At 63.7% G+C, this 55,419-nt stretch carries 60 protein-coding genes, 1 pseudogene and 1 riboswitch (2 of these 62 cut by a window edge); of the genes and pseudogenes, 49 read left to right on the top strand and 12 right to left on the bottom strand.

All coding sequences use genetic code 11. The features are described from left to right. Nucleotides 1–23, top strand: partial view of an NAD(P)/FAD-dependent oxidoreductase gene (locus HMI59_RS16960; RefSeq protein ID WP_193591960.1) — the 3' portion only. The gene continues 973 nt to the left of window position 1, outside the view; the window shows 23 of its 996 coding nt (coding positions 974–996); its start codon lies beyond the left edge, outside the window; it ends in the stop codon at nt 21–23. A gap of 46 nt (nt 24–69) precedes the next feature. Continuing rightward, nucleotides 70–1,047: an NAD(P)-dependent oxidoreductase gene (locus HMI59_RS16955; RefSeq protein ID WP_193591959.1), complete on the top strand. Its 978-nt coding sequence runs from the start codon at nt 70–72 to the stop codon at nt 1,045–1,047. 25 nt (nt 1,048–1,072) lie between these two features. Here HMI59_RS16955 and HMI59_RS16950 read toward each other — a convergent pair whose 3' ends face one another. After that, nucleotides 1,073–2,089, bottom strand: a complete 1,017-nt coding sequence (locus HMI59_RS16950) for a LacI family DNA-binding transcriptional regulator (protein WP_193591958.1) — start codon at nt 2,087–2,089, stop codon at nt 1,073–1,075. A 146-nt stretch (nt 2,090–2,235) separates the two neighbouring features. Here HMI59_RS16950 and HMI59_RS16945 point away from each other — a divergent pair, with 146 nt between their 5' ends. Both HMI59_RS16945 and HMI59_RS16940 read left to right on the top strand, forming a co-directional pair. Then, on the top strand, nt 2,236–3,423 hold the full coding sequence (locus HMI59_RS16945) for a Gfo/Idh/MocA family protein (protein WP_193591957.1): 1,188 nt from the start codon (nt 2,236–2,238) through the stop codon (nt 3,421–3,423). A gap of 88 nt (nt 3,424–3,511) precedes the next feature. Beyond that, nucleotides 3,512–3,706, top strand: a pseudogene (locus HMI59_RS16940) (sugar phosphate isomerase/epimerase); the annotation flags it as partial. 60 nt (nt 3,707–3,766) lie between these two features. Here HMI59_RS16940 and HMI59_RS16935 read toward each other — a convergent pair. Genes HMI59_RS16935 through HMI59_RS16920 form a run of 4 tightly spaced genes read right to left on the bottom strand, consistent with a single transcriptional unit; the run spans nt 3,767 to nt 6,957 of the window. After that, nucleotides 3,767–4,153, bottom strand: coding sequence for a flagellar assembly protein FliW (locus HMI59_RS16935; protein ID WP_193591956.1), 387 nt, complete (start codon nt 4,151–4,153; stop codon nt 3,767–3,769). Then, nucleotides 4,150–5,037 (bottom strand): flagellar hook-associated protein FlgL, encoded by an 888-nt coding sequence (flgL, locus tag HMI59_RS16930; protein ID WP_193591955.1) that lies wholly within the window; start codon nt 5,035–5,037, stop codon nt 4,150–4,152. Before flgL ends, HMI59_RS16935 begins: the two co-directional genes overlap by 4 nt. Nucleotides 5,038–5,040: 3 nt before the next feature. After that, nucleotides 5,041–6,462 (bottom strand): flagellar hook-associated protein FlgK, encoded by a 1,422-nt coding sequence (flgK, locus tag HMI59_RS16925; protein ID WP_193591954.1) that lies wholly within the window; start codon nt 6,460–6,462, stop codon nt 5,041–5,043. A 12-nt stretch (nt 6,463–6,474) separates the two neighbouring features. Beyond that, entirely contained in the window at nt 6,475–6,957 is a 483-nt protein-coding gene (locus tag HMI59_RS16920; protein WP_193591953.1) for a flagellar protein FlgN, read from the bottom strand. A 225-nt stretch (nt 6,958–7,182) separates the two neighbouring features. Between HMI59_RS16920 and HMI59_RS16915 the strand changes: the two genes are divergently transcribed. From HMI59_RS16915 to HMI59_RS16900, 4 genes are all read left to right on the top strand, one after another. After that, nucleotides 7,183–8,019 (top strand): flagellin, encoded by an 837-nt coding sequence (locus HMI59_RS16915; RefSeq protein WP_021473725.1) that lies wholly within the window; start codon nt 7,183–7,185, stop codon nt 8,017–8,019. A 114-nt stretch (nt 8,020–8,133) separates the two neighbouring features. Further along, complete coding sequence (fliD, locus tag HMI59_RS16910) at nt 8,134–9,516, top strand: flagellar filament capping protein FliD (RefSeq protein WP_193591952.1); 1,383 nt, start codon at nt 8,134–8,136, stop codon at nt 9,514–9,516. A 2-nt stretch (nt 9,517–9,518) separates the two neighbouring features. Further along, nucleotides 9,519–9,959 (top strand): flagellar export chaperone FliS, encoded by a 441-nt coding sequence (gene fliS / locus HMI59_RS16905; protein ID WP_021473723.1) that lies wholly within the window; start codon nt 9,519–9,521, stop codon nt 9,957–9,959. Continuing rightward, nucleotides 9,946–10,230, top strand: coding sequence for a hypothetical protein (locus HMI59_RS16900; RefSeq protein WP_166185754.1), 285 nt, complete (start codon nt 9,946–9,948; stop codon nt 10,228–10,230). The genes fliS and HMI59_RS16900 overlap by 14 nt, the downstream gene beginning before the upstream one ends. 92 nt (nt 10,231–10,322) lie before the next feature. On the opposite strand, the gene HMI59_RS16895 is transcribed toward HMI59_RS16900, so the two are convergent. Beyond that, the gene (locus HMI59_RS16895; RefSeq protein WP_193591951.1) at nt 10,323–11,537 is read right to left on the bottom strand and encodes an amidohydrolase; all 1,215 of its coding nucleotides are present in this window, start codon (nt 11,535–11,537) and stop codon (nt 10,323–10,325) included. Nucleotides 11,538–11,629: 92 nt separating this feature from the next. On the opposite strand from HMI59_RS16895, the gene HMI59_RS16890 reads away from it, so the two are divergent. From HMI59_RS16890 to HMI59_RS16830, 13 genes are all read left to right on the top strand, one after another. After that, nucleotides 11,630–12,271, top strand: coding sequence for a cyclodeaminase/cyclohydrolase family protein (locus HMI59_RS16890; protein ID WP_166185755.1), 642 nt, complete (start codon nt 11,630–11,632; stop codon nt 12,269–12,271). Between the two features lie 208 nt (nt 12,272–12,479). Beyond that, nucleotides 12,480–12,821, top strand: a complete 342-nt coding sequence (gene flgB, locus HMI59_RS16885) for a flagellar basal body rod protein FlgB (RefSeq protein WP_193591950.1) — start codon at nt 12,480–12,482, stop codon at nt 12,819–12,821. Continuing rightward, entirely contained in the window at nt 12,821–13,213 is a 393-nt protein-coding gene (locus HMI59_RS16880; protein ID WP_021473718.1) for a flagellar basal body rod protein FlgC, read from the top strand. Before flgB ends, HMI59_RS16880 begins: the two co-directional genes overlap by 1 nt. Further along, the gene (fliE, locus tag HMI59_RS16875) at nt 13,213–13,533 is read left to right on the top strand and encodes a flagellar hook-basal body complex protein FliE (RefSeq protein WP_193591949.1); all 321 of its coding nucleotides are present in this window, start codon (nt 13,213–13,215) and stop codon (nt 13,531–13,533) included. Before HMI59_RS16880 ends, fliE begins: the two co-directional genes overlap by 1 nt. After that, entirely contained in the window at nt 13,533–15,167 is a 1,635-nt protein-coding gene (gene fliF / locus HMI59_RS16870; protein ID WP_193591948.1) for a flagellar basal-body MS-ring/collar protein FliF, read from the top strand. The genes fliE and fliF overlap by 1 nt, the downstream gene beginning before the upstream one ends. A 2-nt stretch (nt 15,168–15,169) precedes the next feature. Continuing rightward, nucleotides 15,170–16,186 (top strand): flagellar motor switch protein FliG, encoded by a 1,017-nt coding sequence (gene fliG / locus HMI59_RS16865; RefSeq protein ID WP_043427984.1) that lies wholly within the window; start codon nt 15,170–15,172, stop codon nt 16,184–16,186. Beyond that, on the top strand, nt 16,176–16,775 hold the full coding sequence (locus HMI59_RS16860; RefSeq protein WP_193591947.1) for a FliH/SctL family protein: 600 nt from the start codon (nt 16,176–16,178) through the stop codon (nt 16,773–16,775). The genes fliG and HMI59_RS16860 overlap by 11 nt, the downstream gene beginning before the upstream one ends. Then, the gene (locus HMI59_RS16855) at nt 16,772–18,085 is read left to right on the top strand and encodes a FliI/YscN family ATPase (RefSeq protein ID WP_193591946.1); all 1,314 of its coding nucleotides are present in this window, start codon (nt 16,772–16,774) and stop codon (nt 18,083–18,085) included. The genes HMI59_RS16860 and HMI59_RS16855 overlap by 4 nt, the downstream gene beginning before the upstream one ends. Next, complete coding sequence (locus HMI59_RS16850; protein WP_166185759.1) at nt 18,082–18,507, top strand: flagellar FliJ family protein; 426 nt, start codon at nt 18,082–18,084, stop codon at nt 18,505–18,507. Before HMI59_RS16855 ends, HMI59_RS16850 begins: the two co-directional genes overlap by 4 nt. Beyond that, nucleotides 18,504–19,127: a C40 family peptidase gene (locus tag HMI59_RS26045; protein ID WP_193591945.1), complete on the top strand. Its 624-nt coding sequence runs from the start codon at nt 18,504–18,506 to the stop codon at nt 19,125–19,127. Before HMI59_RS16850 ends, HMI59_RS26045 begins: the two co-directional genes overlap by 4 nt. Before the next feature lie 608 nt (nt 19,128–19,735). Further along, complete coding sequence (locus HMI59_RS16840) at nt 19,736–20,407, top strand: flagellar hook-length control protein FliK (protein WP_193591944.1); 672 nt, start codon at nt 19,736–19,738, stop codon at nt 20,405–20,407. Between the two features lie 18 nt (nt 20,408–20,425). Beyond that, entirely contained in the window at nt 20,426–20,848 is a 423-nt protein-coding gene (locus HMI59_RS16835; RefSeq protein WP_193591943.1) for a flagellar hook assembly protein FlgD, read from the top strand. 39 nt (nt 20,849–20,887) lie between these two features. Beyond that, the gene (locus HMI59_RS16830; protein WP_193591942.1) at nt 20,888–22,060 is read left to right on the top strand and encodes a flagellar hook protein FlgE; all 1,173 of its coding nucleotides are present in this window, start codon (nt 20,888–20,890) and stop codon (nt 22,058–22,060) included. 102 nt (nt 22,061–22,162) lie between these two features. Here the strand turns inward: HMI59_RS16830 and HMI59_RS16825 are convergent, their stop codons facing one another. Both HMI59_RS16825 and HMI59_RS16820 read right to left on the bottom strand, forming a co-directional pair. Next, complete coding sequence (locus HMI59_RS16825) at nt 22,163–23,437, bottom strand: type II toxin-antitoxin system HipA family toxin (RefSeq protein WP_193591941.1); 1,275 nt, start codon at nt 23,435–23,437, stop codon at nt 22,163–22,165. After that, nucleotides 23,434–23,682: a helix-turn-helix transcriptional regulator gene (locus tag HMI59_RS16820; RefSeq protein WP_166185764.1), complete on the bottom strand. Its 249-nt coding sequence runs from the start codon at nt 23,680–23,682 to the stop codon at nt 23,434–23,436. Before HMI59_RS16820 ends, HMI59_RS16825 begins: the two co-directional genes overlap by 4 nt. A gap of 207 nt (nt 23,683–23,889) precedes the next feature. Between HMI59_RS16820 and HMI59_RS16815 the strand changes: the two genes are divergently transcribed. The 13 genes from HMI59_RS16815 to csrA all read left to right on the top strand — a co-directional run bounded on the left by HMI59_RS16815 (nt 23,890) and on the right by csrA (nt 34,209). Beyond that, nucleotides 23,890–24,192, top strand: coding sequence for a flagellar FlbD family protein (locus HMI59_RS16815; RefSeq protein ID WP_193591940.1), 303 nt, complete (start codon nt 23,890–23,892; stop codon nt 24,190–24,192). A gap of 49 nt (nt 24,193–24,241) precedes the next feature. Then, the gene (locus HMI59_RS16810; protein WP_193593804.1) at nt 24,242–25,009 is read left to right on the top strand and encodes a motility protein A; all 768 of its coding nucleotides are present in this window, start codon (nt 24,242–24,244) and stop codon (nt 25,007–25,009) included. After that, the gene (locus HMI59_RS16805) at nt 25,006–25,824 is read left to right on the top strand and encodes a flagellar motor protein MotB (RefSeq protein WP_166185765.1); all 819 of its coding nucleotides are present in this window, start codon (nt 25,006–25,008) and stop codon (nt 25,822–25,824) included. The genes HMI59_RS16810 and HMI59_RS16805 overlap by 4 nt, the downstream gene beginning before the upstream one ends. Nucleotides 25,825–25,889: 65 nt before the next feature. Then, a complete protein-coding gene (locus tag HMI59_RS16800) occupies nt 25,890–26,774 on the top strand; it encodes a flagellar motor switch protein FliM (RefSeq protein ID WP_193591939.1) in 885 nt (294 codons plus the stop codon). Further along, nucleotides 26,771–27,478: a flagellar motor switch protein FliN gene (gene fliN, locus HMI59_RS16795; RefSeq protein ID WP_021473701.1), complete on the top strand. Its 708-nt coding sequence runs from the start codon at nt 26,771–26,773 to the stop codon at nt 27,476–27,478. Before HMI59_RS16800 ends, fliN begins: the two co-directional genes overlap by 4 nt. After that, nucleotides 27,479–27,982, top strand: a complete 504-nt coding sequence (fliO, locus tag HMI59_RS16790; protein ID WP_166185767.1) for a flagellar biosynthetic protein FliO — start codon at nt 27,479–27,481, stop codon at nt 27,980–27,982. Between the two features lie 98 nt (nt 27,983–28,080). Further along, nucleotides 28,081–28,839: a flagellar type III secretion system pore protein FliP gene (gene fliP / locus HMI59_RS16785; RefSeq protein WP_193593803.1), complete on the top strand. Its 759-nt coding sequence runs from the start codon at nt 28,081–28,083 to the stop codon at nt 28,837–28,839. Continuing rightward, on the top strand, nt 28,839–29,114 hold the full coding sequence (gene fliQ / locus HMI59_RS16780; RefSeq protein WP_021473698.1) for a flagellar biosynthesis protein FliQ: 276 nt from the start codon (nt 28,839–28,841) through the stop codon (nt 29,112–29,114). Before fliP ends, fliQ begins: the two co-directional genes overlap by 1 nt. Nucleotide 29,115: 1 nt before the next feature. Next, on the top strand, nt 29,116–29,874 hold the full coding sequence (locus HMI59_RS16775) for a flagellar biosynthetic protein FliR (RefSeq protein ID WP_031216913.1): 759 nt from the start codon (nt 29,116–29,118) through the stop codon (nt 29,872–29,874). After that, a complete protein-coding gene (locus HMI59_RS16770) occupies nt 29,874–30,959 on the top strand; it encodes a flagellar biosynthesis protein FlhB (RefSeq protein WP_193591938.1) in 1,086 nt (361 codons plus the stop codon). Before HMI59_RS16775 ends, HMI59_RS16770 begins: the two co-directional genes overlap by 1 nt. Next, on the top strand, nt 30,956–33,004 hold the full coding sequence (locus HMI59_RS16765) for a flagellar biosynthesis protein FlhA (protein WP_193591937.1): 2,049 nt from the start codon (nt 30,956–30,958) through the stop codon (nt 33,002–33,004). Before HMI59_RS16770 ends, HMI59_RS16765 begins: the two co-directional genes overlap by 4 nt. Further along, on the top strand, nt 32,982–33,962 hold the full coding sequence (locus HMI59_RS16760) for a hypothetical protein (RefSeq protein ID WP_193591936.1): 981 nt from the start codon (nt 32,982–32,984) through the stop codon (nt 33,960–33,962). Before HMI59_RS16765 ends, HMI59_RS16760 begins: the two co-directional genes overlap by 23 nt. A gap of 4 nt (nt 33,963–33,966) precedes the next feature. Beyond that, the gene (csrA, locus tag HMI59_RS16755; RefSeq protein ID WP_021473693.1) at nt 33,967–34,209 is read left to right on the top strand and encodes a carbon storage regulator CsrA; all 243 of its coding nucleotides are present in this window, start codon (nt 33,967–33,969) and stop codon (nt 34,207–34,209) included. A 50-nt stretch (nt 34,210–34,259) separates the two neighbouring features. Here the strand turns inward: csrA and HMI59_RS16750 are convergent, their stop codons facing one another. After that, entirely contained in the window at nt 34,260–34,757 is a 498-nt protein-coding gene (locus HMI59_RS16750; RefSeq protein WP_193591935.1) for a flagellar protein FlgN, read from the bottom strand. Between the two features lie 224 nt (nt 34,758–34,981). Between HMI59_RS16750 and HMI59_RS16745 the strand changes: the two genes are divergently transcribed. Further along, nucleotides 34,982–35,797: a sigma-70 family RNA polymerase sigma factor gene (locus HMI59_RS16745; protein ID WP_193591934.1), complete on the top strand. Its 816-nt coding sequence runs from the start codon at nt 34,982–34,984 to the stop codon at nt 35,795–35,797. An 11-nt stretch (nt 35,798–35,808) separates the two neighbouring features. On the opposite strand, the gene HMI59_RS16740 is transcribed toward HMI59_RS16745, so the two are convergent. Further along, the gene (locus HMI59_RS16740) at nt 35,809–37,362 is read right to left on the bottom strand and encodes an MFS transporter (RefSeq protein WP_193591933.1); all 1,554 of its coding nucleotides are present in this window, start codon (nt 37,360–37,362) and stop codon (nt 35,809–35,811) included. 73 nt (nt 37,363–37,435) lie between these two features. On the opposite strand from HMI59_RS16740, the gene HMI59_RS16735 reads away from it, so the two are divergent. The 9 genes from HMI59_RS16735 to HMI59_RS16695 all read left to right on the top strand — a co-directional run bounded on the left by HMI59_RS16735 (nt 37,436) and on the right by HMI59_RS16695 (nt 49,595). Further along, nucleotides 37,436–37,975, top strand: coding sequence for a TetR/AcrR family transcriptional regulator (locus tag HMI59_RS16735; RefSeq protein WP_021473689.1), 540 nt, complete (start codon nt 37,436–37,438; stop codon nt 37,973–37,975). 92 nt (nt 37,976–38,067) lie between these two features. Beyond that, a riboswitch (glycine riboswitch) is annotated at nt 38,068–38,166 on the top strand. A 177-nt stretch (nt 38,167–38,343) separates the two neighbouring features. Further along, on the top strand, nt 38,344–41,190 hold the full coding sequence (gcvP, locus tag HMI59_RS16730; RefSeq protein ID WP_193591932.1) for an aminomethyl-transferring glycine dehydrogenase: 2,847 nt from the start codon (nt 38,344–38,346) through the stop codon (nt 41,188–41,190). Between the two features lie 13 nt (nt 41,191–41,203). Beyond that, nucleotides 41,204–42,337, top strand: coding sequence for a glycine cleavage system aminomethyltransferase GcvT (gene gcvT / locus HMI59_RS16725; protein ID WP_193591931.1), 1,134 nt, complete (start codon nt 41,204–41,206; stop codon nt 42,335–42,337). A 31-nt stretch (nt 42,338–42,368) separates the two neighbouring features. Beyond that, a complete protein-coding gene (gene gcvH, locus HMI59_RS16720) occupies nt 42,369–42,755 on the top strand; it encodes a glycine cleavage system protein GcvH (RefSeq protein WP_021473686.1) in 387 nt (128 codons plus the stop codon). Between the two features lie 387 nt (nt 42,756–43,142). After that, nucleotides 43,143–44,555 (top strand): L-serine ammonia-lyase, encoded by a 1,413-nt coding sequence (locus tag HMI59_RS16715; protein ID WP_193591930.1) that lies wholly within the window; start codon nt 43,143–43,145, stop codon nt 44,553–44,555. Nucleotides 44,556–44,593: 38 nt separating this feature from the next. Then, entirely contained in the window at nt 44,594–45,415 is an 822-nt protein-coding gene (locus HMI59_RS16710; RefSeq protein WP_193591929.1) for a DNA/RNA non-specific endonuclease, read from the top strand. A gap of 140 nt (nt 45,416–45,555) precedes the next feature. Next, a complete protein-coding gene (locus HMI59_RS16705) occupies nt 45,556–46,644 on the top strand; it encodes a peptidoglycan bridge formation glycyltransferase FemA/FemB family protein (protein WP_193591928.1) in 1,089 nt (362 codons plus the stop codon). Between the two features lie 124 nt (nt 46,645–46,768). Beyond that, a complete protein-coding gene (locus HMI59_RS16700; protein ID WP_193591927.1) occupies nt 46,769–48,088 on the top strand; it encodes a peptidoglycan bridge formation glycyltransferase FemA/FemB family protein in 1,320 nt (439 codons plus the stop codon). Between the two features lie 19 nt (nt 48,089–48,107). Further along, nucleotides 48,108–49,595, top strand: a complete 1,488-nt coding sequence (locus HMI59_RS16695) for a threonine/serine exporter ThrE family protein (protein ID WP_193591926.1) — start codon at nt 48,108–48,110, stop codon at nt 49,593–49,595. Between the two features lie 23 nt (nt 49,596–49,618). Here the strand turns inward: HMI59_RS16695 and HMI59_RS16690 are convergent, their stop codons facing one another. Together HMI59_RS16690 and HMI59_RS16685 are read right to left on the bottom strand one after the other, a co-directional pair. Further along, nucleotides 49,619–50,461: a siderophore-interacting protein gene (locus HMI59_RS16690; RefSeq protein WP_193591925.1), complete on the bottom strand. Its 843-nt coding sequence runs from the start codon at nt 50,459–50,461 to the stop codon at nt 49,619–49,621. Between the two features lie 395 nt (nt 50,462–50,856). Continuing rightward, nucleotides 50,857–51,624 (bottom strand): uracil-DNA glycosylase, encoded by a 768-nt coding sequence (locus HMI59_RS16685; RefSeq protein WP_193591924.1) that lies wholly within the window; start codon nt 51,622–51,624, stop codon nt 50,857–50,859. Between the two features lie 108 nt (nt 51,625–51,732). Here HMI59_RS16685 and HMI59_RS16680 point away from each other — a divergent pair, with 108 nt between their 5' ends. The 5 genes from HMI59_RS16680 to HMI59_RS16660 form a co-directional block, all read left to right on the top strand. Continuing rightward, the gene (locus tag HMI59_RS16680; RefSeq protein WP_166185785.1) at nt 51,733–52,068 is read left to right on the top strand and encodes a DUF3263 domain-containing protein; all 336 of its coding nucleotides are present in this window, start codon (nt 51,733–51,735) and stop codon (nt 52,066–52,068) included. A gap of 49 nt (nt 52,069–52,117) precedes the next feature. Next, the gene (locus HMI59_RS16675; protein ID WP_193591923.1) at nt 52,118–52,738 is read left to right on the top strand and encodes a LytR C-terminal domain-containing protein; all 621 of its coding nucleotides are present in this window, start codon (nt 52,118–52,120) and stop codon (nt 52,736–52,738) included. A gap of 178 nt (nt 52,739–52,916) precedes the next feature. Continuing rightward, nucleotides 52,917–53,120: a cold-shock protein gene (locus tag HMI59_RS16670; protein WP_031216907.1), complete on the top strand. Its 204-nt coding sequence runs from the start codon at nt 52,917–52,919 to the stop codon at nt 53,118–53,120. Between the two features lie 299 nt (nt 53,121–53,419). After that, nucleotides 53,420–55,045: a chaperonin GroEL gene (gene groL, locus HMI59_RS16665; protein WP_021473673.1), complete on the top strand. Its 1,626-nt coding sequence runs from the start codon at nt 53,420–53,422 to the stop codon at nt 55,043–55,045. Nucleotides 55,046–55,275: 230 nt separating this feature from the next. Continuing rightward, nucleotides 55,276–55,419, top strand: the 5' portion of a protein-coding gene (locus tag HMI59_RS16660; protein WP_193591922.1) for a ribonuclease HI family protein. The gene runs 924 nt beyond the window's last position; 144 of the gene's 1,068 nt are visible here — the first part of the coding sequence; it begins with the start codon at nt 55,276–55,278; the stop codon falls past the right edge of the window.

The raw sequence follows: 55,419 nt of genomic DNA, 5'->3' as shown, positions 1-55,419 counted from the left end.
GGTCTCCCGCAGTCGGGCGCTGAGCGGATAGCGTGGGTCAAAACCCGTCCAAGGCCAAAGGGGTACTCCATGAAGATCGTCGTCATAGGCGGCAGCGGGCACATCGGCAGCTTCCTCGTTCCGCGGCTGGTGCGCGCCGGCCATGAGGTCACCAACGTCAGCCGCGGACACCGAAAGCCCTATGTCGACGTGCCCGAGTGGAAGGATGTGCGCCATGTGGCCGTGGACCGCGAGCAGGAGGACCGGTCAGGCACCTTCGGTGACCTGGTGGCGGGACTGAACGCCGACGTCGTCATTGACTTGGTCTGTTTCACGCTGGAGTCCGCTGTTGGGCTGGTCGAAAAGCTGCGCGGCGCAACAGGTCATCTGCTGCACTGCGGTTCCATCTGGCGGTATGGTCCCAGCCGCAAAGTGCCCATTCCCGAGGACGCTGACCTGCCGCCCGTTGGCGAATACGGGATCCGGAAGGACGCGATAGCACGGATGCTGAAGGCGGAGACGGCCGGCGGCGGCCTGACAACCACTTCCCTGCACCCGGGGCACATCGTGGGTCCGGGTTGGCAACCGATCGGGCCGTTGGGGAACCTGGATCCGGAGGTTTGGTACACACTCTCGGCCGGTCACGCCTTGAAGGTCCCCGACGGCGGCACGGCACTTATGCACCACGTCCACGCCGACGACCTTGCCCAGGCATTCCAGAAAGCCGTGGAACATCGCGAGGCAGCTGCGGGGGAGGACTTCAACATCGTTGCTCCCTCGGCCCTGAGCTCCCGGGGGTTCGCCGGGATTGCTGCGGGTTGGTTCGGCCGCGAGGCCAAACTTGAATCCATCACGTGGGACGAGTTCCGGGCATCGGACACGGAAGGGCATGCGGAAACAAGCTGGCAGCACCTGTACCGCAACCATTGTTTTTCCATCCGCAAGGCCGAGTCACTCATCGGTTATGCGCCGAGGTATGAACCGGAGGAGGCCATCTTCGAGTCCGTGCAGTGGCTGATCGACAACGAACAACTGCGCGTGGCGGGACCGTTGCGGGCGGGCAAATAGCAGCCCGCGTGGTGCTGTGGCGGGCTTACCGGGTGCGGACGGATGTTGTCCCGCGCAGCACCAATGTTGGCTCAATCAGGGTCTGCTCCGGCTTGAGTTCGGGGTCCTCCAAACGGTCCAGGAGCCTTCGGGCAGCGCTGGTGCCCACCACGTCGCTCCGGTTGTCGATGGATGTCAGATCGAGGAAGCGGGATTTGGCCAAAGGCGAGTTGTCATAACCGATCACGGAGACATCATGCGGCACCGATAAACCGCGGGCCTTCAAGGCGGCGAAGGCACCCAGGGCCATGGTGTCGTTGGCGGCAAAGATCGCCGTGGTGTCCGGGTGGCGGTCAAGCAGCCGGCACGCGGAGGCGTAGCCGTCTTCTTCCGAGGTTCCGCTCGAGTCCGCAACCAGGACCTCGACGCCGGCGGTCTCCATAGCGCGGCGGTAACCGGCCCGCCGGTGGTCGGAGGCGCCGTCGGACCCTGACAGGTGGCCTATGCGCGTATGGCCCAGCCCGAGCAGGTGTTCGGCGGCCATGGCGCCGCCGCCATCGTCGTCGTTGGTGATGAGGTCTGCTCCGGAGGGCACGCCCTTGCGCCAACCCGCGACGACGGTGGGCACCCAGGTACGTGCCAGCATCGATTCGCTGGGCTCGGCCGCGATGACCAGCGCGTCCACGTGCATGGCCAGGAGGCCGTCGGTCGCTTCCTTGATCCTGTTCTCGCCGGGCCGCGAATCGGCCACGGTGACTTGGTAGCCGAGGTCCGAAAGTACCGACTCCATGCCGCGGAGGAGATCCACGAACCAGAGATTCCGGTAGTCGTCGATGAGCAGTCCGATGCTCTTGGTCCGATTGCTCGCCAAGGTGGTGGCCGCGCGGCTGGGCCTGTAGCCGAGGTGGTTGATGGCGGCGTGGACGGCGTCGCGGCGCTTTGCACTGACCCTTTCAGGGTCCTTGAGGAAGAGTGAAACCAACGACGGCGAGACGCCGGCTTCGGTGGCGACGTCGTAGAGGGTGGGGCGTCGGGTCTGGGGACTGTTCACGGGTTCAGGCATGCCTTTCGGGTCTGCTATCGAGGATAGTCGGCACATCATTGACAGGACATATGGACATGGTTACGATCAATGCCAGTGCAAAAATTGTAGCGCTACAAAATGCCGTCGCGTGCCCCACGAAGCGGCGAAATTTCGAAGGAGAAATCATGGCTGAAAGCCTCGGCGTCGCCGTCATCGGTGCAGGCATGGCCGGCAAAGCCCACGCCGCCGCGTACCGCACGGCATCCGCCCTCTACAGCCCGGTGCTGCCCCAGGTGCGGCTTGTATCGATCGGCGATGTCAACGCTGAGTTCGGTTCCCTGGCGGCCCGCCGGTTCGGGTACGAGCGCAACGACACGTCCTGGCAGGCAATCGCCGAAGCCGACGACATTGATGTGGTCAGTGTGGTCATCGCCAACCCGCTGCACCGGGAAGTGGTGGAGGGATTGTTGGCGGCCGGCAAGCACGTGCTGTGCGAGAAGCCGCTCAGCGACACCTTGGACGACGCCCGCGCCATGGCCGGGGCCGCCCGGGCTGCCGAAGCCCGCGGTAACCTGGCACGCATCGGTTTCACCTTCCGCCGGACACCCGGGATTGCCTACATCCGCGAACTGATCAGGAACGGCGCCCTCGGAAACGTACTGCACTTCAGTGGCCGGTACTGGACCGACTATGGTTTCAGCCCCTCAGCTCCCATGAGCTGGCGATACAAAGGGGGGCCCGGCTCCGGTGCGCTGGCCGACGTCGGAAGCCACCTGACGTACGTTTCCGAGTTCCTGTGCGGCGACATCAAGTCCATCAGCGGCGGCCGCCTGGCAACGTCCATCGACAAGCGACCGCTGCCTTTGAGCGCAGTCATGGGCCATGACCACGTGGCCGTCAGCGACACTTTCGAGGCCGTGGAGAACGACGACTACGCGGCCTTCAACGCTGAGTTCGCCAATGGAGCGGGCAGTTTCGAGGTTTCCCGTGTGGCTGCCGGGCACGCCAACAGCCTCCAGTTCGAAGTGTTCTGCGAGAACGGGGGTGCGAAGTTCGACCAGCGCAGGCCCAATGAAATCCAGTTGTTCCTCAACGACGGGTCCGGCCTGCACAACGGGTACCGCCAGGTCATCCTGGGCCCGGGCCACCCGTACATTGCCGGTGGCCTGGCCATGGACGCGCCGGAGGTCGGCTTCGGCCAGAACGACGCCTTCGGTTATCAGGCCCGCGCCTTCCTGGAAGAAGTTGCCGGACTTTCCGAGGCAGAGTCGCTGCCCCGCTGTGCCACATTCGACGAGGGCGTCCGCAACATGGAACTCCTTGGAGCCGTTACCGAATCAGCCCTGAACAACGGAAAGAAGATCACGCTATGAAACTCGGCGTCTACAACGCGATCCTGCACGACCGGTCCCTTCCCGAAGCCCTGAAAGTGATCGCGGACCTCGGCCTGACAGGCATCGAGCCCTCGGCCGGGGCCACGACACCGCCTACTGGACCGAGTTCCTCCGCGCCCTGTACGAGGTGGATCCGGACATGCTGGTCAACATCGAACATGAGGACACGTCCTTGGGACGGATCGAGGGGCTCGAAGTGGCTGCCAAAGTCCTCCGTGACGCTGATGCAGCTCTTGAGGCCTCGCTGAACATCCCGGCCTGACGCCGAAACTGGCTGGCATTAGCGGTTGCTCTGAGGCGTCAGAACAACCCCTGGTGCCAGTCAGTTGGCGAGTTCGGCCCGCAGCGGGTACTTGCCGCCGTCGAGGATCACTTGAAGGCACACCCCGTTGGAAGGGTTTAGCAGGATCGGGGCCATGAGGTTCACGGTGGTCTTGTCCGCGGACGGGTTCACCACCACCAACACGCTGCCGTCAGCCGGCGAAGCGAGGCCAACAGCTTCAACCGCGAACGCCGGAAGGACCGGAGCGTAAGCAGGTACGTACACTGACGCGTCCGCCACGAACATCCGTACCTTCGGTTCGAGCGCCTCGAGGGCAAACAAACCTTCGGCGCCGGCGATCTCCCGCAGGGAGAAACCCTCAGCATCCTCGAGTCCGGGCAAGGGCGACGCGAAGCGCAGTGTCCGGGATGTCAACGCCGTGCTCATCGCAGGAAATCCATGAGCGTCGGTTGCAGCACCTTGGCGGTCACCGCGAGGGCAACCTGATAGTTGGCTTCCTGCACTTTCAAATCCATGACAGCCCTTCCCAAATCCAGGTCTTCCACCCGGGACCTTTGCGTTTCCAGAGTAGCTTTCATCCCTTCCAAGGAGTTTTGGGCCTGGCCCAGGCGTGTCTGGCGCATCCCGACGTCGGCCCTTCCGTCGATGACGGCCTGGATGCGGCCGCCGATGGCTGCCAGGCGGCCATTGGGATTGATGCCGGCACGGATGTCCGCGACGACGTCACCCACTACCGCGAAGGCCGAGCCGGCGCCCGTGCCGAAGATTGCACCGCCGTCGGAATCAACGCGCACGGTCCGCGAGGCGTCAACGCGGCGTTCCACCGAACTGCCGGATACCCCGTTGAACACCGGGGGGACAGTGTTGGTGAAGGCGCTGTCAGTGTCCGAGCTGCCCGCGAAGACATGACGGCCAAGGTACTGCGTATTGGCCTGCGTCAGGAGGTCCTCGCCCAAGCCCTCGATTTCGACGGCGATCGCCTGCCTGGCGGAATCGCTGAGTGTGCCGTTGGCTGCTTGGACAACGAGGTCGCGCACCCTGTTGAGGATGTTCGTCGCCTGTCCCAGCGCAGTGTCCGCCGCAGCGAGCCAGCCGTTGCCGTCGCTGATGTTGGTGCCGTACTGGCTTGCTGCATTCAGCTGGCCCCGCAGGGCAATGGCTTGGGCTGCTCCAGCGGGATCATCCGAAGGGCGGTTGATGTTCTTCAGCGTGAGCGCCCTGTCCTGCACCTCAGCCAACTTCGCTTGCGCGGACTCCAGGCTTCGCTGCGAAGAGGCAGCCATCATCTGCGTAGTAACCCGATTGAGCATGGCTTACCTTCCTACAAGTCCGGTGCGGTTGATCAGGACATCCAAGGCTTCATCGATTGCCGTCATGACCCGCGCAGCGGCCTGGTACGCGTGCTGCCCTGCAAGGAGACTGATGTTCTCCTCGTCGAGGCTCACACCTGAACCGGAGTTCCGGTGTACGACGGCGGATACGCCCGCTGCGTCGGCCAGTTGCGAATGCTGTTGGGCTGCCCGGGAAGCCATCCCGATCGCCGAGACGACCCCGCTCCACAAAACGTCGGGTGACGATGCAGCGGAACCGATGTGGGAGAGTCTGTCCGCCACGCTCCCGTCCAGCGCGCCGGATCCGACGGCTCCCGTGGCGATGGCGGCGGCATTCGTAGGAACAACCCGGATCGACATTGCGGCGGGCAGCCCCGGCGTGCTGGTGAAAAAGTCCAGGCCAGTTGCGCCGTTGCTGGACTGCCCGGTCCGGTGGATCGCGTTGACCTCGCTCATGAGCTGCGTGGCGAAAGAGTTGTACGCGTCAGCGGTCTGCGCGATCACGCCGCCCGTCCCGTTCCCGTTGGATGGAGCCAGCAGCGACACCGCCCCGGCGAGTTCGCCGCCGTCGAGGTTCACCGCAGTACCGGGCCTGTCGGCCCACTCAAGCTGCACCGGCGCAGCTGCGGTACTGAGGCTCGTCGGGCCTGTCAGGGTAAGCCGGCGGACGGAGGTTCCTGAGACCAGGGCATTGCCGCCGATGAAAACGTCCGCAGTGCCATCGGCGTTCACGCGGACACTGCCGCCGGAGAAGGACGCGATGGATTCCGTGATCTGGCTCCGGGCATCAATGAGTTCGTTCGCGGAGCCGCCGGCGGCGAGTGTTGAACGGATCTGCGCGTTGAGGTTCGCCACGCGGCCGGCAGCGGCGTTGAGCTCGTTGACGGAGGCGGCTGCTTCGCCGCGCACCCGGCTCCACTGTGCATCCAACGCCCCGTATCCTGCCGATACTGTCTCCGACAGCGTGGCTGCGGCTTCCAGCAGGACCGACGCCGGAGCGGACTCGCCAGGGTGGTTGGCAACTCCCTGCCAGGAAGCCCAAAAGCTGTGCAACGCCGTCGAAATCCCGTGCTCACCGGGCTCTTGGAGTGAGTCCTCAAGGCGCTGCATTTCCGTAGATCGGACCGTGGCGTATCCGGACGCGGCGGCCGTGTTCCGGACGCCGGCGTCGAGGAAGGTGTTGCCTAACCGCGCAATGCCATCCACAGAAACGCCTTGGCCCGCCTGGACGCCACCAGGGTTTACGCCGGTCTGACCCGGCGCTCCGATGGCCGACTGCTCGATCCGCTGCCGCGTGTAGCCCGGCGTAGCGGAGTTGGCGATGTTTTGGCCTGCCAGGTTGATGGCCTGCTGGGCTGCGGTGAGGCCACGGTAGGCCGTGTTGAGTCCGCCGAATGTGCTCACAGGGTTGCCTTCTTAGAGTTTCCGGTCCACGAGGTGGGCAGGCGAGGAGTCGCCCGTCCTGCCGTGGGAGTCATAGGTGCCGGCTGCCGGTTTCAGGTTGGCCAGCGTTTCCTGGGTGGAACGAACGGCCGCGCGCAGGAACTGTTCGTTGGCATCGCGAAGTTCCTTGATGGTTGCTGTTTGCTGCCGCATGGCCGTGAGGTGGGATTCGAGCACGTCTGCCCACGCCGGATCCGGCGCCCCCGCGGCCAGTTCGGCCAGCGAGCAATCCGCAGACAGGCCCCATTGCTCCGCGACAGCGGCAATCTCCACCGCCCGGGTGAGGCCGGCCTGGGAGACGCGTTCAAGAACCTGTTCGACCTCCCGGGTCCCGTGCGGCAGCCACCTGGACTTGCCGGCCGTCAGCAGCAACTGCTCCTCTTCGAGCTTGAAGGTCAGAAGATCCAGAAGCTCACGTTCGCGCCACAGCAGGGCTGACAGTTCATGGATGGCCACCGCGGTCGACTCCAGTTCTGGTTTGGGATGGGGGTGCGGGACGGAACCCTGTCCGCCAACTCGCCAATAACTATCGGCCGGCAGCGGCGCGGCGTTAGGCGGCCCTCCAGTGAAAAACCACTTGCAACTTTTAACTAACGCCGTCCGCGCCGCCCGCCGATAGTGCCCTGTGACGGCCCACGGATGGGCTGCCACACAGTAAGTCCAGATCACGGAGGAAAAATCATGGGCATGCAGATCAACAACAACCTGATGGCAAACAACGCTTACCGCAGTTTGAACGCCACGCAGGACACCCTGTCCAAGTCGATGGAAAAGCTCTCCAGCGGCTTGCGCATCAACCGTGCCGCAGATGACGCTGCCGGCCTTGCCATCTCGGAGGGCCTCAAGTCCCAGGTGAGCGGTTCGGCAGTTGCCGCGCGGAACGCCCAGGACGGCATCAGCATCATCCAGACCACGGAAGGTGCCCTGACCGAAGTACACTCCGTTCTGCAGCGCATGCGAGACCTCGCAGTACAGGGTGCATCGGACACCAACAACGGCGACGCGCGGGCAGCAATCAAGAAGGAAGCTGACTCGCTCGGCAAGGAACTGGACCGCATCACGCAGTCCACCAACTTCAACGGAATCGACCTCCTCAAGGGCGGTTCGAAGAACATCCAGGTGGGCACCGCAGGCTCGGCCAACGACGTCATCGCCGTCAACCTCGGCGATGTGGCAACCGCTGTAGGTGCGCTGGCCTCGGCAACCGGCTCCACGGACTTCGTTGTGACGGACAACGCCACCGCCCAGACCACCATCACGGCAATCGACACTGCCATCAAGGCAGTATCCACCCAGCGTTCGGACCTCGGCGCAAGCCAGAACCGCTTGGACCACGCCATCAAGTCCCTGAACGTTGCCGGGGAAAACCTGCAGGCCGCCCAGTCCCGCATTGCGGACACGGACATGGCTGCGGAAATGGTTAAGTACACCAAGGCCAACATCCTGTCCCAGGCAGGTACCGCCATGCTGGCACAGGCCAACCAGTCCGGCCAGGGCGTTCTTTCGCTCCTTCGCTAAGGACTCCCCGTTTTAGCGCTCATGCGCTAAAACCGGCGTGAAACGGCGTCCGGCCAGGCCCCATCCTGGCCGGCCGCCATCGGCATGTAACTGATCGGAACCGGGAGGAGACCTGTGACAACCGCCATCGACGGCCTCGCGAGCGGACTGAACACCACGGCGATCATCAATTCGCTGATGTCCGTTGAGGCGCTGCCGCAGACCCAGCTCAAGACCAAGCTGGCCTCCAACCAGACGCTGATCTCTACCCTGCAGTCCCTCAACACCAAGCTCACGTCCTTGAAGGACCTGTCCCTTGCAGGTTCCGCCACAGGTGCGCTGAATCTGTTCACTGCCACCAGCAGTGCCGCTTCCGTTACGGCAAAAACCACGACGGCGGCCACTGCGGGATCGATTGACCTGACCGTTACGCAGTTGGCGCAGACGCAGGTAAACGTCACCGCGGCCATGGCGTCATGGCCCACGGACGGCGGTGCGCCCGCCAAGCTGACGATCGTGGATTCCACGGGTAAGACGACCGAAATTGCGCCCGCGGGCACTTCTTTGGATGACGTGGTCTCGGCCATCAACGCAGCATCCGGTGGCGCACAAGCGGTGAAGGTTCCGGCCGGCAACGGCACCTATCGTCTGCAACTCACGGCTTCGCAGTCCGGTGCGGCCGGAGCCTTCACTGTCTACCAAGGCACAGCCGCCCAAGTCGCGGGCGGCACTGCGGTCGACCTCATGGCGGATCCGACAGCCGCCGTCGTACGTACCGCCCAGGATGCCAAAGCGACACTGTACGCCGGCACCGCAGCCGCCCAGGTCCTGACTTCCGGGAGCAACACGTTCGCCGACGTCCTGCCGGGTGTTTCCGTGACGGCAACGGCGGTTACCGCGGGTCCCGTGACAATTACTGTGGCCAGCGACGTTCCCGGGATCACCAAGAAAGCCGAAGATCTGGTGACCTCCGTTAACGACGTCCTCAGCTTCGTCTCCATGTACAGCGCGGTGTCCAAAGGCACCAACTCCAGCGGCGCGTCCGTACCCAAAGCCGGGATCCTGACCGGGAACAGCACCGTGCGGGCAGTCAACGACCAGGTCCTCGCAGCGCTCTCCCGGCCCATCGACGGAAAATCGCCGGCCGAGTACGGAATCAACATCACCAAGGATGGAAACTTCACCTTTGATTCCGCAAAGTTCTCCGCAGCTCTGACGGCGGATCCCGCAGCCGCGCAGTCCGCCGTCCAGGCCCTCGCCGCCCGGGTGGCTGACGCCGCCACCGCCGGAGCCGATCCCTACACCGGCTCCGTTTCCAGCCTTATCAAAGGCAGGGAATCCGAAACCCGGGATCTGGGGAACCGGATTGCCGACTGGGACCAGCGGCTCGCCACGCGCCGAGCTACCCTCCAGGCCGTCTACACCAACATGGAGGTCCTGCTCGGCGGCCTTCAATCGCAGTCAACCTGGTTGTCCGGGCAGATTTCCAGCCTCCCCCAGCAGTCCACAGGAGAATAGCCATGACCTACAGTGCACTCCGCGCCCAGCAAGTCTCGCGTTACAACGACGACGCCGTCCTTTCCGCACCTCCGGCGCGCCTGCTCACCATGCTCTACGACCGGCTGCTCCTGGACCTGAAACGGGCCCGGTTGGCACAGGAGAACACCAATTGGGATTCCGCCCGCGAGAACCTGCTCCACGCCCAGGCGATCGTGGCCGAACTTCAGTCCACGCTACGGGTGGACCTCTGGGACGGTGCGGCCTCCCTGGCGAGCATTTACGAGTACGCTATGCAAGCCTTGATCGGTGCAAACATCTACCGGGATGTGGAGCGCACCAAGGAATGCATTGAACTTTTGGAGCCCTTGCGGCAGGGCTGGCATGAGGCCTCGGCGCTGTTGACGACTGAGTCGCCTGCGGTTTCCGGTTCCGTCCCCGGGCGGGCGCTTGGCGTCGCTTAAGATCTGGACCGGCATCCTCGACAGGTTTGAGGCGGACATAGCCTTGGCTGTTTCCGGAGGGTTCCCGCCCGCGTGGGAACCGCCCTTGGATGCAGGACCGTTGCCCGCTGAGCTGGCGCCACAGGCGCGGCGGGTCCTGGAGGCGCAGGCGGACGCCATGGATCTCCTGGCCCGCATGAAGCACGACGCCGGGACGCAACTCGGTGCCTTGGCTGCAGTCCCTGGCGGCCCCGTTTTTGAGCGGCCGCTGTTGCTGGATGTCCGCGGCTGACCTCCGCTGCGCCCTCCCAACTGAGTCGCATTACTGCGCGTTTTGAGCGCCCAAAACGCGCGCTACTGCGACTTACTTGGGTGCTATGAGCGTCAGGCGAGGAACTCGCGGGCGGCGGTGACCAGTGCTTCCGTCCCGAGGGTGAGAGTGGGCTGGATGACCGGTGCAAAGTACGGGGAATGATTGGAAGGAACGTCCTCAGGAAGCCGCCCACTTTCCGCGAACTCCTTGGCGTAGTGCGGCTCGATGCCGCCCAGGAACCAGAACACCAACGGCGCGCCGGCTGCCGTGGCGAGCATGCCCACGTCCTCGCTGCCGGAAACGGGGCCTGGGTCCATGACCTGCCCGGCGCCGAACTTTTGCCGGAAGGCCGCATCCACCCTTTGCGCGGCTGCATCATCATTCACGGTGAGGGGAAAACGTTCCTCGTAGTTGAAATCGGGCTCCCGCGCGGCACCGGATGCGGCCGCTTCGCTCCGCACAATACGTTCGACGGCGGCAAGCACCTTTTCGCGCGTGGGCTCGCTGAAGGACCTGATGCTGAGGCCGAGGGTGGCCGTTTCCGGAATGATGTTGTTTTTAGTGCCTGCGTGCAGTTGCCCAACAGTCACCACGGCCGAATCACTGGCGGCGATTTCGCGGGCCACTACCCCTTGGAGCCGGACCGTGGCAGCCGCGGCCATGAGGACCGGGTCCACGGTGGTTTCAGGGCGGGAACCGTGCCCGCCGCGACCGTGCAGGGTGATGTTGAGCGAATCAGCAGATGCCATGGCAACACCGGAGCGAAGTCCGAACCAGCCTGCGGGGACAGGCGCCACATGCTGGCCAAGGACCACCTGGGGCTTGGGGATGCGGTCGTAGAGGCCGTCCTTGACCATGGTGTCCGCCCCGCCACCGAACTCTTCGGCCGGCTGGAAGATCGCGATCAGCGTGCCCTGCCACTCCAGCTGTGTCCGGACGAGTTCCGCCACGGCGCCAATCAGGCAGGTGACGTGGACGTCGTGACCGCAGGCGTGCATGACAGGTACCTCAAGGCCCTGGTGGTCCACACCCATGGCAGTGCTTGCGTAGTCCAGCCCGGTGGCTTCCTTGACGGGCAGTGCATCCATGTCAGCACGCAGCATAACAACGGGGCCCTCCCCGTTCCGGAGAACGCCCGCTACGCCGGTCTTTCCGATGTTCCGGTGGACTTGGAGGCCCAGACCGTCAAGGTGTCCGGCCACGATTCCAGCCGTTCGCACCTCCTGGAACGACAGCTCCGGGTGAGCGTGCAGGTCTTTGTACAGTTCTTCAAGGTCAATGCCCACAGGGATGCCCCTCACAGTTTCGACGCCGGGATGGCCAGTGTATCGGGGGGACAGTGGTGTTGGTCAGGTCTTGGAATGCGAGACTGGGCTGCATGGCTGATTCAGAAGAGATCACTACCCAACACTCCACGGTCGAGGAATGGACCAAGGCCCTGGCGGAGTCCAGCGGTTCACCTGGCGGAGGGGCCGGGACCGGGGTGATGCTTGGCATCGCCGCATCGTTGACCTCAATGGTGGCCGGCTACTCGGAGAACGCGGGGGAGGACTTGCTGGGCCGGGCGCGCGCCTTGCGGGAGACGGCCCTTCGCCTGGCAGACGAGGACGCCGTAGCCTCCAAAGCTTTCGGGGCAGCGTTCCGGCTGGACCCCGGTCCGGAACGTGAGAAGGCCATCCGCGAAGCATCCGTGGAAGCGGCCAAAGCCTCCGCGGTGTTGGGGGATCACGCCATTGAGGCCATCGAAGACCTGGAATGGCTGGCTGCGAACGGAAATCCTGCCCTGATCGCCGACGTCGTGGTGGCCTTCGGGGCGCTCCGGGCTGCGATTGCCGGTGCACGGACCAACGTCAGCTTCGATCTCGCGGCGCTTGCCAAAGGCGGCACACCGTTGGAGGAGGTTCGCTCCCAACACCCCGAACTGTGGGAAACGGTTGGCCGGCTCAGCGGTGCCTTGGATCGGATAGATGCCCTGACCGCGGAAGTGGACAACAAGGCGGCTCCGACCGACGCCGTGTGAGGGCTTCATTGCCACTCATGTCGCCGGCCTGGAAGGTCGGCATGGGACGCCGGGCAGGCTCGGTGATGGAAGCACGCCCGGCATTTACAAAATTTGCTGGCGAATTCCGCTAACGGCGGCCTGAACAGTGTCGATAACTGATGCTGAGCAGGGATCGCTCGATGCGTGGCCACGGATTGGCCTTAGGAACACCACCAGGTGAGGACTTGTGCTTGAATCCGTGACATCCGCCGCACTGGCCAGCGCCATGGATGCGCTCGCCTTGCGCCAGCGGACCATCGCCAACAACATCGCAAACATCAACACGCCCAACTACACCGCCAAAAGGGTTTCCTTCGAGGATCAGTTGGCGGCCTCGGTTCGTGCGGGCGATGGAGATGTGAACGCCACGGTATCGCCGTCGGAAGAGCCAACACGTACCGACGGAAACAACGTCAACCTGGACACGGAGACGTTGTCCAATATCGACACTGTCCTGCGGTACCAGTTTGCGGCCCGCGCAGCTGCCGGAGAATTCACCTCCCTCCGCACTGCGTTGAGGAGCTCCTGATGACATTCGATGCGATCGGAATCGCAGGCTCCGCACTCACCGTCCACCGCAAATGGCTGGACGCGGTGTCAGACAACCTGGCCAATATGAACAACGCCTCCAGCACCGACGGAGAGGTCTTCCGGGCCCGGTACATCGAAGCAGCCGAGGGAAACGACGGGCAAGGTGTTTACGTCAAGAGCACTCCGCTGGGCGACGCGACCGGCAGGATCGTGTACCAGCCGGACCACCCCTTGGCCGACGCCGACGGCAACGTGAAGTACCCGGACATAGATCTTGCCGAACAAATGGGAACTTTGATCATCGCCCAGCGCGGCTACCAGGCCAACGCACAAGTAGTTGACCGGGCCCGCGAAACGTACCTGGCAGCACTCGAGATCGGAAAATCCTGATGTCCCTGAGTCCCATCGAGAGCGTCCAGGGCGTCAGCGGAACGGGGTATGTCGGGAGCACCAAGGCCCCCGGCAGCACCAAGGCCCCCGGCAGCACCGGGGGTGGGTTCGGCACCGCACTGACCGGCGCCGTCGACGATTTGCAGTCCCTGCAGTCCACGTCAAAGGAACTTGCTGTGTCCGCGGTGACAGGCAACCTCGACGATATCCACAAGGCAACCCTGGCTGCCACGCGCGCGCAGGTCACGTTCGAGCTTGTTGCCGCGGTGCGGAACAAGGGCATTGACGCGTTCAACGAAATCATGAGGATGCAGGCCTGATGCCACCGGCGATCTCCCAGTTCTTCCGCAAGCTTGGCAGCGGCATGCAGGCGTTCAGCCCTGCCCAGCGCACACTCGCCATTCTGGGCGTGGCCGTGATTGTGCTAGGCGGCGTCGCCCTGACTGCGTGGCTGGGGAAGCCCGCCTACTCACCACTGTTTTCCGGGCTGAAGGACACCGACGCGAACAGCATCGTGGAGCAGCTCCGCAAGGACAACATCCCTTACGAGCTCAGCAACGGCGGGTCCACCATCCTGGTCCCCGAGGACAAGGTGTACGACGAGCGCTTGAAAGCGGCGGCCGCAGGATTGCCTACCGCCGCGGCCACCGGCTATTCGTTGCTGGACAAGCTGGGCGTCACTTCCTCTGAGTTCCAGCAGTCCGTCACGTATAAACGGGCCTTGGAAGGGGAACTCAGCACCACCATCCAGGCGATGGACGGCGTAAAGTCCGCCGCCGTGCAACTCGCCATCCCGGAGAAGTCGGTCTTCGTGGCCACCACCCCCGAAGCCACCGCCTCGGTGTTCGTGGAAACGCAGCCGGGCACGACCTTGTCCTCGGACAAGGTCCAGGCGATAGTGCACCTGACCTCCGCGGCGATCGAGAACTTGAAGCCAACCAACGTCTCGGTGGTCGATTCGCAAGGCAACGTCCTGTCCACAGTGGGCGGAGGAGCTACCGGGTCATCGTCCAAGCAAGCCTCGGATTACCAACAGCGCACCTCGGATGCGGTCCGGACAGTGCTGGACAGCGTAGTGGGCCCCGGGAACTCGACCGTTGCAGTGGCCGCCGATGTCACGGCCGAATCGGCCCAGCAACGCAGCGAAACATTTAGCCCTGCCACCAACACGCCGGCACTCAGTGAGTCCACGAAGACTGAGAAATACACCGGAACGGGCGGCGGAGCAGCAGGCGTCCTGGGTCCCGATAACATTGCCGTTCCCGGCGGAACCTCGGCGAACGGCAGCTACGACTCCAGCGATACCACCAAGAACAACGCCGTCAACAAGGTCACCGAAGACCGGACCATCCCTCAGGGAGCCGTAAAAAGGCAGACCATCTCCGTTGCCATCAACCAGTCAGCTGCCGGGGGCGTGAACATCGACTCCGTCCGATCACTGGTTACTGCCGCTGCCGGCATCAACACCGCACGCGGCGACGTAGTCACAGTGGAGGTCCTGCCCTTCAGCACCGCCGCCGCAGACAAGGCCGCTGAAGCACTCGGATCTGCCCAGGCCGATGCCGAGGCAGCCAAAGAAGCAGCGCTCATGAACACACTGATCATGGCCGGCAGCATCTTGCTCGCCGCAATCGCCCTGATCGTGACCGTCTTGATTATCCTCAAGCGCCGCCAGCGCCGGGAACCGGTGGACCTCGGAGAACGCGTGGAGTACGACGCTTTGCCTGAAGCCATCCCAACCCCTGCCATAGCAGGTCCGCCCACCACGGCCATCGAACTGACATCCATCCAGCCCGCTGCACCGTTGGAGCCCACCCCAGCCCTGCCGTTGTCCGATTCGGATGCCCTCGACGGCGAACTCAAACGTGCACAGATCGAAGCGATGGTTGCCGACAACCCGGCCCGGACCGCCGAATACCTGCGCGGCCTCATGGATGAAAGGCAGTCGGTGTGAGCCTGCCCGAAGCACCGGCCCTGAGCGGGGTCCAGAAGGTGGCTGTGGTCCTCATGCAGATGACGCCTGCCAGTGCCGCTGCAGTCATGGCCCAGTTTTCCGAATCCGAGGCAGAGGACATCGCCGCGGAAATTGTTCGTCTCCGCCGCGTTCCGTCCACCGTCGCAGATCACGTCATCAACGAGTTCCATGGACTGGCCGTCAGCGGCCGCCGTTCCGCCCGCGGGGGCCAGGAATTCGCCGTCGGACTTCTTGAAGCATCCTTCGGTGCCGACAAAGCCGCCGGCTTCATGGACCGCCTCGCCTCAACCATGGCCGGAAAGTCCTTCGAATTCCTGGAAATGATGGACCCCGGGCAGATCCTTGCCCTGATCGACGGGGAATTGCCGCAAACCATCGCGCTGATCCTGGCCCACCTCCGGCCCGGCAAAGCCTCCGCTGTCATGTCCGGTTTGGAAGATGCCCAACGCATCGATGTGGCCCGGTGTATCGCGACCATGGGCTCGGCATCCCCCGAAGCTGTCAGCATCGTTGCCGAAACACTCAAGGTCCGAGCCGGGGCGGTGATGTCCCAACGCAAATCCAACGAGGTCGTGGGCGGCATCCAGCCGCTGGTGGATATTATCAACCGTTCCGACGTCAGCACGGAGCGCTCGGTGTTGGACGGACTCGGCACTGTGGACCCGGACCTCGCCACCGAGGTTCGGGCGCGAATGCTCACGTTTGTGGACATCGTCAAACTGGAACCGCGCGATATCCAGCAAATCCTTCGCGGTGTCAGCGCCAGCGTCTTGGCCATTGCCATGAAGGGCGCCCCGCAGGTTGTCCTGGAAACCATCAGGGCCAACATGTCCGGCAGGAACCTGGAGATCCTCGAATCGGAAACGGCCGCATCAGGTCCTGTCCGTGCCTCGCAGGTAGAGGAAGCCCGCGCAGACATCGTCAGGTCCATCCGTGAGCTCGAAGCGGCGGGCGCTATTGTTGTCCGGCGCGGAGACGAGGACGACTTTGTCTACTGAGCCCTACACCCGCGTTACGTTCCCCGTCCTCCGCTCCGAGGCTCCCGCCACTGAGCGCGGGTTCACCCAGGGCCACGCGGCCGGATACGCAGCGGGCATGCGCGCAGCGGCAGAAGAGCAACGCCGCTTGCGGGAAAAGCTGCTGGCTGAGCAGGCGGAAACGCTCGACGCCGGCCGCTTGGCTGTTGCGCGTGCCGTCACCGTCCTGGAGGCAGCAGCTTCGGCCGCGCAGCGCCGCAGGGAGACAACGGTTGCCGAGATCGAGGACGTGCTCGCCGCCACTGCCCTGAAGCTCGCCGAGGCCATTCTTGGCTACGAACTGGCGCACGGCGAACGGACGGCCCGGGCTGCACTGGACCGGGCGCTCAAGCACTCCGACGGAACCCTCACCACGGTTCGCCTGCACCCGGGAGACCTGGCCGCCTTGGAGGCTTCCGGCTTTGTGCTCCCCGCCGGTGTTGAACTCAAGGCCGACCCCGCGCTCAACCCTGGTGACGCCGTCGCCGAACACCCTCAAGGGTGGATTGACGCGCGGTTGGGCTCAGCATTGGAGCGTGCCCGGCAGGCGTTGCTTGGAAGCCGCGCATGAAGGGCCTCGCAGCCGCCGTGGCCGCCGCCGCTCCGCAACGGGTGGGCACTGTGACCTCCGTCCTCGGGCTGGGGCTCGAGGTAGCGGGGCTGGATTGCGCGGTGGGCGAGTTGCTGACCGTGGGATCCGGCGCGGAAGCGCTCGACGCCGAGGTGGTGGCGTCGGTGCGCGGGGGAGTGCGGTGCATGCCCCTGGGCCGGCTCACGGGTATTGCCGCGGGGGCGCCGGCACGCACATCCGGACGTCCCGTGATGGTACCCACCGGTGCCGGCCTGTTCGGACGTGTGCTGGACGGGATGGGGCGGCCCTTTGATGGCAAGGGGCCGCTGGACTGTTCACACTTTGTGCCGCTGGACCAGGAAGCGCCGAACCCCATGATCCGTGCGCGCATCGACACACCCCTTCAGACAGGGGTCCGGGTGCTGGACACCCTGACCACCCTCGGCCGGGGCCAGCGAATCGGCCTCTTTGCCGGCTCCGGGGTGGGCAAGTCCTCGCTGCTGTCCATGGTGGCCCGCGGCACCGACGCCCAAGTTTCCGTGATCGCGCTGGTGGGCGAACGTGGCCGCGAAGTACGCGAGTTCCTTGAGGACGATCTTGGTCCCGAAGGCTTGGCCAGATCCGTGGTGGTGGTTGCCACCTCGGACGAACCGGCCCTGATGCGCCTCCGCGCAGCCGTCACCGCAACACGGATCGCGGAGTCATTCCGTGAATCCGGACAGGACGTAGTCCTCATGATGGACTCCCTGACCCGTGTAGCCATGGCCCAACGCGAAATCGGCCTCTCCGCAGGTGAACCGCCCGCAACACGGGGCTACCCGCCGTCGACCTTTTCTGTTTTAGCCAGGCTCCTGGAACGGGCCGGAACCGCCGAAACCGGCTCCATCACGGGTATCTACACAGTCCTGGTGGACGGCGATGACCACAACGAACCCATTGCCGATGCCGCACGCTCCATCCTGGACGGGCACGTGGTCCTGGACCGGAAGCTCGCCGTCACGGGGCACTTTCCGTCCGTCGATGTGCTGGGCTCCGTGTCCCGGGTGGCCTCGAAAGTAACAGACCCCGTCCATGCCGCGTGCGCCGTGCAGTTGCGGAGGGTACTGGCTGCCCGCCGCGGAGCCCAGGACCTCATCGACGTCGGCGCATACCGCCGGGGGAGCAACCCGTTGGTGGACGCCGCCTTGGACAACGAGGCCGCCATCAACCAGTTCCTGCGCCAGGGCATGGGCGAGCCCTCCGCTATGGCCGAATCGTGGGCCTGGCTTTCCAGACTGTCCACCCGCTTTGACGTGGAAGGAGCCGCGTGAACCGACAGTTCTCCCTCGCAGGATTGCTGAGGCTGCGACAGGCCGAGCAAAAGACCGCCGAAACGGGGCTGGCTGCAGCCAATTCCCGTTCCTCCTCCGTCCGTGCCCGACGCGCCGAGGCCCGCGCCGCCCTCGCGGAGTCGGCCGGAACCGCCGGAGATTCCGCTACCTTGCTGGCCATCGCAGCTGCCCGGGCATCCTCGCAGAGCATGCTCGCAGAGCTTGATGCGTTGGCAGCCGTTGCCGCTGAGGAGGCTGCCGCCGCGCAGGCTGAGTACACAGAGGCGCGGCGCCGCGCAGTCGGCCTCGAGAAACTGGAGACCCGGCACGATGCAGCTTTCGCTGCTTCCGAACTTCTCGCCGAACAGGGCGCCCTGGATGAGATTGCCTCAGCGGCGTGGCACAGGAAGGCCGGCTCATGAGCATGGTTGAGGCGCTGGGCAGGATCCAGAGCATCGAAGCATCGCTGCAGCAGTTGGCTGAGCGGCCTGTTCCTGCCTCCTCTGGTTCGGTCACGCCCGTTTCTTCTTCCTCCTTCGCCTCGGCATTGAATTCGGCCCTGGGAACTGCCGACGCCTCCGCTCCTGTGGATATGTCCCGGATGCTCGCCGCCGCAGGTAGTACGACGTCGGCAACGGCCCCCGCCGCACCGGTTGCCACGGGCGGGGGAGCCACGGGGGACGCCGTGGTTGCTGCAGCCAAGAAGTACATCGGAGTGCCGTATGTGTGGGGAGGGACCAACCCGGCCGTCGGCATGGACTGCTCAGGATTCGTGCAGCGCGTGTTTAAGGACCTGGGTGTTGACCTGCCCCGCGTGGTGAGCGACCAAATGCACAAAGGCAGTCCCGTAGCCTCGCTCGCTGAAGCCAGGGCCGGGGATCTCCTGGTGAGCTATGGCGGCGAGCACATTTCCATCTATCTGGGCAATGGCAAGGCCATTGATGCTCCTGTGCCGGGCCAGACTATCCAGATCCGGGATGCGTGGGAGAAGTATTCCAACCTGACCTCCATCCGCCGGATTGTTCCGTCCGGGGGTGACTGATGCAGGTGGGGTTCCTTTTTTCGGGCAGCCCGTCCGGAGTTGTTAGGCCGGGTGGTGCTTCCGGTTCTGCGCAGGAGGGGTCGTCGGTTTCCGTGCAGGAGGGGCCGCCGTTGGCCCTTGGTTCCGTTGTTGCAGGGGGTTCGTCGGTGGCAATGGGCCTCCCGACTGCCGAAGGAGCGGGGGGTCCGGGGGCCTTTGGCGACATCCTCGAGCGGTTGCTCGGCCTCGCCAACGCGGATGGTACAAAGTTGTCCGAGGACGGACCCGTGGCTTCGGCTCAGGACCCGCAAGCCCGATTCGTGGGTTCGCTGCGTAGTGTGCCGGGCGCACGGCATGATCCGCAGCGAGGCATCGAAGTGGAGGGAACTCCTGCGCCTGAGGCAGCTTTGTCCGGAGTAGGCGAAGCCCCTGGCCCGGTCCGTTTAGACGACTCCCTGCGTATTAGACGGTTCCTACCGTCTAATACGCAGGAAGCCGTCGAAGTGGAGGGTGCAGCGGTGATTCCTGTGCCGGATGCCGCTTCGTCATCAGGGTTGGGAGTGGGCGGTGGGGTACCCGTTGCTTCGGTGGAGGGTAGGCCGGCGGGGAGTCACGGCGAGATGCGGGATATGGCCCGATTCGTGGGTTCGCTGCGCAGTGTGCCGAGCGCACGGCATGACCCGCAGCGAGGCATCGAATCGGAGGGAGTTCCAGCGCAGGCAGGGCAGGCGACGCCCACCGCCGTCGTTCATCACGCGCAGGTGCAGCCACAGGCGCAACCCGTCCAGCTCCAACCTGCGCATACCCAATCCGCAACCCCGCACCAAGCAACGAACCAGCCCCTTGCGCACCAGCTCACCCAACCCCTGTTCACGCTGGCGTCGGCCAAGCCAGGCGAGCATTTCATGACGCTGAGGGTGTCGCCGGAGGACCTGGGCCCGCTGACTGTGCGGGCGCACATCGACGGCGGGGGTGTGAGGATCGAACTGTTCGCCGCGGGTGATGCGGGACGTGAAGCTGTGCGCCACGTGCTCCCTGAGCTGAGGCGGGGTCTGGAGGAGATGGGAGCGAGCCTGAGCCTGTCGTCGGATGACAGCCCCCAGACGAACCGCCGTCCCCACGACAACTCCCAAGGGCAACATCATCCCCATGACAACCCCCGCCATGTCCCGACCGGTGAAGGGCCAGCCAGTGGAAATACAGAACTCCGGGCTCCGGTCCCGCAAGGCCCACGGGAGCCGACCCTGGATGGTTCCCGCAACCCTGGACCACAACAAACCCGCCTCGACATCCTCGTCTGACGTGAAGGAGAGAACAGCGTGACCATCCAAGCCATACCCGGCGCGGCCCAAGCCAGCCCAGGCCAAACCGTACGCCAGCCCGTCCAGACCATGGATTCCGAGGTCTTCATGCAACTGCTCGTGACGCAGTTGAGATATCAGGATCCCAGCGCGCCCATGGACACCAACCAGATGATGAGCCAATCGGTGCAGCTGTCCATGATGGAGAAAATGACGGAACTTACTGCCGGTTCCAAGGAGAGTTTCTCGTTGCAGATGCGCACGGCTGCTGCCCAGATCATCGGAACCACCGTGGATTACGCGCTCGCCGACGGAACCAAGGGCTCCGGCACGGCCACGTCCGTGTCCTTTGCCGAGGGCATTCCACTGGTCAGCATCGGCGACAGGAAAGTCCCGCTGGACAGCATCACAGGCATTACCGCCGGACCATCAGCCGCGTAAGCGCACACAACAAACAGACCACCGAAGAAAGGCAACACCATGCTCCGTTCGCTGTACTCCGGAATTTCCGGCCTCCGTGCCCACCAGACCATGCTCGACGTCACCGGCAACAACATCGCCAACGTCAACACCACGGGGTTCAAGTCTTCCTCGGCCCAGTTCCAGGACACCCTTTCACAGATGGCCCAGGGCGCGGCTGCTCCCCAAGGGGACACCGGTGGCTCCAATCCTGCCCAGGTGGGGCTCGGCGTCAGGGTTGCCGGGGTAAGCACCAACTTCGGCCAGGGTTCATCGCAGAGCACCGGCCGCGGCACCGACCTGATGATTTCTGGCGAAGGTTTCTTCGTCACGGAGAAAGGGACCCGGCAGTTCTACACGCGTGCGGGCAACTTCCAGCTCGACGCCGGGGGCCGCTTGGTGAGTCCCGACGGCGGCATCCTCCAAGGCTGGTCCGCCACCAACGGAGCGGTGAACCTGGGCGCTGCCACGGAGCCCATTACCCTGGCTCCGAACGCTACCGCTGCGGCTGTGGCAACAACCCGCGCAGCGCTTGCTGGAAACCTGCCATCTGATGCAGCCGTGGGTACCGCCGTGGAGCGCCAGATCAGGGTGTTCGACGGCAACGGGGCAGAACGGGCGCTCAACATCACCTTCAGCCGAACGAACACCGGGTGGAGCGTAGCCGGAGCGGACGCCAACGGAGCCAACGGCTCGGGCGCGCTCACGTTCGCGAATGGAACACTGACCTCGGGCGGAACACTCAACGTTGGCGGGATTACCGTGGACCTTGGCGCCGTCACCGGCTTCGCTCAGATGGACACGGTCACCGTCACCGGCCAGAACGGTGCCGAAGCGGGAAAGCTGGAGTCCTTCACCCTGGCCGCTGACGGCTCTGTGGTGGGCGCGTTCAGCAACGGCAGCACCCAGGTCCTCGCCCAGGTGGCCCTGGCCAAGTTCACCAATGCCGCGGGCCTGGAGAAGGCCGGCGGCTCAACGTACGTCGCAACTGCCAACTCGGGGGCTGCACAGCTCGGCGTCCCGGGTGATGCGGGACTGGGTTCGCTGAGCTCGGGTTCCCTCGAGATGTCCAACGTGGATCTGTCCCAGGAATTCACCAACCTGATCGTGGCCCAGCGCGGCTTCCAAGCGAATGCCCGCATCATTACCACCTCGGATGAGGTCCTGCAGGAACTGGGCAACCTCAAGCGCTGATTGCCCGGAGACGTCTCCTGAAGAAGGGAGAGGCCGCCCGGGCTGCAAAGACCATCGGAGCCCGGGCCGTCTCTTTGGCATCGGCTGCTTCGCCGGCATACGTCAGGGGGTGACCGGCGCTTGGCCGGCAAGGGCGCGGCGGGCCGTTCCGCCGTTTAGCAAGTCACCGGCTCGTGCTGTAACGAGTTCTCCCAGGAACCCGATCTCTTCCCGGGCGGGCACCGTGGCAGCAGCTCTTTCGACCGACTCCAGCACGGCGATCGCCGTCGCCTGCGCATCTCCCGCCTCCATGCCCCACGCCACACCTTCGCGTACTACATGCTCCAACGTGAGGTAGTTGAGCCTGGACTGACCACCCACAACGTGGCCCGCGTTATTGCTCGGGGCATAGAGGAGCAAAGTGGGGGCAAGGTCGTACAGCGGGGCCAGCTCCAGTTCGCCTCCATCCCTGATGAGCATCGAATAGTTCTTGGAGTGCGCGTCCCCATTGCCGATTACGAGATTGAAAGTAACGGACCGCAGCAGCGTGCGCCGGAATTCCCGGTCGTCGCGGGTGTGCGGTCCCGCAGCCTTCGCGAGCTGGGTCAGTCGGGACGGCGGTGCGGTGGAGGTTTCGTACTTGGAGGTGCTGGCCAGGGCCAACGCCTGGGTGAAATCTTCCTGGTGCAGCCGATCGCTGTCCGGAGTGCGGTCGTACCGGGTTACGACGATTGCCTCGCGGGATCCGAACGTCTCCACATGAGCCTTTGCGGCCGGCAAGCCGGCCGCAGCCGCAACCTTCAAAGCCCAGTCCTCGGCGGCTATCAGATGCGGAACAGGGGAATCCAGCGGTTCCGGCTTGATGATGTGGGTGGATACGGTCCCGCGGGCCGGCCATGCCCAGCCGTTCCCGCGCCGGCTCAGCAGCACCTTGGACTGAATACCTCCCAGCGAAGCGGTGATCGCGAAGTCTTCGGGCAGGTCCCAGGTAGGCAGTGCCTCTACGACGCGGACGACCTCATCGGCGGACATCAGTTGGGAGTCAACAGGGGCGTCCGGGGTCATACCCGATGGGAGTGCTTGGACTGCACCGGCGCAATCGGCACCCAGAATGGCGAGCAGCCCCAGGACGTCCGGGGTCGACAATCCGTTCTCCGCAGCGATATGCGAACGGACCTGCCCCTCCGGCAAGAGCCCGTCAAAGTAGTTGTATACCGCCGGCCCGTCGATCTTCTTGCGGTCTATCGGCAGCGACAATGAAAGCAGAATAGAGGCGGCGCCGTACTCGGCAATGACGTCCGGGTCGTAGCGGAATGACATCCTCAGGCCAGACCCGGTGAGGACACCGATGTGCCTTCCGTGCAGGAATACTTCCAGGCTCGTGTTCCGCGGGCTCACGGCTTAACCTGCAGCTTCGAGAACCGGGGGACCAAAGCGACATCGCGGCCCAGTACGCGGATGGCTTCCATAGCGACGACGACCGAGACTGCTTCGCCGTGCTCAAGCCTCACAATGGTGCGCCGCGCAGTTCCCAGACGATCCGCAAGCTCCTGCTGGGTAATGCCCGCCTCCCTTCGGGCACCGCTGATAGCCCGCCCCAACGAGGCGGCATCAACGGCCCGGTAAAACGGAGTTTGCGACATATATTGATCATACGCACCAAGTCCCTTATTTGCGCCAGATATGGCACATTTTTCAAAGAGGCGCGATTGTGCCAAATATGGCACACGCCGGACCGCGTCCGTCCTTCATCCAACAGACAGGGCAGGTTTAGGTGGGACCCCTAACGCCACGCCGGTCCCGGCCGACAGTAGGAGGTACAACCACCTCAAGCCAAAGCAGAACAGCACATGATCGTCGTGACCCGCCTCAACGGCACCCGCTTCGCCGTGAATCCGGACATTCTTGAACGGATCCACGAGAGTCCGGACACCCATTTGGTGACTCTCGACGGCGCCGCCTACGTTGTGCGGGAATCGCTGGTCGAAGTGGTGGAGCTGATCGCGGAATACCGGGCGACCGTGCTGCGCCGGGCGCAGGACCTTCCGCGGGTGACAGGCTACCCGTTGAGCCTGGTGCCGCCGCCCAAAGCGGACGAGTCGGACGAAGCAGAAGAACCGGAACACCCCAACCACCCCCGAAACGGAAGGTAGCCCCGTGACTATTATTGGCCTGCTGCTCGCCTTTGCCTCAGTGGTGGTCATGGTCACCTTGGAGCACGCAAACCTGACGTCATTGCTCCTTCCCGCACCCATGGTTCTGGTCTTTGGTGCGACCATCGCCGTGGGCCTGGCAGGCAATACGTTCCCCGATGTCATCAGCTCGTTCAAGCAGGTGCCCAAAGTCTTCATGGGCAAGCCGGCCAAGGCCAGTGCGAGCATCGACGAGCTGGTCCGGTTGGCGGAGAAAGCCCGGAGCGACGGCTTGCTGTCCTTGGAGGAAGAAGCCAACAACGCCAAGGATCCGTTCCTGGCCCGTTCCCTCCAGAACATCGCCGACGGAACGGACGCCGATGAGCTTCGGTTCCTCATGGAGGACGAAATCGATACCCGGATGCGCGCGGACCATGTGGCCTCCAAGTTCTTCGCTGCCTTGGGCGGATACGCACCTACGATCGGCATCATCGGAACTGTGGTCTCGCTGACCCACGTGCTGGAGAACCTGTCCTCCCCGGACCATCTGGGTCCAATGATCGCCGCGGCCTTCGTTGCCACCCTCTGGGGCCTGCTGTCGGCGAACTTCATCTGGCTCCCGATCAGCGCCAAGCTCAAGCGTCTCTCTGAGCTGGAAGTGGAACGGATGAACCTCGTGATGGAGGGCTTGCTCGCAGTACAAAGCGGGACCCAGCCGTTGCTCCTGGCGGAGCGGCTGCGGGCCATGGTCCCGGCCGATCCCAAGGCCAAGAACGCCAGGAACAAAGCGGACGACGGCGGCAGGGCCGGCAAGCTGACGACGTCCAGGGCCGCATGAGGTCCCGCAGGAAACGCGGTGCGCAGCCTGAAGAGCACCACGTGGACGAACGCTGGATGGCCTCCTACATGGACATGGTCACAGTGCTCATGTGCATGTTCATCGTGCTCTTCGCCATGTCATCGGTAGACCAGATCAAATTTGAGAAGCTCCGCAATTCGCTGGCCACGGGGTTCGGAACCGAGATTAGCCAGAAGGTGGATACCGCCAGTGGAGTGGTGGTGCCGGGCGAATTGGCCACGGCCAACGGTGAAGGTTTCTCACCCCTTGATTTGGCCACGGAGGAAGTCAATAAGCTCACTGCCCTGCAGGGCGCCATGCAGAACCAGCTGCAAGCGCAAGGCCTGGACCAGAATGTGGAGTTCGTGGTGGGGGAGCGGGGCCTGACCGTGAAGCTGGTTGGTTCCCAGACCTTCTTCCAACCTGACATGCCGGACCTCACCCCCAAAGCGCTGAAGATCCTCGACGCCATCGCTCCCACCGTGGTTGGCTCAGGCCTTGAGGTGATGATTGAGGGCCACGCAGCCAAGGGCTATACCGCCTACGCTTCGACGTGGGAACTGTCCGCAGCAAGGTCGGTCAACGTCTTGAGGTACTTCGTGGACCAATCCGGTATGCCGCCCGGCCGGATAGGTGCCGTGGCCTTTGGCGCCGCCCGGCAGGTCACGGATGATTCCACGGAGGAACTGATGGAGCTCAACCGGCGGGTGGACGTAGTGCTGGTTTCCGACCGGCCGGAAGACATCCGTTCCCTCATTCCGCAGGCAATCGAAGCCCAAACCCAGGACACCGCTGCTGCGGCCAAGGCGAAGTAGCCAACGCCGGATAACGGAGAGTAAACAGCCTTACGCCCGCAACATCTTGGTCGATAGTCCCGTCCGTGGGAGAACAGGAAGGCCGCCGGCGCACCGTGGACGTCTATGACTTCCGCCGGCCTACCACCTTGCCGCGCCAGCACAGCCGTGTCCTGGAAGTTGCCTTCGAAACCTTCGCCCGGCAATGGGGCACGCAGCTCACCGCGAAGGTCCGGCTGAAGTCCACGGCGACACTTGAACAGTTGAGCATGCAGAGCTACGACGAATACTCTGCTTCCTTGCCTTCGGTGACGTCGATGATCCTATGCCGGATCGAGGACTGCGAGTCCAGGCTGGTGGTCCAGTTCCCCGCCACGGCGGCGCTGTCCTGGCTCAGCCGGATGCTGGGGGGATCAGCAGATACCGACGTGCCGGAACGCAAGTTCACGCAGATTGAGCACTCGTTGATCAGCCGCATGGTGGAGGAAGTCCTTGAGGACCTGAAGTACTCCCTGGGCAACCTGTTGACCCAGTCCGTCACCATGGACGGGATCCAATACAACTCCCAGTTCGCCCAGGCCGCTGCGCCCTCTGAGCTGATGGTGGTGGCCGCCTTCAGTGTGAACGTGGGTGAGACCCAGTGTGCTGCAACTCTGGCCATTCCGGCCGATGTCCTGCTCAGCGGATTGGGAGAGGTCAACCCAACAGTCCATAGCGTGGACAACGAAGCCCTCGTCAGGACACAGCTGGCCCAAGTACCCGTTGAGGTGGCTGTCCAGCTAACCCCCGCCCAGGTGACGCCGGCGCAGATCCTGGCACTCGGCGTCGGGGACGTCCTTCCATTGCCCCACCTGGAAAACCGGCCGTTTGACGTCACCATCAACGGCACCCGGCTGGCCACAGCCGCCGTCGCACGGAACGGTTCGAGGGCCGCCGCCGTCATTGTCACTACCGAGGAGCACCAGCGATGAGCATTACCCTTACCGTGCAGGAAGCGGCAGCCGAACGCCTGGCACAGCACCTTCCAGCGTCCTCACTGCTGACGGTTGCCGGGATCGTCCCCGCGGAGTCCGCGGCAGCTTATGCCTCTCCGGCTGTCACTGCCACATTTGTAGGTGCGTCGACGACTGACTTCGCCCTGCTGCTGGTGGACACCTCGTTTCTCGCCGCTGCCGGCGGTGCCTCCACCGGGGCGCCCTTCTCCGCAAGTGACGTCCTTCGTCCCGCCTTGGAGCAGGCTGCATCAGCGTTCGACGCCGGGGTGTTGGGGGAGTTGCGCGAGGAAGATGCAACAGGACTGCTGCAGGACCCTGCAACGGTTGTTTTTGAACTTCACGACGGCACAGTGCCTTTCGGATGGTTCGCTGTCCGGGTGCGGAACAATGACTCCGGGCCTTCCCGCAACGGCCGCGATTCCGATCTCACGGCCCGGCTTGGCCTCATCAGCAGCGTGGAGATGGCGTTGACGGTGGAGATCGGCCGTACTCGAATGTCCGTCCGCGACGCCTTGGCACTTGAACCGGGGAAAGTCATTGAACTCGACCGTTCGGCCGGTGCCCCCGCTGATGTGCTGCTGAACGGACGCCTGATAGCCCACGGCGAAGTTGTGGTGGTGGACCAGGACTACGCCGTGCGCATCACCCGTGTCCTGGACGGGGCAGAGGGAACGTTGTAAATGGATTCCTTCCTCCTCGGGCTGCGCGTCGTCGTTGCCCTCGGCGCCGTGCTGGCCGCAATCTGGCTACTTCAGCGCCGACTCGGCAAAGGCAAGGGACGTCGTCGTGCCGATTCCACGCTGAGCGTGGTGAGCCGCCAGGCCGTGGGGCAGAAGGCCTCCGTGGTGGTGGTAGATGCCGGTGACAAGCGCTTTCTGCTGGGTGTCACGGAGCATAACGTCACGGTCCTGCACAGCAGTGACGCACCGGTGCTTGCAGCTGAGGTGGTGGATTCGGTGCCCCGGCCGATGGTTGAGGAACAGAGTTTCGCTCAGTTGTTCCGGCAGGCATCCGGGGAACAGGTGCCGCGCACTGAACTGGTCACCGGGCAGGTTCCCGTGGTCCGGCGTCGGGCGGACCTGCACCGGCGGGCGGCCACCCCGGCGCACCCCCTGCACGGCTCCATCCTTTCCGCTTCCACGTGGCGCCAGGCCTCCGATGCCTTCAGGGGACGCCGCAATTGATTCGTTCCGCTGGTTCCGGCTTGCCGGGACTGCCCTCCTCCCGGCTGTACCGGGTGTGGTTCGTAGCGCTGTGGGCCCTTCTGCTCACGGCGGTCTTGATGTGGGCTGGAACCGCTGTTGGCCATGCCTCGCCGATCGATCCCACGCCGCCCACACCACCGACGCCTCCGGCAGCCCCGGGGTCCGGAGGCAATGTGAGCATAGACATCAATGGTCTGGACGGGACCCCGTCCACGGCTGTAGTGACCTTGGTCGGGATCACGTTGCTGTCCGTGGCGCCTGCCTTGCTGCTCATGATGACCTCGTTCACAAAGATCTTCGTTGTGCTGGCGATGACCCGCAACGCCCTGTCCCTCCCGGCCATCCCGCCCAACCAAGTCCTCGCCGGCCTGGCACTCTTCCTGTCGTTGTTCGTGATGTGGCCTGTGGTGTCGGACATCAACGCCGTGGCGGTGCAGCCCTACTTGAACGGCGGGCTCGACTTCAACGGCGCAATGTCCGCCGGCTGGACTCCGTTGCAGCACTTCATGCTTGCCCATACCCGTGAGGAAGACATCGCGCTCATGACGCGCGCGGCCGGAATGGATAACCCGGAGAACCCGGAATCCGTCCCGCTGCAGACTTTGGTGCCGGCCTTCATGGTTTCCGAACTCCGGGCGGCGTTCATCATTGGCTTCGTGATCTTCATACCGTTCCTGGTCATCGACCTCGTGGTGTCCGCCGCACTGATGTCCATGGGCATGATGATGCTCCCGCCGGTGATGATTTCCTTGCCGTTCAAGATCCTGCTGTTTGTCCTGGTTGATGGTTGGGGCCTGGTGATCACGTCCCTGATCCAGAGTTATTCGGGCGGCTGATGGACACCAACGCAGTCCTGGACATTTGCCTGCAGGCCATGATGGTCGCGGCCAAACTGGCAGCTCCCACCCTTCTCACTGCCTTGGTGGTTGGCCTGGGCATTTCCCTGTTGCAGTCCATCACGCAGCTTCAGGAGCCCACACTGAGCTTCGTCCCCAAGGCCGTTGCCGTAGCCATAGCGCTGGCGGTGTGCGGGCACTGGATGATCTCGGAAATGGTCACGTTCACCAATGAACTCTTCCTGCGCATCCCCGGATTGATCGGTGGCGCGTGAGGTGGACATTCCCATCGACCAGTCATGGATCCAGGTTCTCTTGTTGGCCTCGGTCCGCATGACGGCCTTCCTGGTGGTGGCGCCACCCTTTGCGCATCATGCCATTCCGGCGAGGATCAAAGCCATGCTGGGTATAGGCCTTGGCCTGGCAGTGTCCCAGCGGCTGTCCGCGGACGCGGTGCCCAAGGACACCGCGGGATTCATCACCGGCGTCGTCCTGGAACTGGCAACGGGCCTGGTGCTGGGGTTCCTGGTGATGGCTGTGTTCGCGGCGATCCAGTCGGCCGGCAGCCTGATCGATCTCTTCAGCGGGTTCCAGATGGCGCAGGCCTTCGATCCCCAGATGATGGTCAACGGCGCCCAGTTCACGCGCTTGTTCCAGATGGCGGCACTCGCGCTGCTCTTCGCCTCGGACGGCTATCAGCTGGTGATCGGGGGCCTGACGGGCAGCTTCAGTGCCTTGCCCCTCGCCGGCGGCCTGGACCTCAGCAAACCCGTGGATGCCATGGTGGGCGCTGTCACCGGCATGTTCATCTCCGCGGTCCAAATAGCCGGTCCGCTGCTGGTGGTTTTGGTGCTGGCCGACGTCGGACTCGGTCTCCTCACGCGCGTGGCCCCGGCACTGAATGCATTTTCCCTGGGCTTCCCCCTCAAGATCTTCATCACTCTGGCTTTGGCAGGCTTCCTTTTCCTTGCCCTGCCTCGCCTGGTCGCTTCCCTGGCCGAGTTGGCCGCACGGACAGTCCTGGGGGTGGGCTAGTGGCGGACTCACAGGAAAAGACCGAACAAGCCACGGACAAACGCATGCGTGAGGTCCGTGAAAAAGGCCAGCTCTCCAGATCCCAGGACCTCATGGCCTGGCTGGCGGTGGGCGGTGCCGCCGCAATGCTTCCGGCCACCATCGACCATGCCTCCAACGCGGCCGTGGACCAACTCTTCACGGTCAAGGGCATCATCAACCATCCGGATCCCGCCAAAGCCGTGGCGGCCTTGGAGGACGGGCTCGGGTCTCTGGCGGGAATCCTGGGACCACTGTTCCTGGTGGTTACCGTGGTGGTGCTGGCAGGGTCTGCCTTGCAGGGCGGTATCCGCTTCAAGAAGTTCCGGCCCGAGTTCGAACACTTCAACCTGCTGGCCGGTTTCAAGAGGATGTTCGGTGCCCAGACGCTCTGGGGCGGGGCCAAAGCGCTACTGAAGACCGCCGTCGTAGGTCTTGTCCTCTACACCGTGATCCAAGGCTTGATGCCCGTTCTCCTCACCGCCGGGGGCTTGCCCGTGGCCGGTGTGCTCGCGGCCGCCGCAGGGGGCGTCGGGACGCTCATCCAGTTCGCGGTCGCGGCCGGGCTCGTGTTGGCAGCCGCCGACATGTTCGTCGTGATGCGCCGCAACCGGAAGAAGACCCGGATGTCCAAAAAGGAAGTCCAGGACGAGAACAAGAACACCGACGGAGATCCGCTGGTCAAGTCCCACCGGCGTTCGCGCCAGCTGAGCATGAGCCGGAACCGCATGATCGCCGCGATCGGGGATGCCGACGTCGTGTTGGTCAACCCGACGCACGTGGCAGTCGCGTTGAAGTACGACGCCGGCAAATCGGCACCTCGCGTCGTGGCGAAGGGGGCAGGGGTCATAGCGGCCCGCATCAGGGAGGAGGCCGAGGGCAAAGGGGTGCCCATGGTCCAGGACATTCCCTTGGCCCGTGCCTTGCATTCGGCGTGTGAGCTGGGGCAGGAGATCCCCGTGGAGCTGTACCGCTCGGTGGCCGCTGTCCTGGCTTTCGTCATGTCCCTCAAGACGCGCGGCGCTGCCCGCGGAATCCATCGCATGAAGGAAGGTTTGCTGGCATGAAGAACAGCAAGTTCGCCCGGCTGTCGGTCCCGGTGGGCATCGTGGGGATTGTCCTGCTTCTGGTGGTCCCGCTGCCTGCTCCGCTGCTCGACTTCCTGATTGTCTGCAACATCCTGCTGGCACTCCTGATCCTGCTCACCAGCATGTTCGTGAAGAAACCCCTGGACTTCTCCGTGTTCCCGTCGCTGCTGCTGGTGGCCACCCTGTTCCGGCTGGGACTCAATGTGGCGTCCACCCGGTTGGTGCTGGGACAAGGCTTTGCCGGGCAGGTGATCGAGGCGTTCGGCAAGGTCACGGTGGGCGGTTCCTTGATCATCGGTGCCGTGGTGTTCCTGATCCTGGTGGTCATCCAGTTCGTGGTGGTCACCAAGGGTGCCGAGCGGGTGGCCGAAGTGGGCGCACGCTTCACCCTCGACGCCATGCCGGGTAAGCAAATGGCCATCGACGCCGACCTCAATGCTGGACTCATCACGGACGCCGAAGCCCGGAAGCGCCGCGCCGAAGTCTCTGCCGAAGCCGACTTCTACGGCGCCATGGACGGTGCCTCAAAGTTCGTCAAAGGCGACGCGATCGCGGGCATCATCATTATCATCATCAACTTTGTGGGCGGCATCGCGATCGGCGTGCTGCAGCGCGGCATGGAGGCCGTTGACGCCCTGAACACGTATGGCCTGCTGACCATGGGCGACGGCTTGGTCACCCAGATCCCGGCCCTCCTCATGGCCGTCTCCACAGGCATGATCGTCACCCGGTCCAATGCCGAGGAGGACATGGGCCGCACCGCATCTTCACAGCTCATGCAGTCACCCAATGCGCTGTTGATCGCAGGCCTTGCAGCGGCAAGCATGGCGTTGATTCCAGGGATGCCTGTCCTGCCCTTCCTTGTGGTGGGTGCCTTGTTGGTGGTCGCGTCGCGACGCGTGGCCGCACAGCAAAAGGCTGCTGCCGCGGCGGAGGCAGCAGACAACGCCGCGGTGGCCTCGGAGGAAGATCCAAACGAGCGGCTCATGGAAGACATGCGGGTCCACCCGGTGGAGATTCTGTTGGCTCCGGACCTGGTGGACATCGTTTCCGGAGCTTCCGACGACCTTCTTGCGAGGGTGAGGTCGCTTCGGCAAAAGATCGCCATGGAGCTCGGCTTGGTTGTCCCGCCCGTCCGCACCAGGGATGCCATGGATCTGCCGCCCTCCACCTATGCCATCCGCATCGCCGGTGTCGAGGCCGGAAGGGGAGTGGCGCCGTCGGGCAAACTCCTGGCCCTGGGCGAGTTCCTGGACGCCCTCCCGGGTACGGCCACCGTGGAACCAGTCTTCGGTTTAAACGGCAAATGGGTGCCCACGGAAATGCGCCACAGCGCAGAAATGACAGGCGCCACGGTGATCGACAGGGTGTCTGTCCTGGTGACGCATTTGTCCTCGGTCATCACCGCCAACGCAGCAAGGCTCCTCACTCGCGAAGACGTTCGCGTCCTCACCGAGGGAGTCCGCAAGCAGAGCCCTTCCGCAGTGGAGGAGCTCACTCCCGGGTTGCTGACGCTCGCAGAGATCCAACGCGTCCTTGAGGGCCTCCTCGAGGAGCAGGTCCCCATCAACGACCTGCCGCGCATCTACGAGGCACTGTCCTTGCGGGCGAAGGTATCTACGGACCCGGAAGCCCTTATTGAATCGGCGCGGCAAGCTCTGGGGCCTGTCCTGGCCAACAAGTATTTGGACGGCGACGTTCTTCCGGTGGTGATGATCGATCCCCTGCTGGAGCAGTCGATGCTTGAGGACATGCGCCCGGGCGAGGGCGGTACACAGATCGTGATGGGTCAAGCCAAGCTCGATTCTGTGCTCTCCTCACTTAAATCCGCGGTAGAGGGAGCCGCGGCCACGGGACGTCAAGCGGTCCTCGTTTGCGCCCCCGCCCTGCGACCCGCGATTCGACGGCTGGTGGCCGCTCCCGACGGCGGTGTCCCCGTCTTGTCGTACCGCGAAGTGACATCGGCCAACATACGCATAGAAACAGTGGGGGTGGTTCGCCATGCCGAAGCGCTACAAGCTTAGGGGAGCGTCCCTCGACGCTATCCGCGAGAAGGCGCTGACGCAGTATGGTCCGCAGGCCCGGATTGTGGCTGCCGAGAAGGTTATCAATCCAGGCATCGTGGGCCTGTTCGCAGCTGCCCGGTTTGAAGCGACGGTAGAGGTGGGCCAAGCGGCTGGCATTGCCCCAGCGGCCCTGGCATCCGGTCCTGCCGCTCCACCCGCCTCAACCGGCAAGACCGCCGCGAACCCGGTTGCCGGCCACGATTTGCAGGGCCCTGCCATTGCCGCACTGCTGGAGCGGGCCGACGCAGCGGAACGGGAGATGCACCGGCCCGATCCCGTTTCGACGGCCTCACCCGATTTCGCCGGGCTGCTGCAACAACTGGGCAAGGAACTTGAGGCGGCTCCGGCTGTGCACCCGCCGCTTGAGCCGCCACTACCGCCGTCGGACGCTTCGAACGAAAAGGTTCCTGCACCGCTGGAAGGCAACGGCAACGTGATCCTCCTTTTGGGCCTCGGTGACGACGCCTTGGGACCGGCCCTCGAAATGTCGATCGCCGCCGGGGGCTCCGACGTCCGTACCGCCGGAGAGCTGACAGCGTTCGGCCACCTGCATGTGTCAGGCCGTCAAAGCGCGATGGCTGCGCGCGCCCAGGCAGTACTGACCGGCCAGAACGTGGTGGTCGCCTACGGGCTGGGTAAGGCATCAGACATTCAGGAGCAGGCGCACGCCATCGCCGGCCTGTCCGCCGACCAGGTCTGGGTGGTGGCCGACGCACGCCGGAAAGCCGGGGACACGGCCGCGTGGGTGCGTGCCCTGCAAACACTGCTCTCAACGGAACCGGTTGGCGTCTCCGCACTGGCCGTCATCGGTGCCTCGGAAACTGCCAGCCCGGAAACCGTGGACGGGCTGGGTATCCCGGTGGGCTGGGTGGATGGCAAACCGGCACGAAGGACCTCGCTCGGAAAGGTACATTGAAAGCATGCTGGTACTGACGCGCAAACCGGGCGAGAAGATCATGATTGGTGACGATATTGTCATTACCGTCATGGAGGGCCGCGGTGACGGGGTGCGGATCGGAATTGAAGCCCCTCGGGGTGTTTCCATCCAGCGCAGCGAAGTAGTTGAGGCGATCGCCGCCGCAAACCTCGCAGCCGCCCAAGCCGGCCCCGACGCCGAGGAACTCCTGGCGAACCTCCGCCCGCCGGCCCCCACCAACAACTGATCCTCTTTCACATCCCGTCGGGTTTTCGCCAGGTCCTCTTTCACATCCCGTCAGGTGGTGCCGAGGAAATCACGCAAAGAGGGGAGTGCGGCGCTGGTCACCGCCGCACGCGCACGTTGAACGTTGACGTCCAGGGTCATTATGGTGAGATCGTCCGGCTCAGCGTCCGCGGGTTCCGGTTCCTGCTCGAGCGCGGAGAGGTTATCAGCTGCCACGGCATCTATGGATTCCAAGAGAATAACCAATGCGCGGTGGTGTTCTTTCAATAGATCAGGCCAAATTCCGGCCGGCGCCATGCCTGCCAGTGAAGGCAACGAAGTCTGATCCGGCACTTTCCATTCCGCGGCCAGGGCAGCCGCTTCCACGCCGCGGGCCAATGACTCGAAGCGTAGGCTTTCCACCACTTTTTCGAGCTCGGACGCGGTGTATTCGAGGCGGTGCCAGTTGCCTGCCCGCAGATGCAGGAGTTGCGTTTCGAGGAGGAAAAGCAAGAAATCGAGTTGCCTTCTCTCCCGCCACAACGTTGCCGATAGCTCGTCCGCCCCCACGGTTCCTCAATCCTTATTTGCCCGGCGGAAAGCAGGTTTCAGCAGGGTTTTGAATTTCTTGTGTCGAGCGTACACGTTTAGGGGTTTGCAGGTGGTATGTTCACTGAACACGTACCTGAAACAAAGTCCCACTACGGCGCTGTGATTGGTCTCCAAGCGCCGTCCGGAATGCGGATCCAGGGCATGGCAAACTCAATATTCCGGTCTCATGGGGGGACTATCTTTTGAATCGCGAACAGCGCAACGAGCTGGTGTTGCAACACCTCCCGCTCGTTGGTTACTTGGTCTCTGACCTTTGTGCGCGCGCATCTCATTTGTCGCGCGATGATTTTGCCTCGGTTGGTTCCCTCGCCCTCATCAGTTCGGCAGATTCCTTTGACCCGGACCTGGGTGTTCCTTTCGGGGCTTTCGCACGCCGTCGAATCATTGGGGCTTTCGCGGACGAAATGCGCGCGGGAGACTGGGCTACCCGTTCGGCCCGCAAGCGCATCAAGGAAACCCTCGCCGTCCAGGAAACCCTTACGGGTGTGCTGGGACGCGGTCCGAGCGTTGCTGAGATGGCCTCTGCCCTTGGCGTCGAGCGCAGCCACGTCGAGGCGGCCTTGGCCGATGCAGCCAGAACCCTGACGTCGCTGGATGAGGTCGTGGTGGATACCGTGGCTTCGGTAGCTCCGTCACCGGAGAACTCCGTGCTCGCCGACGAGCGCATCAAGTACCTCCGGGCCGCCGTCGATGCCTTGCCTGAGAAGATGCGGTTCGTCGTCAGGGAGATCTACTTGGCAGGCCGTTCGGTCAAAGACCTCGCAGAGGAACTGGGCTCCACCCACGCGGCAGTTTCGCAGCAGCGGGCCGAAGGCATCCGGCTTTTGCGCGACGGCCTGGCCGCCCACTATTCAGATAACCCGGACCGGGCATTTGAACCTGAGTCCCGCATCACCGCCCGGCGTCGGAACGATTACCTTTCCGCCCTCGCCACGGCCACTACCGGCGGAATCACCCGGAGCCTGGGATTGGGTTCAACGCTCAACCAAGCCGTATAGAAAGCACAGGACTACTGCGCCCTCGGCACCCGGCGAAGTACGACGGCGGCAAGCACTGCCGCTCCGGCCATCAGTACCAGCCCGATCGCCGCGGTGACGTGCACTCCGGATTCGAAGGCCACCCCTGCGGCCGCAGTCAGTGCCTCGGACAAGGGCGCGGGCAGTGCGGCCGCCGCATCAACCGCTCCGGCCAAGGTTTCCCCTGACTGGCCCGCAGCGGCAGCGGATACTCCGTCCGGTATCACCAGGTTGTGCTGGTAGGACGCGGTCAGGATGGAGCCCAGGACGGCGGTGCCCAGGAGCGATCCCAGTTCGTAGCCTGTTTCCGAGATGGCGGATGCCGCGCCGGACTTGTCCGCCGGGACCGAGCCCAGGATGAGGTCGTTGGAGATGGTCTCCGCAGCTCCCACGCCGACTGCCAACACCGTCAATGCTGAGAGCAGGAACACCGGGCCGCTTCCGTGATCGCCCACGACAACCACCAGGTACCCCACTGCATTGAGTACCAGGCCGCCCGCCACCACAAAGCCGGGGCGGATCCGCTTCACCAGCGGCACCACTACCAGCCCTGCCACGATGGTGGCCAAGAGGGCCGGGATCATGGCAATACCCGCCTCCATGGGCGACTGGCCTTCGATGAGTTGCAGGTGCTGGGCGAAGAAGTAGATGAACCCGGTCATGGAGAACAGGGACAGCGCGTTGGCGACGATGGCCGTGCTGAACACTTTGTTGCTGAAGAGGCGCACGTCCAGCAGGGGGCTGGCCAACTGCTGCTGCCGCCGCACGAAGAGCACGCCCAGTACCGCGCCGAAGAGCATGAAGAAAGCAGCGGTTGGCCCGAAGCCGTGCACGGCGAATTCCTTGATGCCGTAGACGAGCGGAGCCATGGTGAGGACGGACAGGACGATGCTTGGTACGTCCACGCGGCCAGGGTTGGCGTCCTTCGACTCCGGAATGAGGATCCTGCAGAACGCAAGCAGGGGCAGGAGCAGGAACGTTGCCACCAGGAAGACAGCTCCCCACCAGAAGTGCTCCACGAGCCAGCCGCCAAAGATGGGGCCGAGGGCTGCGCCGCCCGAGAACCCGGCTGCCCAGACGGCGATGGCGAGGCGGCGCCGGTTCGGGTCGGTGAAGATGTTCCTGATCAGGGACAGTGTTGAGGGCATCAGCATGGCGCCGAAGACTCCAAGGGCTGCGCGGCCGGCTATCAGCCATTCAGCCGAGGGCGCGAACGCCGTAGCAGCCGACACCGCAGCGAAGCCTGTGCTGCCGGCCAGAAGCAGCCGCCGTCGTCCTATCCTGTCGCCGAGGTTGCCCATGGATACCAGCAATGCAGCCAGGACCAGCGGGTACGCGTCAAGGATCCACAGAAGCTGGATGCCCCCGACTTCCAATGAGCGGGCGATCTCCGGCAGAGCGAAGGTGAGGGCGGTGTTGTCCACGGCCACCAGGAGAACCGGAAACATGAGCAGGGCAAGGGCCGTCCAGTCGCGCCATCCTGCCGTCCTGCCGGGGAGGGGACGGGTGGAAGTGCGGGGAGCTTTGGTTGCGGACGACGAAAACATGAACATTACTGTACCGTCCAGACGGTATAGTTTCAAAGGAGCTCAACACGCCTGTTTAGGGAATGATGGACACATGCCGCGAAAACCAGTTGCCAAGGATGCCGTCCTGGATGCCTTCGAGGCGCTCCTGATCGAGGTGGGGGAGCGGGCAGCAACGCTCGACGCCGTCGCGAAGCGCGCCGGAGTCTCCAAGGGAGGGCTCCTCTATCACTTCCCCAACAAGGAGGCCCTCATCAGCGCTTTGCTGGAACGCCTCGACCGCTTGGCGGAGGAAGACACCGAACAAATGATCGCGGCCCCGGACGGCGCAGCTGCGTACTTCATCCGGTCTTCGGTGTGGGCCGGTACGCCCATGGACCGGGCCTTCGTGGCGACCACCCGCTTGGCCGAGGTAGCCCACGAGGAGACGCGGAGGAGGTTTGCCGCCATCCAACAACGCTGGCTGGACGTGCTCGCCGAGGACGTTGGGCCGGAAGTCGCCAAAGCCGTCAGCTACATGGGCGACGGACTCTATTTCAACGCCATGTTCGAAGGCGGGCAGGCCGGTGGCAGTGCCGGGCGGGAGGCCGACGTCGGGATCCTGCTCGAGGTTCTGGAGCGACTGCGGAAGTAGCGCTCCGCCTATTTGCCGCGACGCCGGGCACGTAGGACAATTAACAATTGTGGTGCGCCTTGCAGCGGGCCGCGAACAACTGCATAAGCCTATGATCTGCGGCGGGAGAGTCCTGCAAAGCACGTGACGCAGGCGCCGTAGGAGCAAATCCTCCCCAGGAATCTCTCAGGCCCACGCACCGCCGCGGCTAGGCAACTCTGGAAAGCAGCAGGCAATCCGCCGTCAGCGGTGACGATTGTTGTGTTCACCGACGGTGCAAGCGGCGTTGCGAAGGCAACCCGCGGAAACTCTCAGGTCCAATACAGAGCGGGGAGGAACCCGAGCCACTGCGGCGTACCCAAGCGCCGCCCAACTAATGGAGTTCCTTCGTGACGGTTAGTTCAGCCTCCACCGCCTTCGTCGATCGGCACATCGGTGCCCGCCGCCAGGCCGACATCGGCACCATGCTCAGGTCAGTCGGTTACGACTCCGTGGATTCCCTCGTGGACACCGCGGTTCCCAACGACATCCGCCAGGACGTTGCCCTGACGCTGCAGAACGCGCTGAGCGAGGTGGAGGTCCTTGCTGAACTCCGCAAGCTTGCTTCCAAGAACAAGACTGCTGTCCAGATGATCGGCCAGGGCTACTACGACACCATCACGCCGCCGGTTATCCGCCGCAACATTCTTGAGTCGCCGGCCTGGTACACCGCCTACACGCCCTACCAGCCGGAAATTTCCCAGGGCCGCCTCGAAGCGCTGCTGAACTTCCAGACCATGGTGCAGGACCTCGTTGGCCTTCCGATCGCCAATGCTTCGCTCCTTGACGAAGCCACCGCTGTTGCCGAGGCCGTGCTGATGATGCGCCGCGCCAACAAGGACAAGACGGCGAGGGACGGCAAGACCGTCCTGGACGCAGACTGCCTGCCGCAGACCACTGCGATCGTGAAGGGCCGCGCTGAGGCGCTCGGCTTCGAGGTGGAGGTTGCGGACCTCTCCGCGGGACTGCCCGACGGCGACATCAACGGCGTCGTCCTCCAGCAGCCGGGCGTTTCGGGCCGGGTTTTCGACCACTCCGCCGTCATCGCCGAGGCGAAAGAGCGGGGCGCGCTGGTGACGGTTGCTGCCGACCTTCTTTCCCTCACGCTCATCACCCCTCCGGGTGAACAGGGTGCGGACATCGCCGTCGGCTCCGCCCAGCGACTGGGTGTTCCGCTGTTCTTCGGCGGCCCGCACGCCGCTTACATGGCAGTCCAGAAGGGGCTGGAGCGTTCCATGCCCGGCCGTCTGGTGGGCGTTTCCAAGGACGACGCAGGTGTCCCCGCCTACCGCTTGGCGCTGCAGACCCGCGAGCAGCACATCCGCCGCGAAAAGGCCACGTCCAACATCTGCACGGCGCAGGCTCTCCTGGCCATCGTCGCCTCAATGTATGCCGTTTACCACGGCCCCGAAGGCCTGAAGGCCATCGCCGAGACCGCCCACCACCACGCGCGCACCCTTGCGGCCTCACTGAAGGCTGCCGGCGTCGAGGTCCTCCACGGGTCCTTCTTCGACACCATCACGGTTCGCGTTCCGGGCCGCGGCGCCGAGCTCGTCGCTGCTGCCGAAGAGCGTGGCATCAACCTGCGTGGAATCGACGGGGACACCGTGGGTATCTCCGTGGATGAGACAACAACAACTGACATCGTCGGCAGTGTCCTTGAAGTTTTCGGTGCCTCCGCGGTTGAGTCCGCAGAGGGCTTTGCGCTGGAGGCTTCCGTTGAGCGCTCCAGTGAGTACCTGCAGCACCCGGTGTTCAACACCCACCGCTCCGAAACGCAGCTCCTGCGCTACATCCGCAAGCTCTCCGATCGCGACCTCGCGCTGGACCGGACCATGATTCCGCTGGGTTCGTGCACCATGAAGCTGAACGCCACGGCGGAGATGGAAGCCATTTCCTGGCCCGAGTTCGCCTCCATCCACCCCTTCGCTCCTGATTCCCAGACCGAGGGCTGGCGTGAACTCATCGCCGACCTCGAAGCCCAGCTGACCGAGATCACGGGCTACGACCAGGTCTCCATCCAGCCGAACGCCGGGTCCCAGGGCGAGCTGGCCGGGCTCCTCGCCATCCGCGGCTACCACCACTCCCGCGGAGACCAGCAGCGCAACGTCTGCCTCATCCCCGCTTCGGCACACGGCACCAACGCAGCGTCCGCCGTGCTCGCCGGCATGAAGGTGGTGGTGGTTGCAACGGCAGCCGACGGCACCATCGACCACGCCGACCTCCAAGCCAAGATCGAGGCCAACCGTGAGGTCCTGTCGGCCATCATGATCACCTACCCCTCTACCCACGGTGTCTACGACGCCGATGTGCGGGAAGTCTGCGACGCCGTCCACGAAGCCGGCGGCCAGGTCTACATTGACGGTGCAAACCTCAATGCACTGGTCGGGTTGGCCCAGCCGGGCAAGTTCGGCGGCGACGTGTCCCACTTGAACCTGCACAAGACCTTCTGCATCCCGCACGGCGGTGGCGGACCCGGCGTCGGCCCCGTTGCGGCAAAGGCCCACCTGGCACCGTTCATGCCGGGCAACGCCGCATCATGGACCGAGGGCAATGACGTTCCGATTTCGGCATCGCGCTTCGGTTCGGCCGGTGTGCTCCCCATTTCCTGGGCGTACGTGAAGCTCATGGGCGGCCAGGGCCTTACCGAAGCAACCAAGTCCGCACTGCTGGCTGCCAACTACATCGCAGCCCGCCTCAACGACTACTTCCCGGTGCTCTACACGGGCGAAGCAGGCTTGGTGGCCCACGAGTGCATCCTGGACCTCCGTGAGCTGACGGCCAAGACCGGCGTCACGGCCGAGGACGTGGCCAAGCGCCTCATCGACTTCGGCTTCCACGCCCCCACTCTGGCATTCCCGGTGGCCGGCACGCTCATGGTTGAGCCGACGGAGTCCGAGGACCTCGTGGAAATCGACCGCTTCATTGAAGCCATGATCACCATCCGCAAGGAAATCGATCAGGTGGCACATGGCGACTTCTCCGTGCAGGATTCCCCGCTTCGCCGGGCACCCCACACGGCAGCCGCCGTCGTAAGCTCCGATTGGGACCGCGCCTACCCGCGTGAGCAGGCCGCCTTCCCCGTCCACCACTTGAAGCAGGACAAGTACTTCCCGCCGGTGGGCCGCATCGATGGTGCAGCGGGCGACCGCAACCTCGTTTGCTCGTGCCCTCCGATCGAAGACTTCGAGAACTAAGGGGATCCGGAAAATGACTGAGAAGCACACGGCCCTGTACGAGGAGCACAAGAAGCTCGGCGCCTCCTTCACCGATTTCGGTGGCTGGCAGATGCCGCTCAAATACACCTCCGAGCTCGCCGAACACCACGCCGTCCGGAAGTCTGCCGGCCTGTTCGACCTCTCCCACATGGGCGAAGTCTGGGTCACCGGGCCGCAGGCAGCAGAGTTCCTGGACTACGCGCTGGTGGGCAAGATCTCCGCCATGGCCGAGGGCAAAGCCAAGTACTCGCTGATCTGCCAGGAAGATGGCGGCATCATCGATGACCTGATCGTCTACCGTCGCGGCGCCGGCAAGTTCCTGGTGGTACCGAACGCAGGCAATGCCTTTGTGGTCGCTTCTGAGCTGCTGCAGCGCGCCGCAGGCTATGACGTGCTTGTTGAGGATGCTTCATCGTCGACGTCGTTGATCGCCGTTCAGGGGCCGCTCGCGGAAGCGATCCTGCTGCGCTTGGTCCCGGCCGGGCAGCACGCGCTGGTCACGAACCTGAAGTACTACGCGGCAGTCGAGGTGACCTTCCTGGTGGCCGGCAGTGGGCAGGATCTTCTCCTGGCACGCACCGGTTACACCGGCGAGGACGGGTTCGAGATCTTCGTGCCCAACGAATCCGCAGCCGCGCTGTGGCAAGCCATCTCCGCCGTCGCCGAGGAAGGCGAGCTTGTTCCGGCCGGTCTGGCCTCCCGCGACTCCCTGCGCCTCGAAGCCGGCATGCCCCTGTACGGCAATGAGCTGTCCCGTGAAGGCAATCCCTTCGCGGCCGGGCTCGGCCCTGTAGTGGCCTTGTCCAAGGAAGGCGACTTTGTTGGCAAGGAAGCCCTGGCTGCTTTGAAGGCGTCCGGTGCTGGTGTGTCCACTGGCCGCAAGCTCGTGGGACTCAAGGGCCTCGGGCGCCGCGCCGGACGCTCGCACTACCCGGTTTTGAAGGACGGTGCCGTTGTTGGCGAAGTGACCTCCGGCCAGCCCAGCCCCACGCTTGGGTACCCCGTAGTGATGGCCTACGTTGACGTTCAGTTCGCCGAGCCGGGAACTGCCCTCGACGTAGATCTGCGCGGCAAGGCAGAGCCGTTCGAGGTCGTGGCCCTGCCGTTCTACAAACGGTCCCGCTAAGTTTTTGATCACCCACAGTTAGGAAAACAGAATGCCCAAAGTAGCGCCTGAACTTCAGTACTCCGACGAGCACGAGTGGGTTTTGCGTGGGGAGGGGAACTCGGTATCCGTTGGCATCTCCGAGGTTGCCACCGACGCACTGGGTGACATTGTCTACGTGGACCTGCCCGAGGTCGGTTCCACCGTGACCGCAGGCGAAACCTGTGGAGAGGTCGAGTCCACCAAGTCCGTCTCCGACCTCTACTCACCCGTGACCGGCGAGGTCACTGAGATCAACGACGCCGTTGTGTCCGACCCCGCCCTCATCAACAACGACCCCTACGGTGAGGGCTGGTTGTTCAAGGTCGCTGCTGAATCCGATGGCCCGCTGCTCTCCGCCCAGGAATACGCCTCCAAGAACGGCGGCGACCTGGGCTAGTCCCGACGGGTCCGGTGTGCCCGACGGGTCCGGCATCCTCTGCGACCTCGGTCGTGTAGACGCCCGTTGGGCGGACGTGACACTCCCTTGGACGGTCGCTGCCGGATGCCGAACCCATAGGGGCTCCGTGTGTCACTCTCCGATTCGAGGGTTCGCTGCGGGGTGTGCCGTGCGCACGGCACACTCCGCAGCGATGCCCCGTTTTGGCCAAGTACGCTCTGGCGTAACGTGGACTTGTAGTAACTGAATAAACTTACGACGCCGGGTTGCCGCCTGAGGGGGCCGCCCGGCGTCGTACTTCGGTCGCCTTCCGCCACAAGCGGGAGGGGCCATCCGGCAGGACCATCTGCCGGACCGTTTCATGCTGTATAAAAAGGGATCCCGGTTATGGCTGTTGGTGTTTTCGATTTGTTCTCCGTGGGTATTGGCCCGTCGAGTTCGCATACGGTGGGTCCGATGCGGGCTGGGGCGGTGTTTGCGCGGGAGCTTCGTGATTCCGGTGTGCTGTCTTCTGTGGCGGGGTTGCGGGTTGATCTGTATGGTTCCCTGGCTGCGACCGGTAAAGGCCACGGTACTTTCACGGCTACTTTGCTTGGTCTGGAGGGGTTCGAACCGGAGTTGATCCTGCCTGATGAGGTGGAAGAACGTCTGGCTGCGATCGCGGAGACGGGCATGCTGAACCTGGCCGGGGCTTCGGGTGAGGGTGTGCTGTTGCCGTATGCAGTGGGGGATATGGTGTTGCATCCGTTGACGGTGTTGCCGCGGCATACGAACGGGATGAAGTTCGCTGTTACCGATGCCGGGGGAAATGTCCTTAAGGAAGCGACGTTTTTCTCGGTGGGTGGCGGGTTCATTGTTCGTGAGGGCGAGGAGGACGCGGCGCGGGCTGAGTTGGAGGAGTCCAAGGCGGAGTTGCCGTTGCCGTTCCGGACCGCTGCGGAGTTGCTGGGCCGGTGCTCGTCCAAGGGCCTGGGCATCAGCGACATCATGCTGATCAACGAGCGGGCGTCCCGGTCCGAGGAGGAGATCCGGGAAGGTTTGCTGCATATCTGGTCGGTGATGGAGGCCTGTGTTGAAACGTCGCTGAAGCGCGAGGGTGTGCTGCCCGGGGGACTGAGGGTCCGCCGTCGTGCTCCTGATTGGTTGGAGCGGTTGTTGAAGGAGGACAAGGACCGGAACGATCCGAAGTATTGGCAGGAGTGGGTGAACCTGATCGCGTTGGCGGTCAATGAGGAGAACGCCTCGGGCGGCCGGGTAGTCACGGCTCCGACCAATGGTGCGGCGGGGATCATTCCTGCGGTGCTGTATTACGCGTTGCATTATGCCCCGGGCATGGATCAGGCCACCCAGGCGGACCGGGATGATGTGGTGGTGCGGTTCTTGCTCGCTGCTGGTGCGGTGGGTGTGTTGTATAAGGAGCAGGCCTCGATTTCCGGTGCGGAGGTTGGTTGCCAGGGTGAGGTCGGTTCGGCGTCCTCGATGGCTGCTGCGAGGTTGGCTGAGGTGATGGGTGGTTCACCGGCTCAGGTGGAGAACGCTGCGGAGATCGCGATGGAACACAATCTGGGGTTGACGTGTGATCCGATCGGTGGGTTGGTGCAGATTCCGTGTATTGAGCGGAACGCGATCGCTGCGGCGAAGGCGATCAACGCTGCGAAGATGGCGTTGTGGGGTGATGGCACGCACCGGGTTTCCCTTGATGAGGTCATCGTGACCATGCGTGAGACGGGCAAGGATATGTCCCACAAATACAAAGAAACCGCGATGGGCGGCCTCGCCGTCAACGTCGTCGAATGCTGAGTCTGTTCCCTGTCAGTCCCTAGTGCCATGCTGTATGCATGAGCGGGGGATATGACCGGGATTTCTTGCGGGCACGCCTTGAGTTGCCCAGTCCGTCGGCGACGACGATTCTGCTGGACTACACCCACTTCTCGGTGCGTTTCCGGGCTGCGCGGAAGCTCGCAGCGATCGTCGGGGTGAATATCAGCGGCGGTGAACTGAATCCTTTGGCCCGCGAGGGAACCTGGCACTTTGACGACCGGATTCCCCGCGAGCAACAGGCCGGTCCGGACGTTTACAAGAACAACGCCTTCGACCGTGGGCACTTGGTCCGGCGGCTCGACCCCGTATGGGGCGATGCCGCCACAGCCAAAAAAGCAAACCAGGACACTTTCGCCTTCACGAACGCCGCACCCCAAGTGGACGACTTCAATCAAGGCAAGGAGCTGTGGGTTGGCCTGGAGGATCACGTTCTCAAGCATGCGGACGCCTTCGACGCGAGGCTGAGCGTCTTCACCGGGCCGGTTTTTGCTGATGACGACTCTGAGTACCGGGGCGTCAGGATTCCCAAGAAATTCTGGAAGATCGCGGCCTGGACCAATGAGGGAACCCTCGGTGCTGCCGGCTTCGTGCTGGATCAGTCTCCATTGCTGGGGAAGGTGGAACTGAAGAAGGCGATCACTGAGCGGCTCTTGGAGGGTGAACCACCGCCGCTGGGCCCTTTCCGCACCTTCCAGGTTCCCATCGGGCAGATTGCGGACCTGACCGGGCTGAGCCTAAGCCGGCTTACCAACGCCGACCGCTTGACCAGCGGTATGCGTGAACTGGGTAAGGCGCCGAAGGCCATCCAGTTGGAGAGCATGGAGCAGGTCCGGCTCTAGGTGCACCCTGAAGGATCAAAATCTTCTGGTAGACCAGCCGAAATCGGGCGAATAGATGCATCCCCGATAGACTTGATCCTGCATGTCCGCATGCGCACCACGCTTTGAACCCTGCTTGAACACTGCACCGAACCCTGAGATTGGACACGGCCACCTTGCGAGAATTTACCGCCCGCTTTGCCACCGCCGAGGAAACCGATAACTGGGACAAGCACGTCACGGCGAACCCGAACGGCGGCAACATGCTGCAGTCGGACGCTTATGCCGCGGTTAAGGACGGTAACGGCTGGCTGGTCCGGCGGCTCGTCATCGAGACTGCTGAGTACTCCAGCTACAACCTGCTGCTGGAGAAAAATTTCCCTGTCTTGGGACGCCTTTGGTACCTGATCAAGGGCCCCGACGCAGAGTCCGTCGAAGACATCAAACCGATGCTGGACGCCGTCGCAACCCTGGCCAGGGAACGGAAGCTGAACGTCTTCACCGTCAAGATAGAGCCCGACGTCGTGGAGTCACCTGAGGTGGCTGCGCACCTGAAGGCGGCTGGGCTGGTTAAGGCTCCCAACATCCAGTCCAACGACTCCACCGCGATTCTGGATATCAGGAAGCCCTCCAACGAGGTCCTCCGCAGCATCTCTTCCCGTGCCCGCAATGCTTTAAGAAGGGCAGGGCGCGAGGGGTGCGAAGTCATCCAGGAAGAGGCCGGCGAACAGAGCTACAAGAAGCTGTACGCTCTCATGCAGAACACCGTGAACGCCAAGGGTGCCATGCCGTTGCGCAGCTACGATTACTACACCAAATTCTGGAACGAGTTCAGCAGCCGCGGCCAAGGCCACTTCTTCTTCGTCTATGAGGATGGCCAACCGAGTGTGGGTGCCTTCGTGATCAACTACGGGTCCAAAGCTACGTACAAGGATGGCGGTTCCACCCAGAACCGTAAGCAGTACGGGGATTCGCACCTGACCCAGTGGGCGGCCATCCAGCGCATGCAGGAACTCGGATGCGTCGAATACGACTTCTGCGGCACTCCGTCCTCAGCCCTTATCAAGGACAAAACCCACCCGCTGTACGGCATGGGCTTGTTCAAGACGAGCTTCACTAAGACCGTCACGGACTTCGTCGGCTGTTATGACCTCGTCCTGAGTCCTCTCCGGTACAAGCTCTGGCTCAAGGGCGGAGAGAAGGTCCTCCGCCGGCTCGAGATCATGCGCACGGGCGGCCAGTTCTACTGACCGGCGCCTGACGCGCCGAAAACTCGAAGCGTCAGCCAACAGACCAGGCCCGCCCCGGCCACCAACGGTGCATATCCAACTAGATGAGGTAATTTCTTTGACTCCGATTGAAGCTGGAAACTCCATGGAATTCGTTCTTCTCAGCGACGCTGAATTTGAGACCTTCGCCAAGGGGCACCCCCAGGGAAGTTTTATTCAATCCATGGACCTCACCCGCTTCCAGCGTGCCCGCGGGCAGGAAGTCGAACTGTTCGGCGTCACCCAGGGCGGGAGCCTCATCGCCGCCGGAAAGCTCGTCTACACGTCCAACCGCATCGGTTACAAAGTGGCGGACTGCGCCAAGGGACCACTGATGGACTACAGCGACGCCGCTGCGGTGAGGTTCGTCGTCGGGCAGTTGAAGAAGCATGCCGCCTCGAAGAAGGCGGCGGAACTGCGTATCTCGCCCAACGTCAAATACATTGCCCGGGACGAAGACGGCGCGGAGCACCCCGAGATCGAAGACAACCGGCCGCTGCTGAAGGAGCTCGAGGGCTTCGGGTTCAAACACCAGGGCTTCGACATGAACTTCGCCAACATCAACTGGATGTTCATCAAGACCCTGGACGGCATCGCGGACGCCGAAGAGCTCATCATGGGCATGAACTACCGGACCCGCAAGGCCATCCGGAAGGCCGAAAAAAACGGTGTGTACCTGGAGCAGGCCACGCTGGAAACCTTGGACGACTTCTACAACGCGCTGAAGACCGCCGGCGACGAGAAGGGCTTCACCTACCGCGAACGCGAGTACTACGAGCAACTGCTGCGCAACACCTCCGATGAGTTCACCAAGCTCATGATGGCCAAGATCAACATCCCGGAATACCGCGCCTCCATCACTGAGCGACTCGAGGCGGAATCCAAGAACCTTGCGGACCTGAAACGCGAAGTGGAGGAGACCGGCAGCAAGAAAAAGGCCAATAAGGTCAAGGTTGTCCAAGACCTGGTGGACAGCTACGAGCGCAGCCTCAAGGACATCGAGCGCTTCCCGGATTCCGTGGGAGTTGCCACCGTGGCAGCCATCCATTTCGCTTGCTCCGGGGACGAACTCACCTGCGTCATTGGTGGAACCGTCCAGGATTACATCTACTTCAACGGTGCCACCTCCTTGTACTGGGGCATGATGCTCCACGCCCTGAACAACGGCTACTCGCGGTACAACTTCTATGGCACATTCGGCATCCAGGGGCAGGATGAATCGGGCCATGGTGGGTACGAGTTCAAGAAGGGCTTTGGCGGAGAGGTGGTCCAGCTCATCGGCGACTTCGTTGCTCCCGTCAGTCCGGTCAAGTACACCGCCTACCGGGTGGCCAGGAAGCTTGCAGGAGCCGCCCAGACCGTTTTGGGAAACTTGCGGGAACCGGCAAAACTGCCGGTGATCGGGAAGTTCCTCAGGAAGAACTAATCCAAAGGAGGAATGCTGCATGACTGAACGCCCCGAGGGCAATGGCGGCAGGCCTCATACGGACGGCTTGCCGAAAACCCAGCCGCTGCGGCCCTCGCAGGTCCGGCAGAATGCGTACGCCAAGCGGATGCTGATGCGCTTGGTGCAAGGTGACAGCCCGCCAACGGCGCCCATGAACATCGTGGACCGCCTGGCCGGCAGCCCTTACGCCAACCCCACCATCCAGGTGGTGGGCGTCGACGCCTCGGCGCGCAAGACCATCGACTTCGCACTGCACCTGGCCGAGGCAATGTTCCGTTACGGGGCCGGTGCGCTTGAGGTCGAAACGAGCATGATCGCCGTGACCGCGGCGTTGGGCCTGAAGAACGTCGAGGTGGACATCACCAACCAGTCGGTGGCCATCAACTACGCGCCGAAGGACCAAACGCCCATCACCCTGTTGCGTGTGGTGAGGTCGTGGACCAATAACTATGCGGGTCTGGCCCAGGTGCACCAGTTGGTTTCGGCTATTGTCGCCGGGGGAGTGGGACGGGACGAGGCCGTTCGGCGGCTCAACGAGATCACACGCAGCGCCAAGCCCTTCCCCCGCTGGATGGTCACTGTGGCGTTCGGTGTGTTTGCCGCCGTGTTCGTCGGGGTGCTCGGCGGTGGTCCCGGAGCTTCGGCACTGGCTTTTGCCTCCAACATGTTGATCAGCCTCCTGGCGCGCCAGCTGATTCGCTGGCGGACTCCGGACTTCTTCGTCACCATGGCCAGTTCTTTTGTGGTCACCTTTGTTGCTTTGATGCTGCGTTGGGCGGGTGCGGACATAGCTCCGTCCATTGTGGTGGCCGGAGGCATCCTCCTGCTGCTCCCCACGGGCAGGCTTGTTTCGTCGGTGCAGGATGCGATTAACGGCTTTCCGGTCACGGCAGCAGGCCGCTTCCTGTCCACCCTGCTGACTTTCGGCGCGATCGTGGCGGGCATCGGCGTCGCTGTGGTGGTTGGAACCCTGATGGGCAGCCAGGTCCTGGACGTCACCAATACTTTCCCGCCGGCCTACCCGTTGTGGGGACAGGCGATCCTCATTGCGATCGCCGTGGTGGCTATTGGTGTCACCGAACAGACACAGATGCGGCTGTTACTTCCGACGGCGGCAGTCGGGCTGGCGGGCTTCTTTGTCTTGTGGGGCGTTGGCGAACTCGGTCTTGGTGACCGTTTGTCGCCCGCCATCTCGGCGATGGTCATCGGCTTGTTGGGCCGCGTCGTGGCCCTGAAGCTTGGTGCTCCGCAGCTCGTGGTCGCCGTTCCGGCAGCGTTGATCCTTCTGCCGGGCCTCACGATCTTCCGGTCAATGTATGCCTTGACGGTCGAAGGCGGCGACATCCTGGTGGGTGCCGGTGGCATGCTCAATGCGGCGGCGATTGTCCTTGGCGTCGCTGCCGGCATTGTGCTTGGCGACAACCTGGCCCGACCCTTGACGAAGGGCCTGTCCAGCAACGAACGCCGCCGGGTGCGACGCCGGTAAGTCGCGCTGGTCCTGCCTGTCGGCTAAATCTTGCCGACAGGCAGTTTCTTCTCGGCCTGGAACACTTCCTCCACGCGACCCTGGGCCCAATAGCCGGACAGGGAGACCTGGGAGCGTTCCAGGCCGCGCTGCACGAAGAAGATCTCGCGGAGGCCCTTCATATAGCCCCGCTCACCGTGAGCGAAGACGTCCACCCGTCCGGGAAGCCATTCCATGGTCCGGAGGGATTCGAGCAGCAGTTCGCTGGATCCGGCAGGTACCCCGTTCCGCTGCAGCCAGTTCAGTTCGACGCCGGCGGGGGCGGTGATTTGAAGGACGTCGTCGGCGCTGTGCACTTCGAGGAACGCCACGCCCCGCGCCTCCGGTGCCAGCGCCTCAATGGACGCGGCGATCGCCGGAATCGCGGCGTCATCCCCGGCAAAGAGGTACCAGTCGGCGTCGGGTGCCGGATTGTAGGCACCCCCGGGCCCTGTGAAGGTCAGCGCGTCACCGGGTTCAGCCGCCGCTGCCCAAGGGCCGGCGAGGCCTTCATCGCCGTGGACCACAAAGTCGATGGCAAGTTCCTGCGCTTCAAGGTTGACCCAGCGGATGGTGTAGGTCCGGGTATGGGGCCACTGCTCGCGGGGCATGGATTCCCGGATGGCCCACAGGTCCAGCGGCAGCTCGTAGTCGACGCCCGGCTGCGGAAAAACGATCTTGACGTACCTGTCCACGTACTCGTTATGCGCGTAGTCCTTGAATCCCGGGCCGCCCGCGATGATCCGGATCATGTGCGGCGACAACTGCTCCTTGCGCAGCACCGTCAGGTTGACCTGGGGGCGCGTTTTGCGGTCGGCGGACGAAGTGGCGGGAAGGGCGGCATTCATCAGGCAAGCCTAAGCTGATCCACTGTGCATTTGCTGGGGATGAGCGGAACGTTACATACCACCCGGCGTCGCTCTTTCACGTCCCGACGTGTTTTGTGCGTCGCTCTGTCACGTCCCGACGCGTTTTGTGTGTCGCTCTTTCACGTCCCGACGCGTTTTGTGCGTCGCTCTTTCACGTCCCCCGCCGGATAGTTCGACGACGGCGCTCGGTCGGGTGCCGCCGTCGGGACCCGCCGTGTGCGCTTGTCCTGCCGCTGCAGGCTTCCGCCCGCCCCGAGCCCATTCCCGACCGGGTGGGATGTGCCAGAGGGTTCCCCAGAAGGGGGTGGGATGTGCCAGAGGGATCACCAGAAGGGGGTGGGATGTGCCAGAGGAGGCTGCGAAAAGGGGTGGGGTTACAGGACGGGGAGTTCCCAGTCGACGGGTTCGGCGCCCTGTTGACGCAGCAGCTCGTTCGTCCGGCTGAAGGGCTTGGACCCAAAAAATCCGCGGGATGCCGACAACGGACTTGGATGTGCGGACACAATCGACGGTGCCCCGTTCAACAGTGGCCCCACGGACTCCGCATCCTTCCCCCAAAGGACGGCCACGAGCGGCTTAGGCTGCCCGTCGGCGTCGGTGCGGTTCACCACGGCGCTGACGGCCGCCGTCGTGATGGTTTCCCATCCCTTGCCGCGGTGCGAGCCTGCGTTCCCGGCATTCACGCTGAGGACGCGGTTCAGCAACAGCACTCCTTGCCCCGCCCAGGCACTGAGGTCGCCGTGGACGCGTGGCGGCAGTCCAAGGTCGTCGTGGAGTTCGCGGTAGATATTGGCCAGGCTCCGGGGGATGGGCCGCGTCTCCCGGGAGACGGAGAAGGAAAGCCCGACGGCGTGTCCCGGCGAGGGGTACGGGTCCTGTCCCAGTATCAGGACCTTCACGTCGGCCAGCGGCTGACGAAAAGCCCTCAGCAGATTGCCGGCGGCGGGAAGGACCTGCGCTCCCTGCCCGGCCTGCGCAGCGACGAAGCCCAGTGCCGCGCGAAGCTGCGGCTCAACCGGGCTCAGGGCCTGCACCCAGTCCGGCGCCATCAAGTCCTCCAGCGGCGTGTCCAACAGTTCATCAAAGCCCTGACCCGAGGGGCTTGCAGGTTCCAAGTCAAAGAGCGCTTCCTCACCAGTCACCCGGCAATTGTCTCCCGTGACGCGCGGCACTTCCGAATGACAGTGGTGTTATTCGCCCGTAACATGGGGAGGAGGAAATCCCCTTACCCGCGTCTTGAGGAGTGTGCCGTGGCCGAACCCGCGCCGGAATCGATGGCGGAGCAGGGCACCGGTTTCGCCCTTGCAGACCTGGCCGCAGGTGTTCGGGCAGATTCTCCGTTGAGTGAGCGCGAGCAGCAGATACTGGCCCTGGAGCGGCAGTGGTGGAAGTACGCCGGGGCCAAGGAACAGGCCATCCGCGAACTGTTTGATCTCTCCGCAACGCACTATTACCAGATCCTGAATGCGCTGATCGATACCGAGGAAGCCTTGGCCCACGATCCCATGCTGGTCAAGAGACTGCGTAGACTACGTACGTCGCGCCAACGTGCGCGCACAGCGCGTCGCTTGGGGTCCGACGCATAATTCGCACGGCTGAACTGTCAGCAGCAACCAGCAAGGACAACGCTTCACCATGACCAAATATGCCAAGGATGAATTCGACCGGGTTCCGCAAAACACGTCCCGTCAGGGTGTGCACAGGGACGCCACGGAAACGCCGCGGCCTACTCTGTGGCCGGTCCTCACTGTGGGCGCCGTGGCCTTGGTTCTTGGCCTGGTGGCATTCCTGATCCTTCCGCGGCTGGGCATCGTGGCGCCCTCGGCATCTTCCAGCACCTCGACGCCGGCCGCACAGCAGAGCGAGGCGGCACCTTCGGCAACACCCACGACGTCGGAGAGCGCGCCTATCGCTTCGGGCGAACCCACTCCGGACACGACTGCCTCGGAGTCGCCGTCTGCAACGCCTTCTTCGGCTCCTGTCGACAAGACGACCGCAGTGGCTGTCTACAACGGCACTGCCACCGCCGGGCTGGCCAGCCGCGTCGCCGGGTTGGTTCAGGGAGACGGATGGGCGCTGGGCGCGGTAGGAAACTGGGGAGGACTTCCGCAGCAGACGTCCGTGGTCTTCTACAACGCTCCGGAGCAGAAGGCGAACGCCGATGCCGTAGCTTCCCTGCTGGGCATCACCACCGTTGTGGAGTCCCCGGACGTGCAGCAGCCCTTGGTCGTCGTAGTGGGACCCGGCTACCAGTAAAGAGCCGAAAATACGGGGATCCGGAGTCCATCCGGCAGAACTCGGTTAAGCCTCAATAACAAAAGCAGCCCCTCACTGGCCGGGAGCAGCGAACCGGCCGTGACAGTGGTTACAGTGGATGAATTCCGGCGCGGAGATCCCGGCTGCCGGCAACAGCTTCTGTGAAAGTGTGGGCATTATGGCTTTGGGGACCGTCAAGTGGTTCAACGCCGAAAAAGGGTACGGCTTCATCACTGTGGATGATTCCGGCGACGACGTTTTTGTCCATTGGTCGGCGATCCAGATGGACGGTTACCGCGCCTTGGAAGAGGGGCAGCGCGTGGAGTTCGAACTCGGCGAAGGCCTCAAGGGGCCGCAGGCTGAAAGCGTGCGTGTAGCCTAGCGGCTCAGCTTTCGGCTGAATGGGCCTCGCTGTTGGGTAGCAGCGGGGCCTTCCTGCTTGCACTCTCAACGGTCGAGTGCTAATTATTGATTTAGCACTCCTACGCATCGACTGCTAATTCCGGCCCCGTCCGCGGAGCAGGGATTACCGCCGCTGCCAAGGAGGAACAAGAAACACCCTGATGGGGTGAGGTCCGGAGCGCGGGGCATACAGAGGCCGCGAGCGAAGGGCCGTCCGTCGCGGGCATCCCATCTGACAGGTACCTTCTTAACGACTGTCCCGAAAGGACTACCGCCGTTATGGCCAAGATCATTGCATTTGATGAAGAGGCACGCCGCGGCCTCGAGCGGGGCCTGAACACCCTCGCTGACGCCGTCAAGGTCACCCTCGGCCCGCGTGGACGCAACGTCGTCCTCGAAAAGAAGTGGGGCGCTCCCACGATCACCAACGATGGCGTTTCCATCGCCAAGGAGATCGAGCTGGACGATCCTTACGAGAAGATCGGTGCTGAGCTGGTCAAGGAAGTTGCCAAGAAGACGGATGACGTCGCTGGCGACGGTACCACCACCGCTACTGTCCTCGCACAGGCCCTGGTCAAGGAAGGCCTGCGCAACGTTGCTGCCGGCGCCGACCCGCTGTCCCTGAAGCGCGGCATCGAGAAGGCAGTGGACGCTGTTATCAGCGAACTGCTTGCTTCCGCCAAGGAAATCGAAACCAAGGAAGAGATCGCAGCTACGGCTTCCATCTCCGCCGGTGACCAGGAAATCGGTGCACTGATCGCCGAAGCCCTGGACAAGGTGGGCAAGGAAGGCGTCATCACGGTCGAGGAATCCAACACCTTCGGCCTGGAGCTGGAACTCACCGAGGGCATGCGCTTCGACAAGGGTTACATCTCCGCTTACTTCGTCACCGACGCTGAGCGCCAGGAAACGGTCCTCGAAGACCCGTACATCCTGATCGTCAACTCCAAGATCTCCAACGTGAAGGAACTCGTCACGGTTCTGGAGAAGGTCATGCAGTCCAACAAGCCGCTGCTGATCATCGCCGAAGACATCGAGGGCGAGGCCCTGGCCACCCTGATCGTCAACAAGATCCGTGGCACCTTCAAGTCCGTTGCCGTCAAGGCTCCGGGCTTCGGTGACCGCCGCAAGGCCCAGCTGGCCGACATCGCCATCCTCACCGGTGGCCAGGTCATCTCCGAAGAGGTAGGCCTCAAGCTGGAGAACGCTGGACTGGAACTCCTCGGCACCGCCCGCAAGGTTGTTGTCACCAAGGACGAGACCACCATCGTTGAAGGTGCAGGCGACGCCGAGCAGATCGCCGGCCGTGTTGCCCAGATCCGCGCCGAGATCGAGAACTCCGATTCCGACTACGACCGCGAGAAGCTGCAGGAACGCCTGGCCAAGCTGGCCGGCGGCGTCGCAGTCATCAAGGCCGGTGCCGCTACCGAAGTTGAGCTCAAGGAACGCAAGCACCGCATTGAGGACGCCGTCCGCAACGCGAAGGCTGCCGTTGAAGAAGGCATCGTTGCCGGTGGTGGCGTTGCCCTCATCCAGGCAGGCGCCAAGGCATTCGCCAACCTCACCCTGCAGGGTGACGAGGCAACGGGTGCCAACATCGTCAAGGTTGCCATCGACGCACCGCTGAAGCAGATCGCTTTCAACGCCGGCATGGAGCCGGGCGTTGTGGTGGACAAGGTTCGCGGCCTGCCTTCCGGCCACGGCCTGAACGCTGCCTCCGGCGTCTACGAAGACCTGCTGGCTGCCGGCGTCAACGACCCCGTAAAGGTCACCCGTTCGGCCCTCCAGAACGCAGCTTCCATCGCTGGTCTCTTCCTGACCACCGAGGCTGTTGTTGCTGACAAGCCGGAGAAGAACGCTCCGGCTCCGGGCGGCGACGAGATGGGCGGCATGGGCGGCTTCTAAGCCTCCTGTCCTGCAGCATTACGCTTAGCAACGACGACGGCGGTCCTCACCTTCGGGTGGGGGCCGCCGTCGGCGTTTCCTGCCAGGGCCCGTTTGACGCGTGGATCGGCGAAAAGCCGCGAATGCGTCCAGTTCGTGGGGAAAATTGCGGCGACTGCGCATGGTTCCCGCGATCACGATGGAGGAGGGACGCGGCTTCAGTGTCTGTGAGGTCTGGCAGGATTGATTGCATGACGATTATTGCTGCCGCCGATGGTTCTGCCCTCGGTAATCCCGGGCCGGCCGGATGGGCCTGGTATGTTGACGACTCCTGTTGGCGCGCCGGTGGATGGCCCCACGGAACCAACAACATGGGCGAACTGATGGCGGTGCTG

Origin of the sequence: Paenarthrobacter sp. YJN-5 (genome assembly GCF_015040095.1) — a bacterium.
GTDB classification, from domain to species: Bacteria; Actinomycetota; Actinomycetes; order Actinomycetales; family Micrococcaceae; genus Arthrobacter; species Arthrobacter ureafaciens.
This window is presented reverse-complemented; position numbering and strand designations above follow the sequence as displayed.

Excerpts from the sequence above, each read along its gene's own strand:
- fliN (WP_021473701.1), top strand. The coding sequence starts at position 26,771 with ATGAGCATTACCCTTACCGTGCAGGAAGCGGCAGCCGAACGCCTGGCA.
- HMI59_RS16765 (WP_193591937.1), top strand. The coding sequence starts at position 30,956 with ATGAAGAACAGCAAGTTCGCCCGGCTGTCGGTCCCGGTGGGCATCGTG.
- HMI59_RS16890 (WP_166185755.1), top strand. The coding sequence starts at position 11,630 with ATGGCTGATTCAGAAGAGATCACTACCCAACACTCCACGGTCGAGGAA.
- HMI59_RS16760 (WP_193591936.1), top strand. The coding sequence starts at position 32,982 with ATGCCGAAGCGCTACAAGCTTAGGGGAGCGTCCCTCGACGCTATCCGC.
- gcvH (WP_021473686.1), top strand. The coding sequence starts at position 42,369 with ATGCCCAAAGTAGCGCCTGAACTTCAGTACTCCGACGAGCACGAGTGG.
- fliP (WP_193593803.1), top strand. The coding sequence starts at position 28,081 with ATGTGGGCTGGAACCGCTGTTGGCCATGCCTCGCCGATCGATCCCACG.
- fliO (WP_166185767.1), top strand. The coding sequence starts at position 27,479 with ATGGATTCCTTCCTCCTCGGGCTGCGCGTCGTCGTTGCCCTCGGCGCC.
- HMI59_RS16880 (WP_021473718.1), top strand. The coding sequence starts at position 12,821 with ATGACATTCGATGCGATCGGAATCGCAGGCTCCGCACTCACCGTCCAC.
- HMI59_RS16695 (WP_193591926.1), top strand. The coding sequence starts at position 48,108 with ATGACTGAACGCCCCGAGGGCAATGGCGGCAGGCCTCATACGGACGGC.
- flgL (WP_193591955.1), bottom strand. The coding sequence starts at position 5,037 with ATGCTCAATCGGGTTACTACGCAGATGATGGCTGCCTCTTCGCAGCGA.
- HMI59_RS16715 (WP_193591930.1), top strand. The coding sequence starts at position 43,143 with ATGGCTGTTGGTGTTTTCGATTTGTTCTCCGTGGGTATTGGCCCGTCG.
- HMI59_RS16810 (WP_193593804.1), top strand. The coding sequence starts at position 24,242 with ATGGTCACCTTGGAGCACGCAAACCTGACGTCATTGCTCCTTCCCGCA.
- HMI59_RS16675 (WP_193591923.1), top strand. The coding sequence starts at position 52,118 with ATGACCAAATATGCCAAGGATGAATTCGACCGGGTTCCGCAAAACACG.
- HMI59_RS26045 (WP_193591945.1), top strand. The coding sequence starts at position 18,504 with ATGAGCATGGTTGAGGCGCTGGGCAGGATCCAGAGCATCGAAGCATCG.
- HMI59_RS16950 (WP_193591958.1), bottom strand. The coding sequence starts at position 2,089 with ATGCCTGAACCCGTGAACAGTCCCCAGACCCGACGCCCCACCCTCTAC.
- HMI59_RS16935 (WP_193591956.1), bottom strand. The coding sequence starts at position 4,153 with ATGAGCACGGCGTTGACATCCCGGACACTGCGCTTCGCGTCGCCCTTG.
- HMI59_RS16710 (WP_193591929.1), top strand. The coding sequence starts at position 44,594 with ATGAGCGGGGGATATGACCGGGATTTCTTGCGGGCACGCCTTGAGTTG.
- HMI59_RS16690 (WP_193591925.1), bottom strand. The coding sequence starts at position 50,461 with ATGAATGCCGCCCTTCCCGCCACTTCGTCCGCCGACCGCAAAACGCGC.
- HMI59_RS16945 (WP_193591957.1), top strand. The coding sequence starts at position 2,236 with ATGGCTGAAAGCCTCGGCGTCGCCGTCATCGGTGCAGGCATGGCCGGC.
- fliF (WP_193591948.1), top strand. The coding sequence starts at position 13,533 with ATGCCACCGGCGATCTCCCAGTTCTTCCGCAAGCTTGGCAGCGGCATG.
- HMI59_RS16700 (WP_193591927.1), top strand. The coding sequence starts at position 46,769 with ATGGAATTCGTTCTTCTCAGCGACGCTGAATTTGAGACCTTCGCCAAG.
- HMI59_RS16670 (WP_031216907.1), top strand. The coding sequence starts at position 52,917 with ATGGCTTTGGGGACCGTCAAGTGGTTCAACGCCGAAAAAGGGTACGGC.
- HMI59_RS16735 (WP_021473689.1), top strand. The coding sequence starts at position 37,436 with ATGCCGCGAAAACCAGTTGCCAAGGATGCCGTCCTGGATGCCTTCGAG.
- HMI59_RS16740 (WP_193591933.1), bottom strand. The coding sequence starts at position 37,362 with ATGTTTTCGTCGTCCGCAACCAAAGCTCCCCGCACTTCCACCCGTCCC.
- HMI59_RS16915 (WP_021473725.1), top strand. The coding sequence starts at position 7,183 with ATGGGCATGCAGATCAACAACAACCTGATGGCAAACAACGCTTACCGC.
- HMI59_RS16805 (WP_166185765.1), top strand. The coding sequence starts at position 25,006 with ATGAGGTCCCGCAGGAAACGCGGTGCGCAGCCTGAAGAGCACCACGTG.
- HMI59_RS16840 (WP_193591944.1), top strand. The coding sequence starts at position 19,736 with ATGGCCCGATTCGTGGGTTCGCTGCGCAGTGTGCCGAGCGCACGGCAT.
- HMI59_RS16815 (WP_193591940.1), top strand. The coding sequence starts at position 23,890 with ATGATCGTCGTGACCCGCCTCAACGGCACCCGCTTCGCCGTGAATCCG.
- HMI59_RS16820 (WP_166185764.1), bottom strand. The coding sequence starts at position 23,682 with ATGTCGCAAACTCCGTTTTACCGGGCCGTTGATGCCGCCTCGTTGGGG.
- fliE (WP_193591949.1), top strand. The coding sequence starts at position 13,213 with ATGTCCCTGAGTCCCATCGAGAGCGTCCAGGGCGTCAGCGGAACGGGG.
- HMI59_RS16855 (WP_193591946.1), top strand. The coding sequence starts at position 16,772 with ATGAAGGGCCTCGCAGCCGCCGTGGCCGCCGCCGCTCCGCAACGGGTG.
- HMI59_RS16955 (WP_193591959.1), top strand. The coding sequence starts at position 70 with ATGAAGATCGTCGTCATAGGCGGCAGCGGGCACATCGGCAGCTTCCTC.
- gcvT (WP_193591931.1), top strand. The coding sequence starts at position 41,204 with ATGACTGAGAAGCACACGGCCCTGTACGAGGAGCACAAGAAGCTCGGC.
- csrA (WP_021473693.1), top strand. The coding sequence starts at position 33,967 with ATGCTGGTACTGACGCGCAAACCGGGCGAGAAGATCATGATTGGTGAC.
- groL (WP_021473673.1), top strand. The coding sequence starts at position 53,420 with ATGGCCAAGATCATTGCATTTGATGAAGAGGCACGCCGCGGCCTCGAG.
- fliQ (WP_021473698.1), top strand. The coding sequence starts at position 28,839 with ATGGACACCAACGCAGTCCTGGACATTTGCCTGCAGGCCATGATGGTC.
- HMI59_RS16830 (WP_193591942.1), top strand. The coding sequence starts at position 20,888 with ATGCTCCGTTCGCTGTACTCCGGAATTTCCGGCCTCCGTGCCCACCAG.
- fliS (WP_021473723.1), top strand. The coding sequence starts at position 9,519 with ATGACCTACAGTGCACTCCGCGCCCAGCAAGTCTCGCGTTACAACGAC.